The organism is Bacillus salacetis (assembly GCF_003581585.1).
GTDB classification, from domain to species: Bacteria; Bacillota; Bacilli; order Bacillales; family Bacillaceae_B; genus Rossellomorea; species Rossellomorea salacetis.
In genome coordinates, this window is record NZ_QXIR01000021.1 from 1 (window position 1) to 57,671 (window position 57,671).

Genomic DNA, 57,671 nt, shown 5'->3' on the forward strand with positions numbered 1-57,671 from the left:
GAAGTTCTTACTAGAATTAACGTTGACGTTTTGATTTGTTTAGTTTTCAATGTTCAATGCGCTTCTCATAAGCGACTTTTATAATATACCATCTCACATGATATATTGTCAATAACTTTTTAAAAGTTATTTTGCCGGCTTTTTCGCCAACGAGATTCATTATACATTTTCCTTCACATATTATCAAGAGTAATATTTATTTTTCCGCCCGCACTAGTAGAATAATATAAATAGCGAATCAGCCCCGAGGCCGATCCGCTTTCTCCGCCCTCTTTTATGAAAGGCTCTTTTCATAAAAAGCGCCTTAGGATGACACTTCTTCTATATATAGATCTCTTCGTTTAGTAAGGTCAAGTATGACGCCTGTTTCCTTGATTTGGATCAATGGCCTTGTGGGGCTTTCTTTTGTGGTGAACATCACCTCAGCCTTTTGTCCATCTGAAAGACGTATCACGTCTCCAATGGAAAGACCAGCAGTTACTTCCATTAAGGCCTGCACTACTTTGATGTCGTACTTGCCGAAATGATCTTCCTTGATCTGCTCGAGCACCTGGAATGGCAGCTGCCTTCCTCTGTAGACCCGTTCAGAAGTCATCGCATGATATACATCTGCGACTGCGATGATTTGGGAGAATTGATGAATTCTTTCTTTTTTCTCGCCGGTAGGATAGCCGCTGTCATCCAGCCTTTCATGATGCTGAAAGATGGCCAGTTTGGTCTCCGTTTTCAACAGGGAAATATCCTTGACCATTTTGTAGCTGTATACCGGGTGCATTTTGATTTCTTTGAACTCGGTTTCCGACAGTGCTGTCTGCTTAGTAAGAATCGATGCAGGGATTTTTGCCATTCCACAGTCAGCCAGGATTCCCGCAAGCGCCACTTGAATCTTCTGCCCTCTGTCAAAACCGATTTTTTTGGCGATCAGGCCGCTGAGAAGTCCGACAGCCAAAGGGTGATGATACATATAGTCCGCTTTGGACGTATAACGGTGGAGACTGGTGATATTAACCGTATCCTCCTCAAGAAGAGCCAATAATGGCAGAATAATGTTTCTGATCCTTGAGATTGAAACAGGCATTCCCGCCTGCCAGTTAGTAAACTCTGCTTTGAACTGCTGGACTTTCGTCAAATACAGCTTCAGGAAATCATCACGCTGTTGCTCAGGCTGTTCTATCCGGTCTTCTTCCATTTCCACAACCTGGTTGGGGTAAAAGGGCGTACCATCCACTTTCGTTCTTTTTACGGAAACTTCCCCGATTTGGAATGCATGTAATACTTTCATATGTATTTCTTGTAGAACAGTGTTTTTGGGAATGATCGGCATTGAAGTCATTCCCATTATGTCTTTTTCAAGAATGCAGCCTTCTTCTGCCTCAAGTGCTTTTATCCTCATGGTTTCACCTCTATTAAACATTCACTTCTTTATTTTACCAGATACCAGCAAGAGGTAGCACTTGTAAATAAAAAAAATCACTCCCCAAAAAGGAGAGTGATAATTTCATTATTCGGTATCATTATCTTCAGGAGTTTCTTCTGTTCCTTCTTGTTCTGCTGATTCCTCCGTCAGGTCAACCGGAATTTCGTCTTCTTCTTTTTCTTCCTCTTTTTCAACTTTTGCAACAGTGGCTACGCTGCTGTTTTCATCCAGGCGGATCAACTTGACGCCTTGTGTGTTCCTGCCTGTTGTTGAAATATCATTAACGTCCATGCGGATCAGGACACCTTGAGCTGTAATGAGCATAAGGTCTTCTTCACCAGTGACGGCTTTCACAGAGATAAGTTCTCCGTTTCTTTCCGTGATGTTGCACGTTTTTAATCCTTTTCCGCCCCGTGTCTGGATCCGGTACTCCTCTGCAGGTGTCCGTTTTCCAAATCCTTTTTCCGTTACAACCAGGACATCATCTTTTTCTTCAAGGATTTCCATGCCTACCACAATATCTTCAGAATCAAGGTTGATTCCTTTTACACCCGTCGCGGTTCTTCCCATGGAACGCACATCTGTTTCAGGGAATCGAATTAACATCCCTTTTTGTGTTCCTATGATGATATCTTTGGTGCCATCAGTCAGTTTAACAGAAATGAGTTCATCATTTTCTCTTAAATTGATAGCGATCAGCCCGTTGGTTCTGATATTCGCAAAGTCTGATACAGGTGTACGTTTGGAGATCCCCTGTTTCGTAGTGAAGAACAGATACCAGTCATCAACGAATTCTTCTATGCGGATCATGGCATTGACCCACTCACCTTTGTCGACGCCAAGCATATTGATGATCGGGATTCCTTTTGCCGTACGGCTGAACTCAGGAATTTCATACCCCTTCGCTTTGAATGCCTTTCCTTTGTTCGTAAAGAAAAGGATTGTGTCATGGGTAGATGTCGTCAACAGATGTTCTACGAAATCATCGTCATTCGTACCCATCCCCTGAATTCCCCGTCCTCCCCGCTTCTGGCTGCGGTAGGTAGATACAGGAAGGCGCTTGATATATCCGTTATGAGTCAATGTCAGGATGATATTTTCGCGAGGGATCAAATCTTCATCCTCGATTTGTTCAATACCGCCTGCCACGATTTCAGTACGGCGCTCATCATTGAAGCGCTCTTTGATCTCATTCAATTCTTCACGGATAATATCCAGTACTTTTTCTTCATCGGCAAGAATCGCCCTTAATTCCGCAATCAGTTTAAGAAGATCCTGATACTCATTTTCAATCTTGTCGCGTTCCAGACCAGTCAAGCGCTGAAGACGCATATCAAGGATTGCCTGAGCCTGTTTCTCTGAAAGGGAAAAGTTCTCCATTAACCCTTCACGCGCAATATCAGTTGTTTGAGATCCGCGGATCAAGGCAATGATTTCATCGATATGATCAAGTGCAATCCGCAACCCTTCCAGGATATGGGCACGAGCCTCTGCTTTCTTAAGCTCAAACTCGGTTCTTCTGCGGATGACCACTTTTTGATGCTCTAAATAATAATATAGACATTGCTTTAAGTTAAGGACCTTAGGCTGGCCGTCTACCAGTGCGAGAAGGTTGATACCAAAGCTTGTCTGAAGTGCCGTCTGTTTATAAAGATTATTCAATAGGACGTTGGCATTCGCATCTTTGCGGACTTCTATGACAATCCTCATTCCATTACGGTCGGATTCATCGCGCAGGTCTGTTATGCCGTCAATCTTTTTATCACGCACCAGGTCTGCAATTTTCTCAATAAGCTTTGCTTTATTGACCTGATAAGGAATTTCTTCTACGATAATCGTTTCCTTACCATTTGCTTTGGTCTCAATTCTAACTTTCGCCCTCATGGTGATGGAGCCTTTTCCTGACTCATATGCCCTGCGGATTCCGCTTCTTCCGACAATCATTCCCGCAGTCGGGAAGTCCGGGCCAGGGATATAATCCATCAATTCCTGGATAGTGATTTCCGGATCTCTGCTTAACGCAAGGAGACCGTCAATCACCTCGCCAAGCTGATGAGGAGGAATGTTTGTTGCCATTCCAACCGCGATACCCGATGAACCATTTACCAATAAATTCGGAAAACGTGAAGGCATAACAATCGGTTCACGTTCTGAACCATCATAGTTATCTCTGTAATCGATTGTATCTTTATTGATATCACGGATGATCTCCATTGAAATCTTTGACATTCTTGCTTCTGTATAACGCATGGCTGCTGCCGAATCTCCATCGACAGATCCGAAGTTTCCATGTCCATCCACAAGCATATAACGATAGTTGAAATCCTGTGCCATACGCACCATCGTGTCGTATACAGCCGTGTCACCGTGCGGGTGATACTTACCGATGACTTCACCGACGATACGGGCAGATTTCTTATAGGCTTTATCAGATGTCATACCAAGGTCGTTCATCGCATAGAGAATTCTTCGGTGTACTGGTTTAAGACCGTCACGCACATCTGGCAATGCACGGGAAACGATGACACTCATCGCATAGTCCAGGAAGGATGTTCGCATTTCCTGGCTTATATTGATTTCTTGTACATTAGAACGCGGTGTTTCCGCCATAATAGAAGGGACCTCCTTTTAAAGGTATTAGTTACCTATGTCCGCTTTTTGTTTCTTGCTGTTTTAAAAAAAACGGTTGAAATTCCGTGTCGGTATCAGCAGCTCCCCAGGGCGGGCAGTGCTTTGATAACGGAATATCCGTACAGTGCCGTACGGATTAGGCTGCTGCATTAGCTGGAAGAGATGAACCCGTGCGGTGAGGCTGGCACATAGCCTGGCTTTCATCCCGCCCTCTGTTATAGCAGGAGATCATCCATCCACTTCATTCAACCTTGTGAAAAATAGAAATTAAGCTGTCTTCCCTGGATTATATAAGGGATTTATGTAAAAGACAGGATAGAAAATACTTCTATCCTGCTTATGACTTAAACGTCCAGGTTTTTTACATATGCAGCATTGTCTTCGATGAAGTTCCTGCGGGGTTCTACTTTATCCCCCATGAGCATTTCAAAAGTCTCATCCGCTTCGATGGCATCTTCAAGGCTTACCTGCAGAAGCGTCCTGAATTCAGGGTCCATTGTTGTCTCCCAAAGCTGTGTAGCATTCATCTCGCCGAGACCCTTATAGCGCTGTATCCCAGGTTTTGGCTGGGCCGGCAGTTTTGCCAAAGCTTCCTCCAGCTGTTTGTCTGAGTATACATACTCTATCTTTTTACCTTGCTTGATTTGATACAATGGCGGTTGTGCTATATAGATGTATCCAGCCTCGATGATTTGTCTCATATAGCGATAGAAGAATGTCAGCAGCAGGGTACGGATGTGTGCTCCATCGACATCCGCATCAGTCATGATGACAACTTTTTGGTAACGCGCCTTAGAAATATCGAAATCTTCGCCGATTCCTGTACCTAGTGCAGTAATCATGGCACGCACTTCGTTATTGGATAATATTTTATCCAAACGGGCCTTCTCAACGTTGATGATCTTTCCGCGAAGAGGGAGGATCGCCTGGAAGTGACGGTCACGCCCTTGCTTGGCAGAACCTCCTGCAGAGTCACCCTCAACGATATATATTTCACTGATCTTAGGGTCTCTTGAGGAACAGTCTGCCAATTTCCCTGGAAGACTTGAAACTTCAAGAGCACTCTTGCGGCGTGTGAGTTCACGCGCTTTTTTCGCAGCAAGGCGTGCCCTTGCAGCCATGAGTCCCTTGTCCACGACTTTTCTGGCGACGACCGGGTTTTCCAGAAGGAATGACTCGAAATGCTCTGTAAACAAGCTGTCCGTAATGGTCCTTGCTTCTGAATTTCCTAGTTTCGTCTTTGTCTGTCCTTCAAATTGCGGGTCAGGGTGCTTGATAGAAATGATGGACGTGATCCCTTCACGCACATCTTCACCGGAAAGGTTGGCATCACTGTCTTTGTATAAATTATTTTTACGTGCATAGTCATTGATGACACGGGTCAGCGCCGTTTTAAAACCGGATTCATGCGTACCGCCTTCATACGTATGAATATTATTGGCGAAGGAATAGATATTGCTCGCAAATCCATCATTGTACTGAAGGGCTATTTCCACGGAAATGTTCTCTCTTTCACCCTCAATATAAATAGGCTCATCATGCACAACTTCTTTAGAACGGTTCAAGTGTTCCACATAGGACTTGATTCCGCCTTCGTAATAGTATTCATTCTTTTTATCTTCCACACGCTTATCTTCGATGATGATCTTGATTCCCTTGTTAAGGAAAGCAAGTTCACGCAAACGGTTAGCCAGAATATCGAATTCGTATTCTGTTGTTTCCGTAAATATTTCCGGATCGGGTTTGAAATGGGTAATGGTTCCAGTTACATCGGTATCTCCAGTTACTTTTAAATCAAAACTTGGAGCCCCTTTTTCAAATTTTTGATAATGAATTTTCCCATCACGGTGGACGAATACTTCCAATTCTGTAGACAGGGCATTAACAACTGAAGCACCTACACCATGGAGGCCGCCTGAAACTTTATAGCCTCCGCCGCCGAATTTACCTCCGGCATGCAATACTGTCATGATGACTTCAACTGCAGGTCTTCCCATTTTTTCATGAATACCAACAGGAATTCCACGTCCATTGTCTTTTACAGTAATACTGTTATCCTCTTCAATGATCACCTGAATCTCAGAGCAATAACCGGCCAAAGCTTCATCGATACTGTTATCGACAATTTCCCACACCAAGTGATGAAGGCCTTTGGAACTTGTGGAACCGATATACATCCCAGGGCGTTTCCTGACGGCCTCTAAACCTTCTAAAACCTGTATCTGATTCTCATCATAAGATTGTCTTTGTTCTTGTTCCATTGTCAAACCAATTCACCTACACTTCCTGTGCATGTAATCATGCTTGAATATATGTTTTTTTTCGCTATCTATTTAAAAGATTGTCGTGGGTATTCCACTTTTTTGACCGTTTCTTCAATGTTGTGGATGCCAATGGTGAAAGATACAGCTGGTCAAGGGTGACCACAAGAGACTTATATGTACCTTTTGAGAGGTTGCTCGTCTGATTCTCTTTCTTTTTCAGGAATAATTGCATTTCTTCAGAGAACTGGACTGTGTCCTTGTCTATTATCGCAACTATTTCATCCGTTCGGACCATCACATCTTCTCCAACATGAATATACATGGAAACACCTCACTTCACTCTCTTGATATGGCCATTTTCAACCTCAAAAGCGGTTGCTTCGTTCAACGTCTGGTGGTCTATCCCGTCCACACTGGTGGTGGTCACAAAAGTCTGCACCCTGCCTTGAATTGTATTCAGCAGATGTGACTGCCTGAAGTCATCAAGTTCTGACAATACATCATCCAGCAAAAGAATCGGATACTCTTTTATTTCAGAGTGGATCAATTCAATTTCAGCGAGTTTCAATGAAAGGGCAGTGGTACGCTGCTGTCCCTGTGAACCAAACGTCTGAACATCCCTTTCATTTACGAAGAACTGGAGGTCATCCCTATGAGGTCCTGCCAGTGTCACACCTCTATCGATTTCCCTTTGGCGGATCGTGTTGAATTTATCCTCTATTATTCCTACCATTTTCGACCAATCTTGATCATTGCATACATCAATGGACGGTTTATATTGTATATCAAGTGTTTCAAGGCCCCTGGAGATACCAGAATGGATTGGGCGCGCCCATTCCTGAAGCAGCTGGATGAAATCAAAACGTTTCCTGATGATTTTAGCTGTTACTTCAATCAGTTGTTCTGTCAGGACGTCCAGCATTGTTTCATCCTTCTGCTTTTTAATCTGCAGCATCTTCAAATAATGGTTCCGCTGCTGTAGGATTTTCTGATACAATGCGATATCGTGCAAATAGACAGGTGATACCTGCCCGATTTCCATATCAATAAAACGACGCCTTACTTGAGGGCTCCCTTTTACAAGATGGAGATCTTCGGGCGCAAACATGACGACGTTCATATTTCCAACATACTGGCTGAGTTTCTTTTGTTCGATATGATTAGATTTGGCTTTTTTGCCCTTTTTGGAAATGATCAGTTCCAGTGGAAGTGACCCGTTACGTTTTTTTATCCTGCCTTTTATTTTAGCATATTCCTCATCCCAGCGTATCAAATCTTTATCATTTGAAGTCCTGTGGGACTTTGCCATTGCCAAAACATATATCGACTCCATGATATTGGTCTTACCTTGGGCATTTTCTCCTAAGATGACGTTGACATTGTTCTCAAACGAAATATCAACGGAATCATAGTTCCGATAGTTTTTGAGCTGTATTTCTTCAATGTACATATACAGACATCCTCTTTAATCTTCGTCAGAGATGATGAAAGCCCCGTTTTCCTCTAGTTCGACTCTGTCTCCAACCCTTAATTTTCTTCCTCTTCTTTGGTCTTGTTCCCCGTTGACATACACTTCATATTCACTCAGAAACCACTTGGCCATCCCGCCTGATTGTATGACATCGGCAAGCTTCAAAAATTGCCCCAATGTTATATATTCCGTATCAATTGCGATTTGTTTTTCCACGATACATCACTACTTTCCGGCATTAATATCTAAAATATATTTTACTATATTTTCACCTCAATACAAAACCCTGCCTGCCGAGGAGCGGCAAACATCCCTCAGCATTGGATTTTAGCGCTTTAAAGCAGCGGGGGACTGTCCCTCATTGCGTTAAAGTGGTAAAGCGCTTCGCGGCTTATTAAAGAAGGTTGTCTTCGCCTTGTTGCTTTCGGAAAACTCCCTGGTTCCGGATTTTCCCACTAAATTCAAAGGTATTACTCCCAAAAAAGAACGAGCAGCTCTTTTCTTTCCTGCTCACCGGGGATATTAATTGAAATTTATATTGAACAGCACAAAGTTTACGAAATGAGCCTTAAATAAAGAGACTGGCTGCATAACTCTTGTATGTGGTTACACAGCCAGTCATTTTTATATTGTGATTAATACGTTCTTACTGGAAGAATGAGCTGAAGGATCGAATCATCATGGAGCGGTTTAATGACAAACGGCCTCATCGCCCCGGTAAAGTTGACATGAATCTCCGTTCCTTCCAATGCTTTCAAGGCATCCATCATATATTTGGCGCTGAAAGAAATTTTCAGCTCTTCGCCATCAACAGACTGACTTTGTACCTGCTCGATTACTTTTCCGATTTCCGGTGTATTGGAGGAGATTTCAATCAATCCATTATCGATGGTCGATAGTTTCACAACATTATTCCTTCCCTCTCTCGCCAACAGGGAAGCACGGTCGATGGCTTGGAGGAATTCTTTTGTTGCAAGGGTCAATTCTGTTTTGCTCTCATTCGGTATCAAACGGCTTGTGTCAGGATAATTACCTTCAAGCAGCCTTGAAAAGAATAATAAGTGTTTGGCTTTGAATAAGACCTGGTTATCCGTAATGACAATTTCTACAGGGTCTGAATTATCGTCCAGGATTTTGCTAAGCTCAGTCAGGCTTTTCCCTGGAATGACAATATTGTACTCTTTTCCGTTGTCATTCTCCAAAGCTGCTTTTCTCATTGCCAGACGGTGGCTGTCTGTTGCAATACAGGAAAGTTCCCCATCTTCCACCTTCCAGTTTACACCTGTCAAGATGGGGCGTGTTTCTGAGGTGGACACTGCAAACACTGTTTGTCTGATCATTGTTTTCAAGAGGTCTGTTGGGACTTTCAAAGCATTACCCTCTTCAATTTGTGGTAAATGCGGATATTCTTCAGGATCCAGTCCATTCAAGTTGAATTCTGCTTTTCCGGAACGGATCACAGTTTGCAGATGATTCTGTACCTCGATTTCAACTGTATCCATAGGCAGTTTTTTTACGATTTCACTGAAGAATTTGGCCTGCAATACAATTCCGCCATTTTCAGTTACTTCCACAATTTCATTTCCTTCTTCTTCCTTCGGGATGAAAGATTCGATGGAAATGTCAGAATCACTTCCTGTCAATGTGACTCCTTCATCATTTGCAATGATTTTAATACCTGTAAGAATGGGTATCGTCGTTCTGGATGTTACTGCTTTCATTACGTCTCCGACACTTTGTACGAGAGCATCCCTTTGGATAACAAATTTCATCATCTTTTCCTCCAGTTTACGCATAATTTTTTTTACTGCAGCATATACTAATATTTTTATAAAAAAGTAGTACTAGTAGTAATAGGGCCTGTTAGTATGTGGATAAGTGGTAAAAACGAACGTAAACACAGCCTATCCACATGTGGACAGACTGTGTGAAAACATAGCAAAGTTATTAACAGTATTCAGGATAACTTTCTTATTTAGTTTTTCAAAAGATCCCTGATTTCTTTCAATTGATGTTGGAAACCGGAATCCGCTCCAAGCATTTTTGAAATCTTTTCATGGGCATGAATAACGGTAGTATGATCTCGTCCTCCGAACTCTTCACCGATTTTTGGAAGAGAAAAGTCCGTCATCTCCCTGGAAAGATACATGGCGATCTGTCTAGGGAATGCTATGGATTTTGTTCGTTTCTTCGCTTTAAAGTCTTCCAGTTTGACATTGAATTGTTCACCGACAACCCTTTGAATGTCAGCAATCGTGATCACTTTCGGTTTTGAGCTGGGAATGATATCCTTCAATGCTTCTGCAGCAAGATCAGCGTTGATGTCCTTGTTGATCAGTGAGGAATAAGCTACAACCCTAATCAGTGCCCCCTCAAGTTCACGGATGTTGGAATCGATTTGATTGGCGATATAAAGCATGGCTTCATTCGGTATATCCAGACCTTCCGCCTTGGCTTTCTTTCTTAAGATCGCAATTCGTGTTTCCAGATCAGGAGGAGTGATATCCGTGATCAATCCCCATTCAAAGCGTGAACGGAGCCTGTCCTCCAACGTCGGGATTTCTTTTGGAGGGCGGTCACTGGAAATGACGATCTGCTTGCTTTCTTCATGCAAAGTATTGAATGTATGGAAGAACTCTTCCTGTGTTTGTTCTTTTCCTGCAAGAAATTGAATATCATCAATCAGAAGAACATCGACATTCCGGTATTTGTTCCGGAAATCGACTGCTTTATTGTCACGAATGGAGTTGATGAACTCATTCGTGAATTTTTCAGATGACAAATATACAACTTTGGCCTGCGGGTTATGTTCAAGGACATAATGGCCTATCGCGTGCATCAAGTGGGTTTTTCCCAGGCCTACTCCCCCATAGATGAAGAGCGGATTATATGCTTTGGCCGGCGCTTCTGCTACAGCAAGTGATGCTGCGTGGGCAAAGCGGTTTCCGGATCCAATGACAAAGGTATCGAACATATATTTTGGATTCAGCATGTTCTGCTGAAATTCCTGGGCATCATCGCTATCAGCCACTTTTTTTGGCGGGACAGGTATATCAAATTCTTCCGGTTCCTGGTTTTGCGGAATAATAAATTTAACTATGAGTTCTTCACCTGTTATATCTAACAGCACACCGGAAATTAATTGAGAATACCGCCCTTCGAGCCAATCCCTGGCAAATTCGTTGGGAGCCGTAATGACAAGCGTATCTCCTTGTATGGAATGAGCTTTTGTAGACTTCAACCAAGTATCGAAACTGGGTTTACTGATCTTTTTCTCTATATTTGAGAGGGCTTTATTCCACAAGTCCCCTATATTCTCCAAACTGGTCCCCTCCTTTTCCTCTAAGAGTATGTACAACGATTGTACGACCTGTCTCTCTAGTAAAACGTTGCATATTCATAAAAATACAAAGCTATGAATGTGGAAAAATATATAATAAGGAAGAAAAACGGTTATTCGACAATATCCACCTTTTGTGGACAACCTTTTACAAAGGCTCTGTATAAACTATCCACAAGTTATCCACCAATTGTGGATAACGTATTTTACCAACAATAGTGATTCAGAGTGAAAACACAATAATCATATCAGAATATCCTTGCAGTTGCAATGACTTTTAAAGTTTATCCACAATACCCATTTCTTGTTGAAAAAACTTTTCCACAGGCTATTTATATGTGAAAAACGTGTCAATATGTGCTGTGGATAGTTTATTTTCGTGTCGAAAAATATCCACAAGGGGTGTGGGTCAGCTGTTTATTTCGAAAATGTACATTTTTGAAAGCCGTAACTTTCTATTAGATCCAGTAAGGAAAATTTCTAGACAGCTGCCAAAACGGTGAATGACTTTAAGGCTGTTTACGAATAAAGTGTTGCTTTCGGAAAAATCCAGGTGCCGGATTTTTCCCATGTATTCAAAGGTTTTACTCTCGAAAAGAACGAGCAGCTCTTTTCTTTCCTGCTCACCGGTTTTTTACGGCGATTTACCAGGATATAATTTAAAATTTATATTCAATAGCCAAAAAGTGTACGAAAAGAGCCTTTTAAAAAGAGCTTTAATATAGGAGTGAAAGGAAAGTGGTATTATTTGAATAGAGTTGATCTATGCTTTATTTTTGTTTGAAAAATAGTGGGTAAGATCTATGAATATTGATTAATGCGGAAAGGAACATGCGCGTCTGCAATCTCCTTGACTCCTTTATCTCTAGCAGGAGGCCTCCAAGTTGTGAGCGTCTGAAACGGCCGTTTCCCCAGTTTAGTATAAGCCTGCCCAGCGGACGCGCTGGCATTGAACATAAACCTGAACTTTTATATTACTGAAAACTTACTTGCTGATTTTCAAAAAAGGCGGTATTGACATTTATAGTCCCTCTCCTTATAATTGAAAAGACTGTCTTAAACCTATAATTTTATCCATTCCTTTAGGGAGGTGTCATATATGAAAAGAACGTTTCAACCAAATTCTCGTAAAAGAAGCAAAAACCACGGTTTCCGTGCACGTATGAGCTCAAAAAACGGCCGTAAAGTTCTAGCTCGCCGTCGTCAAAAGGGAAGAAAAGTATTATCTGCCTAGGCCACTGAATTTATCAGTGGTCTTTTTTCAATTATTGCAGGAAAATGGAAAGCATCATCCTTTTTGGCTGATGAGTTTCGCCAAAAGCAGTATAAAACTTTCTGCAATAGAGAAAACAGTTAATAGATTTACTTTTAGAAATAGCAGGTGGGTAAATGCGAAAAGAACAACGGGTTAAAAAGAATGCTGAATTTCAAGAGGTGTTCAAAAAAGGGACATCGATTGCCAATCGACAGTTTGTCATCTACAGACTGCCAAAAGATGGTCAGCCGTATTTCAGGATAGGGCTGTCTGTCAGCAAGAAAATTGGAAACGCTGTCGTACGTAATCAAATCAAGCGATATATCAGACAGGCTTTCCTTGAATTGAAAGATGAATTGAAAAACAATTATGATTACGTTATTATCGCCAGGAAACCGGCGGCCGATATGGATTTTCATGAAGTTAAAAAGAGTTTGATCCATGTATTGAAGAAAAGCAAGATGTTAAAAGTCAGTCAGCAAACACCGAATGACAAAAGGAGATAGAAAAATCGTAAGAACTTAGACAAGTTTCTACAGCATAGGAACTGAAAAAGATGTTACAATATCTCTGGGTTTCCGATGATTGAAAAACAGAACATCGGAATAGTATAGGGACAAGCCAGGTTGTCCAACTAAAAACAGATATACAGGAGGAAACAAAGGGTGAAAAAAAGATTATTAGCCGTGCTGGTCTTGATCGGACTTGCAGCATTCCTGTCAGGGTGTACACAATACAACCAACCGATTACAGCTGATAGCACAGGTTTTTGGAATGAGTATATTGTCTATCCTTTATCATTATTGATTACAAAAGTATCCGAATTTTTTGGCGGAAATTATGGCTTGGGAATTATCCTTGTAACATTGATTATCCGATTGGCAATCCTGCCATTGATGATCAAGCAGACCAAGAACTCCAAAGCGATGCAGGCACTTCAGCCTGAAATGCAAAAGCTGCGTGAAAAGTACAGCTCAAAAGATGCACAAACACAGCAGAAATTGCAGCAGGAAACAATGGCCTTATTCCAAAGCCATGGGGTCAACCCGTTGGCTGGTTGTTTTCCGTTGATTGTTCAAATGCCGATCCTGATTGGTTTCTACCATGCAATCAGCCGTACTGAAGAAATCAAGAACCATACCTTCCTATGGTTTGACCTTGGACAGCCGGATCCATTATATTTACTGCCTTTAATCGCTGGTGCAACTACGTTTATCCAGCAAAAAATCATGATGGCGGGAACGGCCAATCAAAATCCGCAAATGGCCATGATGCTTTACATCATGCCGGTCATGATCGTCATCTTTGCGATCAATTTCCCGGCAGCACTATCATTGTACTGGGTAGTCGGTAACTTGTTCATGATTGCGCAGACATACTTCATAAAAGGTCCTGATATTAAGGAACAAAGGGCGCTGGCTAAAAATGGAGGAAACAAAAAGTGAGAGAGGTAACTTCTACTGGTCCGTCGGTCGAAGAAGCAGTGGAATCAGCGTTAGCTCAACTGAACATCACCAGAGAAGAAGCAGAAATTGAAATACAGGACGAAGGAAAAAAAGGTCTCTTGGGCCTTTTTGGAAAACGTCCTGCAATCGTCCTTGTAAAGAAAATCATCAACCCTTTCGATGAAGTGAAGAAATATCTGATTTCAGTCAGTGAAATGATGGGAATCCAGATTGAAATCGAAGTGAAAGTTGACGGCCGAAACGCCGAGTTTCAGCTTTCAGGTGAAAAAATTGCCTTGCTGATCGGAAAAAGGGGCCAAACATTGAATTCCCTTCAGCACTTGGCGGGTCTTGTAGCAAATCGCTATTCTGATCAATTTTTAACAGTCATTTTAGATGCTGAGAATTACCGGGAAAGACGGAAGCAGACCCTTGCAAATCTGGCAGAAAGGCTTGCAGAGAAAGCGGTAAGGACCAATCGGAAAGTTTCCTTGGAACCTATGCCTTCATATGAACGGAAAGTGATCCATTCTGCATTGGTCAGATCAAGGAAAGTAGAGACCTTTTCAGAAGGCAAAGAACCTAACCGTTATATCGTCATTGCTCCGAAAAGATAATTAAACACGAATCCAGGCTGTTTATACGGCCTGGATTTTTTTACGTGTAGAAGGTGGTATTTTCTTTTTTTGATTCCTTTTTAAAAATGGCTTTTTTATTGAAATGGAAAGGTGAGTGATTTTCTGAGTGAGAAGCGGGATCCATCCAGCGTCGAACGGATCTCAGGCTCACTTCTTACGAATCCAACTGCAAGTGCAATTCCAATATTTCATGCGCGCCGCTTTCACTTTCTAACTGTTCCAGAGTAGTCACTCGCCAGGAGTGAAATATATAAGATAGTTTAGTTCATAATTCATAAGAAGATAACATTCCAATTAAGAACCTGGATATTCTGGCTGAATCAATTTGTATGTTTTCTATTTCCAGTATGGTTTTTAACCAGAACTTAGTGAGATTTCAAGGACACGAACAGCAGGAAAACCAAGCAAAAATGTCTTGAAGAAGATTTTCAAGGACACGAGCACTAGGAAAACCAACAAAAAGTGTCTTGAAGAAGGGTTTCAAGGACACGAACAGCAGAAAAACCAAGCAAAAGTGTCTTGAAGAAGGGTTTCAAGGACACGAACACCAGGAAAACCAACAAAAAGTGTCTTGAAGAAGGGTTTCAAGGACACGAACAGCAGAAAAACCAAGCAAAAGTGTCTTGAAGAAGGGTTTCAAGGACACGAACAACAGAAAAACCAACAAAAAGTGTCTTGAAGAAGAGTTTCAAGGACACGAACAGCAGGAAAACCAACAAAAAGTGTCTTGAAGAAGGGTTTCAAGGACACGAACAGCAGAAAAACCAAGCAAAAGTGTCTTGAAGAAGGGTTTCAAGGACACGAACAACAGAAAAACCAACAAAAAGTGTCTTGAAGAAGGGTTTCAAGGACACGAACAGCAGAAAAACCAAGCAAAAGTGTCTTGAACAAGGGTTAAAGTGATTTCTTCTAGTTTGCAATGGACACCCACTCCCATAAAATAGGTTGACTGGAACACTTGGAGTGGAAGTCAACCAATCCTTTTAAAAACAACAACACTCTTTAACAAACTCTCATAATAACAAACAGTAGAAGAAAATTCGCTTTATTGTTATTCACATGTGGATAAGTTAAAATGAGAGAATGAGAAAAATGTCTTTGTGGATAATTATGAACCCAAGCTTTTGCAACAGCAGGGATTATGATATTCTAGTCATTTAGAGGATACTGCGCCTATTAAATAAATCAGTTGATTATATAGATATTTTATTACCGGGATGGCTACCTTATTAAAAAAGCCGTACCGGATCATTTGTTGTGCGAAAAGATAAATAAGTAAGGAAAAGAGGTGAGAGAGATGGAATTTGATACAATAGCAGCCATTTCTACTCCTATGGGCGAAGGAGCGATTGCCATCGTCCGTCTCAGCGGGGATGATGCTTTTGATATCGCCGACAAAGTGTTTAAAGGTGTCAAAGGTAATTCGGTACATGACTTTGCCTCCCACACCATCAATTACGGCAATATTATCGATCCAAAAACGGGTGCGGTCGTGGAGGAAGTCATGATGTCTGTCATGAAAGGGCCAAAAACCTTCACAAGGGAAGATATCATCGAAATAAATTGCCACGGCGGTCTGGTGTCTGTTAATAAAGTCCTCCAGCTCGTACTGAAAGCAGGTGCCCGTTTGGCAGAACCTGGTGAATTCACAAAAAGAGCTTTCCTTAATGGAAGGGTCGACCTTTCCCAGGCTGAAGCGGTCATGGATTTGATCAGAGCGAAAACAGACCGGGCCATGAATGTCGCCCTCAACCAGATGGAAGGACGGCTCTCCAACCTGATCCGCAAACTGCGCCAGGAAATCCTTGAAACCCTTGCCCATGTGGAAGTGAATATTGATTATCCGGAATACGATGATGTCGAGGAAATGACACACGACGTACTGCTGGAGAAATCGAAATATGTACGTGAAGAGATAGAAAAACTCCTTCGTACCTCAGAACAGGGAAAGATTTTAAGAGAAGGTCTTTCTACCGTCATCATCGGAAGGCCTAATGTCGGTAAATCGTCGCTGTTAAACAGCCTTGTCCATGAAAACAAGGCCATAGTGACCGACATCCCCGGTACCACCCGTGATGTCATTGAAGAGTATGTGAACGTCCGCGGGGTACCCCTTCGTCTTGTCGATACAGCCGGAATCAGGGAAACCGAAGATATAGTTGAAAGAATCGGTGTGGAAAGGTCGAGACAGGTTTTGAAGGAAGCGGATTTGATCCTGCTTGTCCTTAATTACTCAGATGAGTTCACCCATGAAGATGAACAGCTGTTCAAAGCGGTCGAAGGCATGGATGTCATTGTGATCGTCAACAAAACCGATCTTACTCAGAAGATTGATATGGTAAGAGTCAAGGAGTTGTCAGCGGAACATGCGATTGTGACGACATCCTTATTGGAAGAACAGGGAATTGATGAACTGGAAGAAGCCATATCCTCCTTATTCTTCGCTGGCTCGATCGAAGCAGGGGATATGACTTACGTATCAAACAGCCGTCATATTGCCTTATTGAACCAAGCCCATGCATCCATTGATGAAGCCATTAATGGAGTTGAAATGGGGACTCCGATCGATATTGCCCAGATAGATTTGACCCGGACATGGGAATTGTTAGGCGAAATCATCGGGGAGAGTGTTCATGAAAGCTTGATTGACCAGCTTTTCTCTCAATTCTGTCTAGGCAAGTAACTTACCAAAATTAAAACTTGATGATTCGCAAAGATTTACAGGTGATAGTGGGTATGATCTTTCGAAAATCGCAAAAAAACAGGAACAGAGTTTACGAAAAGAGCTCTTAAAATATACGAAATACCACTACTAAGGAGGAAACGAAAACGATGCAATATGAAGCAGGACAATTTGATGTCATCGTTATCGGCGCAGGCCATGCAGGTGTAGAAGCAGGATTGTCGGCTGCCAGAATGGGTGCAAAAACCCTGATGGTAACCATCAACCTCGACATGGTCGCATTCATGCCGTGTAATCCGTCAGTCGGCGGACCGGCAAAAGGGATCGTCGTCAGGGAAATTGACGCACTCGGCGGTGAGATGGGTAAAAATATTGATAAAACCCATATCCAGATGCGCATGTTGAACACAGGAAAAGGACCGGCCGTCAGGGCATTAAGGGCACAGGCGGATAAGTTTGCCTATCAGCACGAAATGAAAAAGACAATCGAGAACGAACCAAATATGACACTTCTGCAGGGTATGGTCGAAAGCCTGATTATCGAAGACGGCGAATGCAAAGGAGTCGTTACCCAGACAGGGGCAGGCTACCGTGCAAAAACAGTCGTCATCACAACAGGAACTTTCCTTCGCGGCGAAATCATCCTTGGAGATTTGAAATACTCAAGCGGTCCTAATAACCAGCAGCCTTCCATTAAGCTGTCTGAACATTTGCAAGAGCTCGGTTTTGACATGGTCCGCTTCAAAACGGGAACACCGCCAAGGGTAAACAGCAAGACCATTGATTATTCAAAAACCGAAATTCAGCCTGGTGATGAAGTACCGCGTGCGTTCAGCTATGAAACGACAAAGTACATCACGGACCAGCTGCCTTGCTGGCTGACATATACGAATGCGGAAACTCACCAGTTGATCGACGATAACTTAAGCCGTTCACCTATGTATTCAGGCATGATTAAAGGAACCGGCCCTCGTTATTGTCCTTCAATTGAAGATAAAGTAGTTCGTTTCCATGATAAACCAAGGCACCAGATTTTCCTTGAACCGGAGGGGAAAAACACGCAGGAAGTTTATGTTCAGGGATTATCAACAAGTCTGCCTGAAGATGTTCAAATGAAAATTCTTGCTACCATTCCAGGATTGGAAAAAGCTCAGTTGATGAGGGCAGGATATGCAATTGAATATGACTCCATCGTGCCGACGCAGTTATGGCCGACATTGGAAACAAAGAAAATCAAGAACCTTTATACTGCGGGGCAGATTAACGGCACATCAGGTTATGAAGAAGCAGCTGGCCAGGGGCTTATGGCTGGAATCAATGCAGCCTGCCGTGCGTTGGATAAGGATGAAGTAATATTGGACCGCTCTGATGCATATATAGGGGTCCTTATAGATGACCTGGTGACGAAGGGAACCAATGAACCTTACCGTCTGCTGACTTCCCGTGCTGAATACCGTCTTCTGCTCCGCCATGATAATGCCGATCTCCGCCTGACGGACATTGGGCATAAAATTGGATTGATTTCTGATGAACGCTATGAGCGCTTCTTAACGAAAAAAGCATCGATCGAGGAAGAAAAAGAACGACTGGAGTCCACCAGGCTGAAGCCGAATGAAGAAACGCAGAATGTAATTAAAGAAGCAGGCGGAAGTGAATTGAAAGACGGCATCCTTGCCGCCGAACTCCTCCGCCGTCCGGAAATGAATTATGGACATATCAAATCATTAGCACCAAGAGAAGAGCCGCTGACAGAAGATATTGAAGAACAAGTGGAAATTCAAATAAAGTATGAAGGCTATATCGAAAAATCCCTTCAGCAGGTCGACAAGATGAAAAAGATGGAAAACAAGAAGATTCCTGAGTTGATCGACTATGATGCCATTAACGGCCTTGCTTCTGAAGCAAGACAAAAACTGAAAGAAGTGCGTCCTTTATCATTAGCACAAGCATCAAGGATTTCCGGAGTGAATCCAGCCGACGTTTCCATTTTGCTTGTCTATATCGAACAAGGGAAAATCGCCAAGGTATCTGCTGAGTAAGAATAGATATATACCCCAGCTCATTTGCTGTTCTTTGTTTTGTGTTGGTTTTTTATAATAACTTTTATCCTTTTGTCAGGCAGGCGCATCCAGGAAGGCTCAATGACCGCACCGGGCAGCCGGCCAGCCTGAAATGGAAATCAACCAACCTTTTCACAAGAGCATAATGGAAGGATTGAACCAATGAATAGTACCCAGTTTACTGAGATGTTAAGCAAACAAGGCATCCATTTGACTTCAAAACAACTGTCCCAATTCGAAGAATACTATGATCTTCTAGTTGAATGGAACAATAAAATGAATCTGACAGCCATCACCGATAAAGAAGAAGTGTACCTGAAGCACTTTTATGATTCCATCACAGCAGCATTTTATCTGGACTTCGACCGGGACATACGTATTTGTGATGTCGGTGCAGGAGCCGGCTTCCCGAGTATTCCTTTGAAAATCTGCTTCCCGCAGATCGATGTAAGCATTGTCGATTCGTTAAATAAACGTATAACATTTTTAAATCATCTGTCAGAAAAGCTTGGGCTTGAAGGAACCCATTTTTATCATGACCGTGCCGAGACATTTGCCCGCAAACCGGAACATCGCGAACAGTATGACCTTGTTACCGCAAGGGCTGTCGCCAGGATGTCCGTTTTAAGCGAATTATGTCTTCCATTAGTCAAAAAAAGTGGCACCTTCGCGGCCATGAAAGCAGCCAGTGCTTCAGATGAAATGAATGTTGCGAAGAAAGCCATCACAACACTAGGGGGAGAATTGAAAGAAGTTCATTCCTTTCAGCTTCCGTTTGAGGAAAGTGACAGAAATATCATTGTGATTCAAAAAGAGAAGCCGACACCTAAGAAATTTCCAAGGAAGCCGGGAACACCAAACAAGCTTCCTCTGGAGTGACAGCCTAAATCTATATTCAGTCACCTGTTCCTGAAGTCATTTGAGTATTTAAAACATGGAGCAGAACATTTTAAACTAATTTTGGTCCTTGAAAGAATTGATGATTCACTTTAACTTGTGGAAGATTGAAGCGGAAGGGGGACGATATCCTGCGGGACTAGCGGGTCAGGTGAGCCCCCGCAGGCAAAGCCGAGGAGGCTTACCGCCTGCCCCACGGAGTCGGGCCCAGGGAGCGGAAATCAAAATTAAGAAAAATGTGTCGATTATTAATGTATTTAAATGTCAAAGTGATTGCAGGAACTTGTCATATGATAGAGAATAGTAAATAAGGGAGTTCCTTAAAGGTGGTGTAGGAAGATGAAGCATCCTTTCTCTCGTTTTTTTGGATTGGGAGAAAAAGACCAGGAGAATGATCAAGGGAATGATCATGAAGTGGAATCAGATGTCACGGAAATAAGTGACAGAGATGAAGTGAAGAATATTCCTGTTTCTCAGATTGTCCCAAACCGTTTCCAGCCAAGAACGATTTTTAACGAAGAGAAGATTGAAGAACTATCTAGAACAATTCATACTCATGGGATCATACAGCCAATCGTCCTGCGTGAAAGCGGAGAGAATCAGTATGAAATCATTGCAGGAGAGCGCCGTTTCCGGGCTGTTTCGTTGCTTGGATGGGAGACCGTGCCTGCAATCATTAAGAATATGACGGACACAGAAACCGCTTCTGTTGCATTAATAGAGAACCTGCAAAGGGAAGAACTTTCGCCGATTGAAGAGGCGATTGCTTACGGCAAGCTGCTTGAACTTCATAATCTCACTCAGGAAGCGCTCGCACAGAGGCTTGGAAAGGGACAATCCACTGTTGCCAATAAATTGAGGCTTTTGAAGCTTCCGGAAGAAGTGCAGGAGGCCATCCTTGCCAAGCAGATCACGGAAAGACATGCCAGAGCACTCATACCTTTGAAAAAAGCAGAGAAACAAGTTGCCCTTCTTCAGGAAATCATTGAGAAGAATTTTAATGTAAAACAAACAGAAGACCGAGTGGATAAAATGCTTTCGGAAGGTAAAGAGAAACCGAAGCCGAAACGCAAGGCTTTCAGTAAAGATATGCGGATAGCAGTCAATACCATCCGCCAATCCCTGAACATGGTTTCAGACAGCGGGATCAACCTGGACTCAGAAGAAGAAGAGCATGAGGAATATTACCAGTTCACAATCCGTATTCCTAAGAAAAAGTAATTCATAGACTGCTATATTCATAGAGCCATTATAATCTTCAGTGAGAAACGCTTAAACGGTTTCTCACTTTTTGTATGTAATCTAATTAATAAATTGGAAATAGAATTTTTTTGAAATGAAAGACAAACTATTCCTGAATTTTGATAGAATAGAAGGTAGACAATTAAACTGATTATTTCATGATCAAATAGAATTGGAAGTTCAAAGGGCAGGTGAAGACCTTGGGCAGAATTATTGCCATTACCAATCAAAAGGGCGGCGTGGGTAAAACGACAACATCCGTCAATTTGGGGGCATGCTTAGCATACATAGGGAAAAAAGTACTGCTTGTAGATATTGATCCGCAAGGGAATGCCACAAGCGGAGTGGGCATTGAAAAAGGGGATGTCCAGGAATGTGTGTACGATGTTTTAGTAGATGATGCAGAAGTCAAAGATATAGTGAAACCCACTACAGTCGAGCGTTTATATGCAGTTCCCGCTACAATTTCTTTGGCTGGTGCCGAAATTGAACTTGTGCCGACCATCTCCAGGGAGGTACGCTTAAAGAGGGCACTTGAAAAAGTGAAAGATGACTATGATTACATCATCATTGACTGCCCTCCGTCTTTGGGATTGTTGACCATTAACGCTTTAACAGCTTCTGATGCTGTGATCATTCCAGTCCAATGCGAGTATTATGCACTTGAAGGATTAAGCCAGCTTTTAAGTACGGTCCGCCTTGTGCAAAAGCATCTCAATCATGATCTGGCAATCGACGGCGTTTTGCTTACCATGCTGGACGCCCGGACCAATCTTGGTATCCAGGTTATAGAAGAGGTAAAGAAATACTTTCAGGATAAAGTTTACCGTACCATTGTTCCTCGAAACATTCGGTTAAGCGAAGCACCGAGCCATGGAGAACCCATTATTATATATGATGCCAAATCCAGGGGTGCTGAAGTTTATCTAGATTTAGCAAAGGAAGTGGCTGCGAATGGCTAAAGGACTAGGTAAAGGAATCAACGCATTGTTTAACAATGTAGATACAAAAGAAGAAGCAGTACAGGAAATCAGCTTGAAAGAATTAAGGCCTAACCCTTATCAGCCCCGGAAGGTATTTGAACCAGAAGCAATTGAAGAATTAAAGGAGTCCATTAAAGAGCATGGCATCCTCCAGCCCATCATTGCAAGAAAAAGCATTAAAGGGTATGAAATTGTTGTAGGGGAAAGAAGATACAGGGCTGCCAAAGCAGCCAAGCTTGATAAAGTTCCGGTGGTAGTCAGGGAATTAACGGATAAACAGATGATGGAACTTGCTGTACTTGAAAATCTTCAGCGTGAAGACCTCTCACCGATTGAAGAAGGAAATGCCTATCAATTATTGATGGATAAACTGGATTTGACTCAAGAACAGCTGGCCAGGCGCCTGGGAAAAAGCAGGCCGCATATTGCGAACCATATACGCCTCCTCTCCCTGCCGCCGCAAATTCAGCAGTTAATCATTGATGATAAAATCACAATGGGCCACGGCCGTGCATTGCTGGGCTTAAGGAAGAAAGAGAACCTTCAAATTGTGGTTGAAAAAATCATTAAAGAATCCTTAAATGTAAGGCAGTTGGAGAAACTGATCCATGAAATGAATGAAAATGTTTCACGTGAAACAAAAAAGCCCGAAAAGAAGGATGTCTTCATAAAAGAGCAGGAGACTCTTTTAAGAGAAAGATTCGGAACTAATGTTTCAATAAAGCAATCCAAGAAAAAAGGCAGGATTGAATTTGAATTCTTTTCTCAGGATGATTTAAATCGGATTCTTGAATTGTTAAGCCATTTGGAAAATAAATGAGCGTTCACTTTTGAACTGACCATGCTGGATGGGTCAGTTTTTTTGATTTCTGAAATCAGAGGGTGTCTTTTCTCCTGAATGTAAAAAAGTAGTAGGCAATTCAAATGAAAAGTGCTATTTTAGTAGAAAGTATTTCGATAATCGAAAAAGGAGAACGTTTTAATGGTGCTTTTAGGAACGATAGTAAATGGAGCATGTATTATAATAGGCACTCTTCTCGGCAAGCTGCTGCACCGTATTCCGGAAAATATGAAAGGAACGGTCATGTATGCGATCGGCCTCGCTGTCATGGTCCTGGGTTTGCAGATGGGAATGAAAAGTGAAAACTTCCTTATCGTGATCATCAGCCTGGTTCTTGGAGCGGTAATGGGCGAGTGGATGGGTCTTGATGATAAATTGAATGCCTTGGGAAACTGGCTGGAAAAGAGACTGGGTACTGAAAGTGAAACGAGCATTTCGCAAGGATTTGTGACGGCGACACTGATTTTTGTCATTGGTGCAATGGCTGTCATCGGTGCCTTGGACAGTGGTATCAGGGGAGCCCATGATGTTCTTTATACAAAGGCGATCATTGACGGCTTCACTTCCCTTATTCTCACAACTACACTGGGGATCGGTGTCATGTTCTCCGCCATTCCAGTCATTCTTTATCAGGGGACGATTGCTTTATTTGCAACGCAAATCGACCGTTTTGTCCCTCAGGCGGTCATGGATTCCTTTATTGTTGAAATGACCTCTGCAGGAGGAATCATGATTTTTGCAATCGGACTGAATCTGATCGGTTTAACCAAGATCCGTGTTGCAAACCTTTTGCCCGGCATTGTGATGGTAGCCGCAATTGTTTCGATTATTTATGGGTATGAGAAGTTCATAATGTAATTAAAAAACACACTAAGCCTGCCATATGCCTGGTGTGTTTTTGTTATTGGCTGTTTTTGTATGTGTTGCTTTTGGAAAGACCTCAAGATACGAACTTTTCATGAGGAGCTCTTTTCTTACCTGCTTACCGGGGGTTTTTCGGTGAATTACAGCGATAGTATACAGCATTTATATTAAATAGCATTAACGTTTAAAGCAATTGCTGCTTCTCTTCACTCACGTTTATCTTGAAAAATGACTCTTTTCCAGGTCTTACTTTGCTTGCCAAATAGATCCCCTCTGAAATGATCCTGGCCATCTTAAGGACGAGATTCAGCCTTGTATTCTGCAGAACGAAAAACTCCATGAATCCGCTGACGTTGACGATACCGGTGATATGGATATCCCCGACATCCGGAAGCTCCTTGTTCACGCCGGCCCCTGGCTTTACGGGTCCGCTGCCTAATTGGATGGCACCGACACTTTTTAATCTGCCGAGGCAGGCATCAATCCCAATGATGAAGGGGTTGTGGTGCCTCGCCATGATCTCGGCGAGCTTCTCTTCTAAATTGACGGCATGGATAGGATCATCCAACGTTCCGTAAATATGAAAACCGTCCGTTACTTTCTCTTCTAAAAAGGTGCCGACGAGTGGTCCCAAGGAATCGCCTGTTGAGCGGTCCGTTCCGATACAAACGATTACTACGGGTCTAATGGCTGCCGGCAGCATGGTGAGCAGTTCCGCAGAAATCGATGCTGCTGCTTTATCGTCATCATGCAGCACACGGTATGGCTCAGATTTACGCTCGAAAAGCCCTTTTTTCAGATTCATTCCCTCCACTCCTTCGCAAATAATATTAACAGTATACGGAAAATCAGGCTTATCTATACATAGTATTATGTATTTGTCACAAACTAAGAGTTTTTAAACAAATATTTGACAGTTTGCTTGCCGCTATTCAAATAGGGTTAAACTTGATACAATGAAATAAATTTTTTGAGAGCATTATAGGAGAGGATATCTTATATGAGTCAAACAACTGAAGGTACAGGTAAGGAACAACTGGACGAAACTCTTAAAGATACAAAAGATGCCACAGAAGCCTTTTGGGATAAACTCATTAGTGATGATCTTTGGATTAATATTGGGGTCGTAGCTGTTAAAATTGCTTTGATATTAATTCTGACTGCACTTTTCATTAAAATAGGCAAGCTGGCAATACAGAATATATTCAAGGTACGCTCCCGTTCCCCTTTTAAAATCTCTCAGAGGCGGGAAGCCACGCTGAGCAAACTATTAGAAAACGTTTTAACATATGTGGTTTACTTTGTTGCCATCATTATGATTTTAAGTGCGTTGAGTGTAAACATCACCGGTCTTCTGGCAGGAGCAGGAATTGTCGGCCTGGCTGTTGGTTTCGGTGCGCAGAACCTTGTGAGGGATGTCATAACTGGATTCTTCATCATCTTTGAAGATCAGTTCTCTGTAGGAGACTTCATACGGGTGGGGTCGCTTGAAGGAAACGTAGAAGAAATCGGCCTGAGAACAACGAAGATCAAGAACTGGACGGGGGAGCTTCACATAATTCCAAACGGAAATATTGCCGAAGTCACCAACTTCTCCATTCATAATAGTATTGCAGTAGTGGATGTCAGCATCGCTTACGAAGAAAATATTGAAGAAGCGGAAAGAGTCATCAGTGAACTCCTGCAGACCATGCCGCAAAAATATGAAGATTTAGTAACTCCCCCTGATTTATTAGGTGTCCAGACGCTGGGTGCTTCCGATGTTGTTATGAGGATTGTAGCAGAGTGTGCCCCGATGCAGCACTGGGCAATGGCGCGAAATATCCGAAAAGATGTAAAACTGGTCCTTGATAAGCATGGCATTGAAATTCCATTCCCGCGAATGGTCATGTATAACAGACAGGAAGAAGAAAATATTGAAAATAACATGAAGCAGCTTGATAGTGAGTAGGGAGGAAACAGATATGGAACCAAAAAGCTTTCAATTAAACGATGTCGTGGAAATGAAAAAGCCGCATCCATGCGGGGTCAACCGCTGGAAAATCATCCGGATGGGCATGGACATCCGGATTAAATGCCAAGGGTGCGACCACAGCATCATGCTTCCAAGAAGAGAGTTCTCCAAGAAGATGAAGAAGGTTCTTGAGTCATCGGAAGAATAAATAGTTATTTCATCAGTAGGGATTGTTCCAAAGTGAACGATCCCTTTCTATGTATAAGGTCCGGCTCTGAATAGAGTTGTCCCGGCACGGGGTATTTCCCGGGGAACCCGGTTCTCTTAAAATCCTTCCCTCCACTTGTGTTTCTATCACTTAAAACCTATAATTAGAAAAGGTTTGAATAAATGTAGACACTTACTGCCGGGTTAGCAGGCAGAATAAATATAGTTCCACTTAATGAGGAGTGACCAAAATGGCTTTAACAGCTGGAATTGTTGGTTTGCCGAATGTTGGGAAATCAACTCTATTTAACGCAATCACAAAGGCAGGGGCAGAGTCTGCCAACTATCCTTTCTGTACGATCGACCCAAACGTGGGAATCGTTGAAGTTCCTGATTACCGTCTTGATAAACTGACTGAGTTGGTTGATCCAAAAAAGACAGTACCGACTGCATTTGAATTTACGGATATCGCCGGAATTGTCAAAGGTGCAAGTAAAGGTGAAGGTCTAGGAAATAAGTTCTTGTCACATATCCGCCAGGTGGATGCCATCTGCCAGGTAGTCCGCTGCTTTGCTGATGAAAATATCACCCACGTATCCGGGAAAGTCAATCCACTTGACGATATCGAAGTCATCAATCTTGAATTGATTCTTGCGGACCTTGAATCAGTGGATAAACGGATTGCACGCGTTCAAAAACTAGCCAAGCAAAAAGATAAAGAAGCTGCTTATGAGCATGAAATCCTTTTGAAATTGAAAGAGGCATTTGAAGAAGGCAGATCGGCCCGTACGGTTGAATTTACCGATGAGCAGATGAAAGTCGTAAAAGGCCTCCATCTTTTGACCATCAAGCCGGTTCTTTATGTAGCCAATGTAAGCGAAGATGATATTGCCGATCCTTCTGACAATGAGTATGTTCAGCAGGTGCGCGAGTTTGCAGAAGGCGACAATGCAGAAGTCATCGTGGTCTGTGCAAAAATCGAATCCGAGATCGCCGAGCTTGACGATGAAGAAAAAGCGATGTTCCTTGAAGAACTCGGAATAGAAGAGTCTGGATTAGATCAGTTAATCCGCGCAGCCTATGATCTTCTTGGCCTTGCAACCTACTTCACAGCAGGTGTACAGGAAGTCCGCGCATGGACATTCCGTCAGGGGATGAAAGCACCTGAATGTGCCGGAATCATCCATACCGATTTTGAAAAAGGATTCATCCGTGCCGAGACCGTTTCATACGATGACCTTGTTTCCAATGGTACAATGGCCGCCGCACGTGAAGCAGGTAAAGTAAGACTTGAAGGAAAAGAATATATAGTGAAAGACGGAGATGTCATCCACTTCCGTTTTAATGTTTAAATTTAAGAAGCTGTCCCTGAAACGGGGCGGCTTTTTCTATTGACAATTGGATGAGTATTCCAGTAAACTATAGCTATCTTGTAAAACAAGGTATTATTTTTTAATTAGGTACCTTGTAAAACAAGTTAGAAAGGATTTTACCCACATGTCTTTAAAAAGCCAGATGTTAAAAGGAATCTTGGAAGGCTGTATTTTGGCTGTCATTAACGAAAGCCCTACATATGGCTATGAGCTATATGTGAAACTTGCCAGCAAAGGAATGGATTCGGTAAGTGAAGGATCGATTTACCCGATATTATTAAGGCTTCAAAAAGAGGGATTGATAAAGGGGAAGATGCAAAAGTCGGCAAGCGGCCCCAACCGCAAGTATTATACGTTAACCGAGGATGGCAAGGCATCTTTGGAACAGTTTATCATTGAATGGACCAAACTGGATGCCTCAGTGGATTTAATTATCAAGGGAGGGAAAAACGGATGACTGCCAAAGAAATGATTGAAATAAATAATGCAAGAAGAGAAAAACTGAATGATGAAAATAAAAAGTATTATGAAGATATGCTTATTTATATCAGGACCAGTGATGTAGATGAACATGCTGGTGAAGAATTACTTTTGGAAATCTTGGAACATTTATTGGAGGCACAGGAAAACGGCCAATCGGCTGAAGAAGTGTTTGGCAGCAAACCAAAACAATACTGTGATGAACTGCTTGAAGGACTTCCAAAAGAATCGGCTAAAGATAAGGTGCTGATGTATTTATATATAACTGCTTCCGGGATGAGTTGGTACTTCCTTGTCACTGGAATCTTCTCTCTGTTTTTCCCCGATAAAAAAGGCATATCCCTTACCCCGATCATTGCATCTATATTATTCATGGGTGCTGTAGTACTGTTAATTTTAAAGCTAATGAAGTGGACCACTTATAAAGAAAAATCAAATCTTTGGCTGTTATCTGCAGGCGCTTTGATATTTACAGCATGGACCGGTCTGCTTGTTTATCTGGGACTGCAGAATGCTTTCCAGTATGAAATGGCCTGGCCGACGTATACCTCCCTGGTCATAGGGATTATTCTAATAGCCGCCTCCTGGATATTACGGCATAGGGTCATCAAATTTTAAGGAATAACTCTGCTCATCACGTACCAGAATCCCCCGAACCGTGCGTCACTGGGTCGCGCACCATTAGCTGAAATCTACTATTGTCAGTTCAGCATTACTGGTGAAAAAGAAAGAAATTCAACGTATTTCCCTGGCGTATTGCATTAGCTTGTCCACTATGATATAATTCTAACTTGTGAGTAATGAATATATTGCTCCTTGCCCTTCTGCCGAGAAGGGCCGCATAGACCATAAGGAGGTGACTAGAAGATGAGAAAGTACGAAGTTATGTACATCATCCGTCCAAATGTTGATGATGAAACAAAAAAAGCAGTTGTTGATCGTTTCGATAACGTTTTGACTTCAAACGGTGCTGAAATCGTCGAGTCTAAAGAGTGGGGTAAACGTCGTTTAGCTTATGAAATCAACGACTTCCGTGATGGATACTACCAATTGGTAAAAATCCAATCAAACACTGAAGCGGTTTCTGAGTTCGATCGTTTGGCTAAGATCTCTGACGATATCATCCGTCATATCGTAATCAAAGAAGAAGAATAATCCAGCCGTTTTTTGAAAACGAAAACTTCTGACTTGTTTCTGATGGAACAGATGTTGGAAGGAAGGGGTTGATTCTGATGATGAACCGAGTAATACTCGTGGGTCGTTTAACAAAGGATCCAGAATTGAAATACACTCCTAACGGGGTGCCTGTGGCAACTTTCACACTTGCCGTGAATCGTACTTTTACGAATCAGCAGGGTGAACGTGAAGCAGATTTTATTAATTGCGTGGTATGGCGTCGTCCAGCTGAAAACGTGGCAAATTTCTTGAAAAAAGGAAGCCTTGCCGGTGTTGACGGCCGTATCCAAACTCGTAATTTCGAGGGGCAGGATGGCAAGCGTGTCTTCATGACTGAGGTCGTTGCAGAATCCGTTCAATTCCTTGAACCTAAGAACTCAAGCCAAGGCGGCGGTTCCGGTTATCAGGGTGAGCGCGGCGGCAATTATGGCGGCGGTCAGAGGCAGCAGCAAGACTATTCATACGGTCAAGATCAGAATCAGCGCAATAATAACAACAACCAGAACTATACGCGTGTGGATAATGACCCATTCGCAAATGACGGTCAGCCGATCGACATTTCGGATGACGATTTACCATTCTAAATTTCTTATAAATAAAAAAATATATATGCAAGGAGGCGTTATCTATGGCAATGCGCAGAGGCGGACGCAGACGTCGTAAAGTGTGTTACTTCACTTCAAACGGAATTACACACATCGACTATAAAGATGTAGATCTTCTTAAGAAATTCATCTCTGAGCGCGGAAAAATCCTTCCACGTCGTGTGACAGGAACAAGCGCTAAATACCAACGCAGACTTACTCGTGCTATCAAACGCGCGCGTACAATGGCATTACTGCCTTACGTTGTAGGTGAATAATAATAAATGAAAGAACAGCAGGAATCTTTTCTGCTGTTCTTTTTTATCTCTTCAGGATCTTTTCTTCCTGCAAAGGTGTTTACCTGAGGTTTGCCAAAGATCCTTATTAGCTATACTGAGAATAAGACGGCAGTAATCAGCCTGGAGGAAACTGCTTTGTGAGAGGATTTTGAACCTTTCTGTTTTCGATGTCAATGAATTGAATCTGTATCGGAATATCGATAAAATTAGTGGTGTTTACATATTCTTTATTGGAAAATTACCAGTTAGTGACCTTAAGTGCTTCCATGCATTTTAAGGTGGATGATTGAGGGGTGCTTTAGTGAAGAACGCCCGTATACTTACGGAAGGAGCATTATTGCTCGCAATATATACAGTATTGCTGCTATTGACTGCATATGTACCGGTTATCAGCATTATGACAACATTCTTTCTCGTGCTTCCTTTTATCATTTACAGCGAGAAGCATGGGCTTAAACCGGCACTTACCATGTTTGCTGCGGCTGTCTTTATTTCGTTAATCGCTGGTTCCTTCATCATTACCCTTCCTTTAACTCTTTCCTTTGGAACGGTGGGAATCGTTATTGGGGTGATGCTGCGGAAGCAAAGATCAAAGATGTCAATTTATCTGATATCAAGCTTCGTTTTTTTAATCAGCCTTGTCATTCAATATGTTGTATCTATCTTATTTTTGAATATGAATATTATCAAGGATGCAGTAGATCAGGCAAAGAGTGTTTTCAATGAATCGATTAGGATGGCAGAAAGCATGGGGCAGCCATTGCCGCCTGAAAGGATAGATGAAATACATAAGGCTGTGGAATCATTTGATGTTTTGATACCATCGGTCTTTTTGATTTCTTCACTGGCTGTGATGCTGATCATCATCAGTGTCAATTTTCCTCTCTTGCGGAAGATGGGGATCCAATCGGCCAGGTTCCCTGCTTTCAGATATTGGAAGCTTCCACAAAGCATTGTATGGTATTATTTAATTACACTGATTTTAATGATTACTATCAGGCCGGAGATGGGTACATATCTTCACTGGGCGCTATATAACCTCTTTTATGTGCTTCAGTTATTGCTGGTGGTACAGGGCTTCTCATTCATTTATTTTTTCGCCCATCTGAAAGAATGGCCGAGAGGATTACTGGTTTTGGCCACTGTATTTGGCATTCTGCTGATAGATTTCGTGAGAATCATTGGTATCATTGATTTAGGATTTGATCTTAGACAGCGCCTTCAACGTAAGTCATAAGGTTAGCAATCTTATTTGAGGAGCTGAAATCATGCCATCACATTATAAAAAACGAATGGTCAGATACCCGTTGTACGGGCTTGCGGCTGTTTCGGCCTTTGTGCTGGGGGCAACGGCCCTGTACAATTGGTGGATTGCCGCTATCGGGTTGATTTTGCTGGCCGGCGTATTTTATATCGCATTTTATTATGAAAAGAAAACTTATAAAGCTACAGAGGAATACATCTCCACTCTCTCCTACCGGTTAAAGCGGGTCGGGGAAGAAGCGTTGATGGAGATGCCCATTGGTATTATGCTGATTAATGATGACTACTATATTGAATGGACCAATCCATTCATGGCTTCCTGCTTCAATGAAGATACATTGGTCGGGAGATCGCTTTATGACGTGGCTGATTCGGTTGTTCCGTTGATTAAACAGGAATTGGATACAGAAGTTGTCACATTGAACGAACGAAAATTCAGTGTGATCTTGAAGCTTGAGGAAAAGCTGCTTTACTTCTTTGATGTAACGGAGCAAACTGAAATTGAGAAGCAGTATGAAGAAGAACGAACAGCGATTGCCATCATTTTTCTTGATAATTATGATGAACTCACGCAGGGAATGGATGATCAGACACGGAGCAGTTTGAACAGTATGGTGACCTCCATTCTGAACAAGTGGGCGAAGGATTCAGGTGTCCTGTTGAAAAGGATTTCTTCTGAACGGTTCATTGCCGTCTTTAATGAAAAAATCCTGCAGCAGCTGGAAAAAGATAAATTTTCCATCCTTGATGATGTCAGGGATACAACATCCAAGCAAAATGTACCGCTCACACTGAGTCTTGGTGTGGGGACCGGTGTATCTGCCCTTCCAGAACTTGGAACACTTGCCCAATCAAGCCTTGACCTTGCGCTTGGCCGCGGGGGAGACCAGGTTGCAATCAAACAGCCGAACGGGAAAGTGAAGTTCTATGGCGGGAAAACCAACCCTATGGAAAAACGGACGAGGGTCCGCGCTCGGGTCATCTCCCATGCCTTGAAGGAACTGATGGTTGAGAGTGATAAAGTGATCGTGATGGGGCATAAGATGCCTGATATGGATGCAATCGGTGCAGCTATCGGAGTACGGAAAGTAGCCCAGATGAATCAAAAAGAAGGCTATGTAGTTGTAAACTTCAATGAAATTGACACCGGTGTGAAAAGGATGATGAATGAAATTAAGTCGAATCCTGATCTCCATTCACGGTTCATTACACCTGAGGCAGCCCTTGATCTGATGACAGATGATACCCTGCTTGTTGTCGTGGATACCCACAAGCCGTCTCTTGTAATAGAAGAACGGCTACTGCAGAGGGCTGAACGGGTCGTCATCATAGACCACCACCGCCGCGGGGAAGACTTCATAAAGAACCCGCTTCTGGTTTATATGGAGCCATACGCGTCTTCAACAGCCGAACTTGTGACGGAACTCTTGGAGTACCAGCCAAAGCATGAGAAAATCTCTATGCTGGAAGCAACGGCTTTGTTGGCTGGAATCATTGTCGATACAAAAAGCTTTACATTGAGGACGGGGTCAAGGACCTTCGATGCCGCCTCTTATCTAAGGGGTCAGGGCGCAGATACGGTCCTGGTCCAGAAGTTCCTTAAGGAAGACGTGGAAACGTATATCAAGCGGTCCAGGCTGATCGAAACGGTCGACTTCTATTACGATGGCGTTGCGATTGCGAAAGGTGAAGAGAATGTCATCTATGACCCGGTCCTGATTGCACAGGCTGCTGATACTCTCCTTACTATGGATGGCGTCGTTGCCTCATTTGTCTTATCAAAAAGAACAGATGACCTTGTCGGAATCAGCGCCCGTTCGCTTGGAGAAGTCAATGTCCAGATCATCATGGAAAGCCTCCATGGAGGAGGGCACTTGACAAATGCTGCTACACAGCTTCCGGGCATTTCGGTGGAAGAGGCCGAAAACAGCCTGAAAGTAGTGTTGGATGAATACTTTGAAGGGGGAAAAGAATCATGAAAGTCATTTTTCTGAAAGATGTAAAAGGTAAAGGGAAAAAAGGTGAAGTAAAGAATGTTGCTGACGGATACGCACATAACTTCCTAATCAAACAAGGCCTTGCTGTGGAAGCAACCAACTCCAGCGTAAGCCAGCTGGAAGGCCAGAAGAACAAAGAAAAGAAGCAGGCTGCTGAAGAGCTTGAAGAGGCAAAGAAATTAAAAGGAACATTGGAAGCCCTGACTGTTGAAATGAAAGCCAAATCAGGGGAAGGCGGCCGTTTGTTCGGCTCAATCACAAGCAAGCAGATCGCGGACGAGCTCAAGAAAACCCACAAAATCAAAGTGGATAAACGAAAAATCGAAATGAATGATGCGATCCGTTCATTGGGCTTCACTAACGTCCCTGTAAAGCTTCATCAGGATGTAACGGCCACTTTGAAAGTGCATGTTACAGAAGAAAACTAATATTGGAAATCGATTTTACCGAAAAACGTGTTAAAATAGAATAGACTTATATAAATGTGATCAGGTAGGTTATGCCGGTCACATTTTTTCTATTGTAAAAAATCCTTCTCCAGGGAGGTTTATCCTATATGAACGAAATATTATCCAATCATGTACCACCACAGAATATAGAAGCAGAGCAGGCGGTCCTTGGTGCCATTTTTCTTGAACCCAGCACATTGACACAGGCATCGGAATCCTTGATTCCTGAAGATTTCTACCGCAGTTCCCATCAGAAAATCTTCAACGTCATGCTGAACCTGAGTGATAAGGGGAAAGCAGTCGATCTGATTACGGTCACTGAAGAGCTGTCTGCCATTAAAGAACTCGAGGATGTCGGCGGGGTATCGTATCTAAGTGAATTGGCGGGGTCAGTCCCGACAGCGGCCAATATTGAATACTATGCCAAAATCGTTGAGGAAAAGTCACTCCTCAGAAGGCTTATCCGGACAGCGACGACCATCGCACAGGATGGGTATTCCCGTGAAGACGAAGTGGACGCCCTTTTAAGTGAAGCCGAGAAAAATATCATGGAAGTCGCTCAGCGAAAAAATGCAGGCGCGTTCCATGATATTAAGGATGTACTCGTAAAGGCATACGATAATATTGAACTTCTTCACAACCGGACTGAAGATGTTACCGGTATTCCTACCGGGTTCGCCGACCTTGATGAAATGACAGCAGGCTTCCAGCGGAATGACTTGATCATTGTGGCAGCCCGTCCTTCTGTTGGTAAAACCGCATTCGCACTTAATATAGCGCAGAATGTGGCCGTTAAAACAGACGAAAACGTGGCCATCTTCAGTCTGGAGATGGGTGCCGAGCAGCTTGTCATGCGTATGCTTTGCGCAGAGGGCAACATTAACGCCCAGAATCTTCGTACGGGCTCGCTGACAGATGAGGATTGGCGAAAATTGACTATGGCAATGGGAAGCCTGTCGAATGCCGGGATTTACATTGACGACACCCCCGGCATCAAAATTGGTGAAATCCGATCCAAGTGCCGCCGCCTTAAACAGGAACAAGGTCTTGGCATGGTCCTCATCGACTACTTGCAGTTGATCCAAGGCAGCGGGCGCTCAGGCGAAAACCGCCAGCAAGAGGTATCGGAAATTTCCCGTGAGCTCAAAGGTCTTGCGCGTGAGCTTGAAGTTCCCGTCATTGCCTTATCCCAGCTGTCCCGTGGAGTCGAGCAGCGCCAGGATAAGCGCCCAATGATGTCAGATATCCGTGAATCCGGAAGTATCGAGCAGGATGCCGATATCGTGGCCTTCTTATACCGTGATGACTACTACGATAAAGAATCAGAGAATAAGAACATCATAGAAATTATTATCGCCAAACAGCGTAACGGCCCGGTCGGAACCGTTTCCCTGGCGTTCGTTAAAGAATATAACAAGTTCGTCAACCTTGAAAGAAGGTACGATGATGCAGGTGTTCCGCCTGGTGCATAGAGAGTCGGGGAGTTGCTCCCCGGCTCTTTTTTTATGGGCTCTTTTCTTAAACTTTGTTGCTATTCACTATAAGGTTCAAATAAATTTCTGGTAAATCGCCGTACAACCCCCGGTGAGCAGGGAAGAAAAGGGCTGCTCGTTCTTTTTCGAGAGTAAAACCTTTGAATACAGAGGGAAAATAAATGCGAAAATAGCCTTTTTATTTTTTGGATGCAGATATTGCCCTGCCTATTGAAGAAAATCATTCCCCAGTTTTCAAAGGATCTCCAATGGTGCCCAAGCTGCAAATAATTAGGATTTGCTTTTTGTCTGAACAGCAGGTTAAAGAAGGCGTAGCCATATATAATTTTGGTCGATTTCTGAGTAAACACCAGGTTACAGGAGACTTAGCAATTAATAATCGTATATTTTTACGGGCAGCTCTAATCTGTGAATTTTATACCCAGCTCCTTTCATGATGGTTTTAACGGTTAAAATAACTTATAAAGAATTCATAGTTGAGCTTCAATTTACACAAACTAATAGGTAGTTAGTTGGTATTTACGAACAAATAAAATAAGATACATAATTATCGTTCGTGTTTTCGTTGACTTTGGTATCTTTAAACTGATAAAATAGTGATGTTTGATAAGAGAACGATTTATTAACCCTAGCGGAGGTGCTTTACTAATGTCTTCAGTAGTAGTAGTCGGAACACAGTGGGGAGACGAAGGAAAAGGAAAGATTACCGATTTCCTTTCAGAAAATGCTGAGGTTATTGCCCGTTACCAAGGCGGTAATAACGCAGGCCATACAATCAAGTTTGATGGTGAAACTTACAAATTGCATTTGATTCCATCCGGAATTTTTTATAATGACAAAACATCTGTGATCGGGAATGGAATGGTGGTCGATCCAAAAGCGCTGGTAAAAGAGTTGAAGTATCTTCATGATCGCAATGTCACGACTGATAACTTACGCATCAGCAACCGTGCGCATGTCATCCTGCCTTATCATTTGAAACTGGATGAAGTGGAAGAAGAACGAAAAGGCGCCAACAAAATCGGTACAACCAAAAAAGGGATCGGCCCGGCTTATATGGATAAAGCGGCACGTAACGGAATCAGGATCGCCGACCTTCTTGATTATGACTCTTTTAAAGAAAAGCTTACAAGAAATCTTGAAGAAAAAAACCGCCTGCTTGAGCGATTCTATGAAACAGACGGATTCACTCTTGAAGAGATCCTTGATGAATATTATGAGTACGGACAGCAGGTCAAGCATTATGTATGTGACACCTCAGTGGTCCTGAATGATGCCCTGGACGACGGACGCCGTGTCCTCTTTGAAGGTGCTCAAGGGGTCATGCTGGACATTGATCAAGGAACTTATCCTTTCGTAACTTCTTCCAATCCTGTTGCAGGCGGAGTGACGATCGGTTCAGGTGTTGGCCCTACAAAAATCTCGCATGTAGTCGGTGTATCAAAAGCTTATACCACTCGTGTTGGAGACGGACCGTTCCCAACAGAGCTTACGAATGAAATCGGGGACCAAATCCGGGAAGTAGGCCGTGAATATGGTACCACTACCGGCCGTCCGCGCCGTGTCGGCTGGTTTGACAGTGTGGTTGTCCGCCATGCGCGACGTGTAAGCGGCTTGACGGACCTTTCATTGAACTCCATTGATGTGCTTACAGGCATTGAAACGTTGAAAATCTGTACAGCTTATCGATATAAAGGCGAAGTCATCAATGAATTTCCTGCAAACCTCAACATATTGGCAGAATGTGAGCCGGTATATGAAGAGCTGCCAGGCTGGAAAGAAGATATTACAGGCTGCAAAACATTAGGTGAGCTGCCTGAAAATGCACGCCACTACCTTGAGCGTGTATCTCAACTGACAGGCATCCCATTGTCGATTTTCTCAGTGGGACCTGACCGTTCCCAGACAAATGTAGTCAGAAGTGTGTGGAGCTGATTGAATAAATTAAAAAAGCTTGAGGGTTTTCTCCTCAAGCTTTTTTAATGTCTGGTCAATCACAGTACTACTCTTTTATCGAGTTCATGATAAATTTGGTCATCACAAATTATGTAAAGTGTATCATCCTTATCCAGTTTCTTTTCTGCCGCATTGCTGAAATCCATATCCTCATTGACCGCTATCAAGACTGCCCCTTTCTCGAATAAAGCCTGGGAAGCATCCCTATAGGTCTCCCAACCGGATATCGGGGAGTATTCATGGATGTTTTTTCCGAATCTCTTGCTCAACAGCTGCCTGAACAACCCTGTGGTGCCCGGCTGAAGTGTTGCCTTAGCCATTAATAATGATACTGAATCGTTGGATAAGATGAAATCATCCACATCAATATGATTGAATAATGGTATATTTTTTTCCTCCATGACTTCTACAACAGAGTGGATATTAGCTTTATGCTTCTTGGAAAGCGCCTCGACAGCTGAAGCGATCAATAAAGATTTACCATCGGCCAGAACCGGTTTTGATATGCTCATATCGGAAAAAATAGCCACACGGTCGGCTTCCAGGATATTGGCCTTTATTAATACTTCTTCATCTGAAGGGTCCCCGCTGATGAAATGAACCTGGTCGTGAGAAAATGGTGAGGACTCCAATTGTTCTATCAGGACGACTTCTTTATCACTTCGATTAGCTAGAACCTCTTTAATGGCTCTCTCCGTCCTGGTGGACCACCCTATGTAAACGAAGTGTCCTTTATTCTTATACACAAGCTTTCCCTCCCTTTTAAGTGTGTTGTACGTTGCAAGAACATCCATGATTTTGCTGATCAAGAGCCCGAGAATGCCGATTCCAAAAATGAAAAGGAAAATACCAAGAATCCGGCCGGCAACAGTCACTGGATAATAATCACCATACCCCACAGTTGTCAATGTGGTCATTGTCCACCAAAAGCCTTCAAAAAGGGTCGGGAACGTTTCCGGCTCGACAAAATGTATGGATACAGTGCCAAATAATACGATAATAACCGAAAGTATGACGATCGTTCTAAAATTCATTTTGGAGATTTCTTTCCACAATCTCAAGAAAATGGTCACTAACACTACACCCCCTGCTTTTTTTTCATATTAACATACCAGCCTTGAAAACCTGCAACCAAAGCGAAAAGAAATAAAGAAACGGGATACTATGAAAAAAACATTTTCGACATTATTTTTAAGAAAGTTATTGCCTTTACTAAGATTCCTATGGTACTATTATCTTCGTTGCTCCAATAACACGGCCCGTTGGTCAAGCGGTTAAGACACCGCCCTTTCACGGCGGTAACACGGGTTCGAATCCCGTACGGGTCACCAAGTTTTTACTACACTACGTGGAGTAATTGGCTCTTATATCTGCTTCTTGCATTAAGGAGAGATATTTTGATAAGTGATATCCAGCCCTTACATAAAGGAAGGATATTTTGCTTGTCAGCAAAAATCCCTGGTCCGGTAGTTCAGTTGGTTAGAATGCCTGCCTGTCACGCAGGAGGTCGCGGGTTCGAGTCCCGTCCGGACCGCCATTTACATATTTACAGTTTCATTTGAACATTGGATGCAAATCCAGAATAAAAGGGTTTCGATAAGCAAGAAGATCAAGGAAGCAACCGAATGAACACCGGAGCGCACTTAAGGTGCGTGAGGATGTGAGTGAGGGCGCTGACGAAGAGATTCGCCGCTTAGCGGAAGCCGTAAACTCTTGGCTCAGTAGCTCAGTCGGTAGAGCACGTCCGAATAAGCTTCACAGAATAAACTTCAGCGTACAGCTCGAGCTGCACCCTGAACAAGCTTCCTGAGAGCTGGACGATAAATTATCGACCTAACTTTCTTTTAGGAAATATATTAATATGGCTCAGTAGCTCAGTCGGTAGAGCAATGGACTGAAAATCCATGTGTCGGCGGTTCGATTCCGTCCTGAGCCATCACCTAAAAAGCATTGCGACGACATGACTCTCGCAATGCTTTTTTTATATCCCTTCAGTTCCCCGAAGGTAAGACTTAAAGCCCCTTAATTTTGTCCTATCCTCTGTTTCGCAATAATCTGCGTAATATTACACCCAAAAGGCAGAATTTGTAACTTATTATACAATTATGTTACATTATGAAAACGTTTCTCTTTAGCTGCCAGAATTATGGTAGATTAGTAAAGTACTATTTTAAACTAAACTTATTTTTTAGGTAAAAGAGACTATTGATTGCTTATTGCCTGGTTTCTTTGTCTTTTAGCTAGGAGGAAAGACTAATGACGTGGAGAAATACCATTCATACATCTAAAGAAGAAAGTCCAAATAACTTAATACATAAATCGTTGAAACTTTTGAAAAGAGCTGCAATTACAACAGCAGCATTGAGTGCCATTACGTTCGGATCTGTTTATGCAAATGATAATACTGACTTGGAAACGGTCTATCATGTTTACATAGGGAAAGAATATTTTGGGGCAGTGACGGATAAAGCCGCAGTCGAAAAAGCCATTGAAGCCAAGCTTGATTCTGAAGAAGAGAAGTTTGAGTCCATTGAACTGGAACTCGCTGAGAAACTTTCCATCATCCCGGAACAAGTCTTCAGGGCTGAAGGCAATAATGACTCGGTGATTAAACAAGTTACTGAATCTGTTAAAGCTGAAGCAAAGGCTGTATCCATATCATTCGGTGGTAAACCGGCTGTACTGGTGAAAGATCAGCAAGAAGCTGAACTTGCCTTGAAAAAGCTTAAACTTAAATTCGTATCAGAGGAAGAATTGAAGGAATTAGAAGAAGGCACTCCTGATCCTGCCGAAGATTCCAAACTGTTATCGGTGGAGATATCCGAACAGGCACAATTCGAAGAAACAAAAGCAGCACCTGGTGAGATCCTGACAGCTGATAAAGCTGTTGACTTTCTTCTGAAGGGCACCCTTGAAGAAAAGAAGTATAAAGTTCAAGAGGGTGACGTATTAGGAAGCATCGCCCAAAAACACGAGTTGACTTCCGGCAAGTTACTTGAATTGAATCCTGGGTTGAATGAGGACAGCCTCCTTCAAATCGATCAGGAAATCAATGTGACAGCTTATAAGCCTCTTGTTCAGGTAACAGTCGAGAGAGAACAATCTGCCGTTGAAGCGATTGCCTATGAAAAAGAAGTGATTGAAGACTCTTCTTTGAATAAAGGCGATATCAAAGTCAAGCAGGAAGGCCAGGATGGAGAAAAGGCCATCACCTACCTTACCAAGGAGGAAAATGGTATCCAGGTCAACCGGACAGTGAAAGAAGAGAAGGTTACGAAAGAACCTGTTAAATATATTGTTATAAAAGGAACCAAGGTTACTCCTTCAAGGGGATCTGGAAGCTTTGTGTGGCCGACAAACGGCGGATACGTTTCATCCAAAGTCGGTCAGCGGTGGGGACATATGCATAAAGGCATCGATATAGCCCGCCCTGATAACCTGACAATCAAATCAATCGATAATGGAACAGTTGTATCTGCAGGATGGGATTCAGGCGGATATGGAAACAAAGTCGTCATTGATCATAATAATGGTTACCGCTCTGTTTACGCCCATATGAGCAGCATAAGTGTTTCAGCAGGGCAGACAGTATCAGCTGGATCTTCGGTTGGTGTGATGGGACAGACAGGCCAATCAACAGGTGTCCACCTGCACTTGGAAGTTTACAAAAATGGATCATTAGTTAACCCATTGACCCTTTACTGATAAAAGAAATTGATTGAAATCTTTCATGCCTCTGGCCGGCCGGCTCAGAGGCGTTTTCTTTATCCAATGCTGCGTCATGACAAAGAACGTATATGGGTTATTCTTGTATTACCCGGGAGATAAAGTCTATAAACCGAGTGTTAGGGAAAGATTACAATATAAAGACATAGCTGCCAAAATTCAGCTAATAGATGAATTCAACCTGAGAAAATGATAAATTAGAATCAAACCAGAATATGATAATCAAGCTTTTTGCACAATTTCAATAAAAATTAGAAATACTATCATGGAGACAAAAAGTTAAATAAAAAAGGAGATTAGGGACTATGGATAAGAAAATTCTTGTAGTTGATGATGAAAAGCCGATTGCGGATATATTACAGTTCAACCTGAAGAAAGAGGGTTATGAGGTTCATTGTGCGTATGACGGTGATGAAGCTGTCAAGATGGCTGAGGAAGTTAAGCCGGACCTTGTGTTGCTGGACATCATGCTGCCTAACCGCGATGGCATGGAAGTGTGCCGCGAAATCAGGAAGAAATATGAAATGCCTATCATTATGCTGACAGCCAAAGATTCAGAAATCGATAAAGTCCTTGGTCTTGAACTGGGTGCGGATGACTACGTCACAAAGCCGTTCAGTACGAGGGAATTGATTGCCCGGGTTAAGGCAAACCTCCGCAGGCACCAACATGGCGCTGCCCAGCAGACTGATGAAGAAGGCACAAATGAAATTGCAGTTGGCTCCTTGGTGATCCATCCTGACGCCTATATTGTTTCCAAAAGGGGCGAGACAATTGAATTGACTCACCGGGAGTTTGAACTGCTGCATTATCTTGCCAAGCATATCGGCCAGGTAATGACACGTGAGCATCTTTTGCAGACCGTTTGGGGATATGATTATTACGGAGATGTCCGGACTGTAGATGTTACGGTGAGGCGCCTTCGTGAGAAGATCGAGGATAATCCAAGTCATCCAAATTGGATCGTTACAAGAAGAGGAGTCGGCTATTATCTACGCAATCCAGAACAGGAGTAATTAAATGAAGAAAGTTGGCATTACCCGGTCCATACATTTAAAGTTTGTTTTGATTTACGTCCTGCTTATCCTGCTGGCCATGCAGATTATCGGTGTGTACTTCGTACGAGAGCTGGAGGATAAGCTGATTACGAATTTCACACAGAACATTAAAGAGAATGTCCGGTTTTTAAAATATAATATTCGTGAAGAGATGCTCAGGGAGCGGACAGATAAAGATCTTAAGCTTGAGGCTGATGTTGCAAGTATCCTCGATGATTTTAGAGGCACGGATATATCAGAGGTCAGGGTCGTCGACAGCAAGTTCCGGATCATTGGTTCCTCAAGAGCCGACAATGTTGATACAGTCGGCCAGCGTGCTACAGATACCATGGTGAAGAGGGCACTGGCGACGGGAAAAGAAATAGATCAAGCTTATCTCGATGAAAATGGAAACCGCATCTGGGTGTATACTTATCCAATCAGCAGCAGTAACGGAAAAGAGGAAATCGGTGCAATCTATATCATTGCGAAAATAGAAACAGTGTATCAGCAGCTCGAGGAAATCAATAAAATCTTTTCCACGGGAACGGCGATTGCACTGATTATTACCGCGATTCTCGGGGTGCTTCTCGGACAGACTGTCACAAGGCCGATTTCCGATATGAGGAAGCAGGCTCTTGCAATGGCAAAAGGCAACTTTTCACGTAAAGTAAAAGTCTATGGATATGATGAAATCGGGCAGCTTGCCATTACCTTTAATAACCTGACGAAAAGACTTCAAGAAGCACAGGCCACCACTGAAGGGGAAAGAAGAAAGCTATCTTCGGTCCTTTCATATATGACGGATGGAGTAATTGCAACTGATCGAAAAGGCCGGGTCATCCTGATTAATGATCCTGCTGCAAAGATGCTGAATGTTTCACGTGAAACAGTCCTATCACAGCCGCTTGTTTCCCTTTTGGGATTGGATGAGAATTACACCTTTGAAGATCTTTCTAATGAACATGAATCTATCATTTTGGATTACAGTACAAAAGAACAGCCTTATATACTAAGAGCTAATTTCTCCATCATTCAAAAAGAAACAGGTTTTGTAAATGGAATCATAACAGTTCTTCATGATATTACAGAACAGGAAAAAATCGACATGGAACGAAGAGACTTCGTTTCGAATGTTTCCCATGAATTGAGAACACCGTTAACGACAATGAGGAGTTATCTTGAAGCATTGGCAGATGGAGCTTGGCAGGATGAAGAGATTGCCCCGCATTTCCTGGATGTAACCCAGAATGAAACGGAGCGGATGATCCGTCTGGTCAATGATTTGCTTCAACTTTCTAAAATGGACAGTAAGGATTACCGTTTCAATAAAGAATGGATAGAATTCGTTGGATTTTTCCACAAAATCATCGATCGCTTTGAAATGTCGAAAAATCAGAATGTCACATTTAAAAGGCATATGCCGGAAAAGGCTCTCTTCGTTGAAATTGATAAAGATAAATTGACTCAGGTCCTTGATAATATCATTTCCAATGCCTTGAAGTATTCGCCGGAAGGCGGGCTGATCACGTTCAGTATAATAGAAAAAGACGAAACGATTGTCGTAAGTGTGTCCGACCAGGGACTTGGTATCCCGCAAGACAACCTGACCAAGATATTTGAGCGGTTTTACCGGGTGGATAAAGCCCGTTCGAGACAAATGGGAGGCACCGGGTTGGGACTTGCCATTGCGAAAGAAATGATTACTGCACACGGCGGGACTATTTGGGCCGATAGTAAGGAAGGCAAAGGAACAACCATTTCATTTTCTCTTCCTTATGACAGTACACTAGAGGATGAATGGATATGAAGTATGAACAAATTAAATCAATAACCCTCACATTTCTTGTGGTTTCAAGTATTTTTTTGACCTGGAATTTATGGACGTTTCAGCCAAGCCTTGAACCGATTGAAGAAAGTAACATTTCAGAAGATATCATCATCAGTGCCAAAAAGGACATGAGGGAGGTATTTCTCCCATTTAAAATCCTTTATCATAGGAATGATAAAACATTCGGAACTCAAAGACACTTGGAAATCGAAAATATGGTCAATCAAATCTCTGCATGGAATATCATCGGGCTTACAGATATCACCCGAATGTTGACCAATGAGGAGTTCAAGGAACTGGTTCATGGTCAGGACAGAGTGGAATTGATATTTCCTGATCTCATTTCCTTTGACTTTTATAAGAATATAATAAGCTTTAACAATACAGACATCCCTCAAGATAATTTCGACCGCATAGTTGTCAGGACAACAGAAGGATCTCCTGATTTTTCATCTGTTTACTTTGTCTCTTATTCTGACAAGAGAGTTTATGAGGGACGTATTGATTTATCAGCAATGGAGTCCTTTAAGGAGAATTTTGTGTCGAAGTCAATTAAGCACCCGGAATACTTTGCGTATGATCCAACTGACAGCCGTAGAATCTACCTTTCGGAAAATCCTATTGAAATGAACATCTACAGCTATATTATAGGTACAATTTCTTTGAACCGATTTGTGGATGCTTTGTTCAGTGAACCTAATTTGGTCAGCCGTGAATTGACCAATATTGGCGACGAATATAATGATGATTCAAGTTTAATGACAGTGAATACAAACAATAAAACGTTCTCTTTTGTCAATATAGCTGAAGAAGCAGAAGGAGAAGCGAGTGTAAATGATTTGATCACCCAGACCAGCAGTTTCATTAATGATCATGGCGGCTGGCCAGAGAAAAATGGCTTTTACCAGTACTTCGGGGTGAATAAGTCTCTTAGGCAGACCCAGTATCGTATGTTCATCCATGACCTTCCAGTGTTCAACGAAAGCGGAATGTCTGATTACTCGGTGGTTTTGGGGAATACAAATGTTTATAAATACTCCAGGCCATATACCAGCTTTGAAGGTATGACAGAAGATACCAGAAGCGTCACTCTCCCTGCCGGCGGGGATGTGATTGAGCGCCTGTTAGCGGACAATATCAATCCGGAACAGATTGAAGATATCATTCCGGGCTTTAAAATGTCGCAGACTGCTCCCAATCTCGTGAGCCTGGATCCAGCTTGGTACTATAAATATGGAGGTGCCTGGATTAGATTCCAGCCAGATGATGTTGGGGGGGTTCCTCTTGGATTGGAGTAAGACGAAAACAATTTTTATCATTGTCTTTTTGATTTTGGACATTTTCCTGTTAACGCTCTTCATTAACAAGTATAATGAAAATCAGTACGACTTCCTTGGTGAAGCGAAGCTTGAAGATAAACTGAAGCTGGAGAATATTAAATACGATCTGCCTCCTTCCAAGGAACCTGAAAGCCAGCCTTATATCAATGCCATAACCAAAGCTTTTACTGAAGAAGAGATTAAGGAGTTAAAGGGTCAATCTGTCGAGGTATTGGATACAACGACTATTACCTCCGCACTGAAAGACAGCAGTTATGTCATCAGTGATAAGTTTAAGCCTGAAGAACTTAATGATTTTTTAGCTAAGAATGTCCTGCATGGAGACTCGTACTCTTTCTGGGAGATTGATGAGGATCAGCAAAGAATCCTCTATTACCAGACTTATAACGGAAAGACTCTTCTGAAGAATATCAATGGCGAACTGGCTATCTATTATAATGAAGATCGGAAAATCGTTTCCTATACACAAACCTTAATGACAGATTTTGAGGAGTTTCCCGATAAGAAATCCGTCATAACCCCTTTGCAGGCTCTGGAGACTCTCTATGACAAAGAAAAACTACCTTCAGACAGCACAGTAGGGACACCTGAAATGGGGTACTACACACTTGTGCCCGAAGCGGAGAGACAGGTGTTATCGCCTGCATGGCATTTCACAGTCAAGAAGGAAGGGGAAACAGATCATCTTTTCGTCAATGCCTTTGAAGGAAATATAATTGAGTTCAACAATACAGAAAAAGAATTACTGGAGTGAGAGAAATGTCCATGCATTTTAGTGTACTAGCCAGCGGCAGTACGGGGAATGCCATTTTTGTTGAAACAGACCAGAACTCATTCCTCGTGGATGCTGGCCTGAGCGGTAAGCAGATGGAAGCTTTGTTTCAGAACATCGGCCGGAAAATTCAAGACCTTTCCGGGATCCTTGTGACTCATGAACACAGTGATCACATCAAGGGAATCGGAATATTGGCCAGAAAGTACGGGCTCCCTGTCTATGCCAATGAAAAAACGTGGAAAGCGATGGACCCTTTGATTGGGAACGTTCCTCTTGAGCAAAAATTTGAATTCGGGATGGAAAAGGTCCAATCCTTCGGCTCACTGGATATTGAATCCTTCGGTGTCTCCCATGATGCGGCTGAACCAATGTTCTATACTTTTCACCATGAAGGAAGGAAATTGGTGCTTGTAACAGATACCGGGTATGTCAGCGACCGCATGAAAGGGATCATCTCCAATGCCAATACGTATGTATTTGAAAGCAACCATGATGTGGACATGCTCAGGATGTGCCGGTATCCGTGGAGCATCAAACGCCGGATTTTGAGTGATGTCGGCCATGTTTCCAATGAAGATGCTGCCATTGCCATGAGTGAGGTCTTCGGTGACCAGACAAAGAGCATCTATCTTGCTCATTTAAGTAAAGATAACAATATGAAAGACCTGGCCAGGATGAGTGTTTCCCAGACGCTTGAATCAAAAGGCATCAAAGTAGGCGAGCAATTCGATTTGCTGGATACTGATCCTAAGAAACCGACACAACTGGTCGCAGTTTAAGATGTTTAACAGTATTATTCAATAGGGAAAAAAGATGGAAGCGTTGATGCTTCCATCTTTTTTTAGGCAATTTTAAATAAAGCCCCGGTAAATCGTCGTAAAAACCCCGCGAGCAGGGCAGAAAAGAGCTGCTCGTTCTTTTTCGAGAGTAAAACCTTTTAATACAGGGGAAAAAACCGGGACCTGGGATTTTTCTGAAAGCAGCAATATATGCGAATACAGCCTTTTTTTTATTTCTACCGTGTTTACGCACCTGCAAGTGGATAAATATGAGATTTTTTTATAAAATGAAAACAAAATTCCATTTTCCCTGACTATATTTTTGATGATGTAGGAAAATATAAAAGATGTACAGGAAAGGATGTATCAGCAGATGGGTTATTATGATCAGGATTATGAAAATAAAAGATCAAAACAAAAAGGGAATCGCGGCGGGTATTTCCTTGCAAGCCTTATCGGCATAATATTGGGGGCCATTCTCGTTATTATTGCCCTGCCAAAGCTTGCCGATTGGGACGTGCTCCCGTATAATCCAAGCAGCAATCTGGCGGAGACTGATGAAGCTTATCACAACGGCAAAAACGGTAATGCAAAAAGCCTCTCCGTTGATGTGACCAGTGATGTGACAGCCGCTGTTGAGAAGGCTGAAGATGCAGTTGTCGGGATCAGCAATATCCGCTCACAAAGTTTTTGGGAGCAGACGGGCCAGGAGGCCGGAACAGGGTCGGGAGTCATTTATAAAAAGGCTGGCGGAAAAGCATACATAGTCACGAATTACCATGTAATCCAAGATGCCGATCAGCTTGAAGTGACATTATCCGATGGGACCAAGCTGCCTGCAGAACTGCGAGGCGGCGATGTTTGGACAGACCTTGCTGTTTTGGAGGTAGATGGCAGTGGAATCAAAGCGGTAGCTGAATTTGGGAATTCGGATGAATTAAAGGCAGGAGAACCTGTGCTTGCAATCGGGAACCCCCTTGGCTTGGCGTTTTCTGGTTCAGTTACTCAAGGAATTGTCTCTGGAATCGAGCGGACAATACCAGTCGACATCAATCAGGATGGTATTGAAGACTGGCAGGCCGAGGTCCTTCAGACGGATGCAGCCATCAATCCGGGAAATAGTGGAGGTGCCCTTGTCAATATTGCTGGTCAGCTTGTCGGCATCAACTCCATGAAAATTGCCCAGGAAGCGGTAGAAGGAATCGGGCTGGCTATCCCTATTAACGCTGCGCAGCCGATCATTGAAGATTTAGAGGAGTTCGGGGAAGTAAAACGACCGGCTATGGGTGTTTCACTTGAAAACGTAAATGAAATCACTGCATATCATCAACAGGAAACGCTGAAGCTTCCTGAAGATATTAAGGACGGTGTCATGGTTCGCCAGGTTGTTCCTAATTCCCCTGCTGCTCAAGCCGGACTGCAGGAACTGGATGTAATCGTTGAACTTGATGGTGAAAAAATCACCGACATTATCGCCCTGAGAAAGCATCTCTATAATGAAAAAGACGTTGGAGATCAAATGAAGGTGACGATTTACAGAAATGGTGAACTTCAAGAAGTGACCATGAAGCTGACAGACGAATCCCGTCTGTAATGTGGATAACAAGGAAGCAGGAAAGTGACCATTACTTTCCTGCTTCCTTTTTTAATGATATGATGGCTTGTGGATAAATTAAACATAAAGATTAAACTATCAAGCGGAGGAAAAAAATATGATTTATTGCTGTAAAGAGCACGTTGAGCTTGCCATGGACGTGATTGTGGATGAATATGAAGTTGCTCCAAAGTTAGAGCAATTAAAAGATACCCACGGATTATCCACAACCTGTGAATATTGCGAAAATGAAGCAGAATATATTGTGGCGAACTAGTATTCCCATACGACATGTGGATACTGGTTGTTGATATGTGGATAACTTCTGTGGATAACGTGTTTGTAAATCGTTTGTGAAGTGGGTGTGAATTGTGAATATCTCGATAGTAACCGTTGGTAAATTGAAAGAAAAGTATCTCAAGCAGGGAATCGATGAATATTTAAAACGTTTAAGTGCATATGCAAAAGTGGAAGTTATAGAGGTTTCCGATGAAAAGGCACCTGAGGAATTAAGTGAAACGGAAATGATTCAGGTCAAAGGAAAAGAAGGAGAGCGGATCCTTGCTAAAATTTCTCCGGATGCCCATGTCATCGCATTGGCCATCCAGGGAAAGATGAGGACCTCCGAGGACCTGGCTGACAACCTCGACAAACTTGCAACCTATGGGAAAAGTAAAATTACATTTGTGATCGGCGGTTCGCTGGGATTGAGTGCTGACGTCCTGAAGCGTGCGAATGAGACTCTTTCCTTTTCAAAAATGACCTTTCCCCATCAGTTGATGAGATTGATACTGGTGGAGCAGGTTTACCGGGCTTTTAGGATAAACCGGGGTGAACCGTATCATAAGTAACTGCAAACTAAAAAGGTACTTAATAATTCACGAATAAATTGGAGAAAGGTATATAATATATATTTTTGGTTAGAATCCTTTCTTATTGAAGGGATTTTGTTTTTTATGTCGAAATATAATGGTACTTTATGTTATTGATTGGGAGGGTTACGATGCTCCATCAAAATAGATATGAAATAAAAGAAGTATTGTCAGACAAAGGTGGTATGGGATTAACCTTTAAAGGAACAGACAATAATTTGAGCAGAGAGGTCGTTATAAAGACATTAAGACCAGAACATATTCAAGATCCAGAAGAAGCTAAGAAGTTTTGGAGCTTATTTCGAGATGAGGCAATTTATCAAGCAAGATTAAACTACCCTTACATAGCGCAAATTTATGATTATTATGAAGAAAATGAAGCTGGTTTTATTGTTTTAGAGTATGCTGAAGGAAAATCACTTGATAACTTTAGTGAGCTCTTTAATCCTTCAAAAGAAAATCTAGATGAGACTTTGTTAGTAATTGAACAAATAATAAAAGGTGTTATATATGCACATGAAAAAGGAATAATTCATCGAGATTTAAAACCTGAGAATATACTCTATGATAAACAAAAGAAGCTAGTTAAAATAATTGATTTTGGATTAGCTAAAATAAAAGAGGCAATCCCTAGACCTCATACTGTTTATCAATGGGGGACAAAAGGATACTTTGCACCAGAAAGGTACGAAGGTCTTGATCAAATTGGCATCACATTTGATACAGAAGAAAAGACTGATTATTATTCACTGGGTGTTATCTTTTTTGAACTATTAACAGGCTTGAAACCATATATGGAAATCAAAGAGGTCTTATCAAAAGAAATTCGTAGGATCTCTTCGTTTAGAAATGATATAAATACTGAACTAGACGAATTAATTTTTTCTTTAATGCAAATAAAGCCACATGAAAGATTAGGATCTTTAGAATCATTATTAAATGCAGTAAGAAAACATATTAAGTTAGGCTATAAGCCAGGTGTTTTGATAAATAGAATCAGGGATAATAATCAACTAAGAGATCCTATTCATGGTTATATAAATTTTAGTGATGAAGAGAAATTGGTAATAAATCATCCTGTTTTCCAGAGATTAAGGAGAATCAAGCAGCTAAGTACAACATATCTAACATACCCTGGAGCCACTCACGATCGTTTTGCACACTCTATGGGAGTAATGCATGTAGGAACTAAAATTTTTGATGAAGTTATTAGAAAAAATAGTAATTCCTTAGAATGGGATAACGAAGAAGTTAATAAGCAAAGACAGATGCTTAGACTAGCTTCGTTATTACATGATATTGGACATGCACCATTTTCGCATGTCGGTGATGGACTCTTTCCGACATCAATTCCTAACCACGAACGAATGGCTGAATATTTAATTAAACAAACTGAACTAAAGGACATTATCGATAGAATCGGCAGTCAAAATGGTGGTTTTTCACATAAAGAAATTGCTGGACTTATAGTTGGGAATTATAAAAGTTCATATAGGTTAATAAGGGAGATCTTCTCAAGTCAGTTGGATGCCGACAAAATGGACTATTTACTTAGAGATTCTCGAATGACTGGTGTAAACTATGGTAATTTTGATATGGGACATTTAATTAGATCAATAAATATCGATTATCAATTAGATAATGATCCAATATTAGGTGTAGATAAGTCAGGTGTTCATGCATTAGAAGGACTTATTTTGGCAAGATATTTTATGTTTACCCAGGTTTATTTTCATAGAACACGAAGGATTTATGATAAAATCTTAGAAAAAATAATGTATAATATATTACCTAGTAATCAAATTCCGAGTGATATTAATGACTTTCTCAAATGGGATGATCATAAAGTTTTTGAAGTTATTAAGAATGATCAGACCTCCTTATGGAACAAAATGTTTTATACTCGTAACCATCCTAAATTATTATTCGAACTATTTCCTCATGTAAATGATGAAGATAAAAAGTTTGCAGAACATATTAAGAGTGTTCTAACACAAAAAGGTTTTAATGATAATGAATTGATTATAGATAATATACAACATCCACCAATACGTTTTAGTGACGAAGAAGGAAATCCGCTAATAAGAATTTTAGAAAAGAATGGTGTTGCTAATTCTGTTAACAAGTACTCGTCAATTCTTTCCTCTTTAAATGATCCAATATATATTTTCAGAGTATATGCAGGTGAAGGGATAATGGCAGATGTGAAGAAGATAATTGAGGAGGAGACAAAACATGTCTAATGAAAACACTAAGATTATTTCATACATTATAAAAAAATATGGACCTATAAAAGGTAAAAAGGCTTTTCAAAAAATATTTTATTTCCTAACTGAAAATGGGATACCTACAGGCTTAACATACTCGCTATATCATTACGGTCCTTATTCTTCGAAACTTGATACATTGACGGAACAGTTTGAGTTGAATGGAGCAATAAAACTTATCCAAAAAGGAATTGGTTACGAGTTAATTCAAGGTGATAAAGTAGATGATATATTATCTGAAAATAAAGATGAAAAGACTAAAGATATTGATTTTATATTAGATAACTTACCTTTAGATAATCCTTTACAGTTGGAATTATTATCAACAACACATTATGCTGCAAAAGTACAAAAAGAAATTTATGATGAAACAGATATTGAAGAGGTAGTAAAAGAAGTAAAAAGGATTAAGAAAAGTAAATTTACTGAAGACAATATTAAATGGTCCTACGAATATTTACAAAATCTTAAATGGATTTAATAACATTTAAGGAAGGGTATTCCACCTTCTTAGGTCGTCAGCGTTACCATTTGCTAGTAAATAAAGCACGCCAATATTGGCGTGCTTCTTAATTTTTTTGCAACTTACATTGCTTTAATACTACTTTCAATATGCTCTATTTCTTCTGTGGATAGCCCGTATTTTTTATAAAGTTGTATGTCTACTTCTTGGACAGAATCAGACCAATTGATATCAGATTTGTCAGTGAAGTCTTGGACAGGAACAAATCTATACGTATTTCGAGTACCATGTTGACTATTTTTAGCAAGTCCATGTAAGTATCTTACAAATTTAGATTTCATGTATTTAGCTAGAGCATTTGCATTGTTTTCATTTAATTGTAAATCAGCACCAATTACTAAATATGTTTCAGTGCATATTGAATTGTGGCTAGCTACAACGGTATTTAAATTATCGTCACTTAACTCAGTTCCAATGTTATTAGAGTATGGTGTAAGGACTTTCCATTTATCTATCCATGATGAATTTTTTACTATATCGGTTAATTCAATATACCCAATTCTACCTCTATTAGCATAGCATTTTATTGGTTCATTCATACTGTGGCTGTCATTCTTAAAAGTAAAGTTAGTAGAAAAACCAAAAGGATTACGAGAAGACACATATTCCATTAGGCTATCGTTATCTTTACTATAGACTTTATCTAAAATAGGAATAGCGCTGGAGTCTCTTACAAATATGCCAGAATCCTTATATTCCATTGGTCTAGAAACATTATTGACAATCTTATTATTCTTATATGTTACAACACGAGTTACATCGTTACTGTTTGATGAATTCCATAAGAAGTAACATACACCGCCCCTAATATTTGTATTAGGAAATATATCTTCTGGTGTAAGCCAATCATGTAGCTCACTGAGATGACGATCATTTAACATTTCATCACGGAACTCGTCTAATCCTTTTCCCCCGACATACCAACGTGTCGGTATAATAAGGGAGATTACATTTGGATTAAGTTGTTTTGCCAAACGCACAAAATGATGATAGATTGGTCTCGCACTTGCTTGCGCTCCACCATCCATTTCTTGATATGGTGGATTACCAATAATTACATCAAACTTCAAATCATCATCTCCTAACAATTCTAGTAATTTAATATTAGCATTATCTTTCTTTGCATATTCGGTAAGATCGCATTCTACAATATTTTTACTAGAAATATCTTTGAAGTCACCAAAAATATAATTTTTAGCAATATTATAAATGATGTTACTTGGAGCGCACGCATAGACTTGATTTTCAAGAATCCATCTAATACGCTCGTTATAATTTGGAATTTGTTCTTTCAATCCTTCATTTAGACGTTTAACGATCTCCGATATATATAGCCCACTTTTCGTATATAAATCAATAAACTTAACATTATAGTTGCTAAAAATACCAGGGTTATTTTCTGCAACTAAATCAACCATCAATTTTACCACTCTTCGAGGGGTGAAAATTTGGTTTGTTTGCTGCGGGGGAATATAGTCGAAAATATCTTCGGTAAGCGTTTCGTCAAAATAGTTTGATAACCTATTCTTTGTATTGAAGAACTCTTTGATACTGGCGTTAAACACTACTTCATTAAATAAACCAGGCACTTTACGGTTATTTCCATCTTCATCTACATAATCAAAACCATCACGAAGTTTTTTGAATTCGTCAACAGTTATACTGGTTAATTCTTCGAAGGTTGGTTCATCAATGTGTATTTCAAAACTAGCTAAAGTCGTATCTTCGTTACCATAAGCCATAAGGAATGCAGGAATAGTTCTAGCAAAGCCACGCAAGTGATCTCGAACGTCATCTTCAGTGGTCTTTTTCTTCTTCTCTTCCACGATGACAACTTGCTTTTCAACTGCAGTTTCAACCGTTGCTTTTACTTCTGTATTAAGATTTTCAGTAAAAGTTTGATTAATTTCAACCTTTTTCTGTTCAAACTCCGTTTTTAGTTGCTCTTCTTTAACCAAGTCATGAGCTTCTTGAGCGATTTGAATTTGCTCTGTATAATCAAGTTCGATTTCTCGAACTTGGCTTTGATAAGTTTCTACACTCTTTTGAACCACGTCTTGAATGGTTGAAGTTACTTCATTCTTTACTTTATCCGTTTGAGTTTTATTCATGTTGAATGTTTCTTTCAACTTGCTAAATCCACTATCTAGCGTGTCCTTAATCTCGGTAGTAATAGTTGTAACTTCAGGTATTTCGGGAATATCGATTGTATCCAGAACTTTATAAATTGCGTCTCCAAAAATATCTTTAGTATGGTTAATTACAATGTCTGTAGGAATATTTATGTTTCCATCATCATCAAGCATTGGAGTTGTTACATTGACTTCTCTTCGCTCGGTCAAGCGCTTATTCTTTTCAGGCTTAATCTTATCTAGAATTTCCTTGAATGGTGAGTTTCCACCAAAAATACCTGAGATATTTGCAAACAAAAGATTACTCATGAACCCACGTTTCACTACCTCTGTTGAAGTGATATGGGTTGGGATGGTTAATACTTCAGTTGCATCTAATTCATGCATATTACCTTCATCATCTTCTCCAATCACTGGAAAGAAGTTTAATAGCTTTTTAATCTTCTTCTTGCGTTCCTCACTTGTTTTTGAGCTACCACTTGATAAGTTATTAGCGAACTCGTCAAAGAGCAATAGTGTTCGTTCTGGCGCGAAATCAAAGATATATGCATTATCTTTCCTATAAAGCTTACCGTCCTGAACAAATTCATATGGATTTTGGGCACGGAAAGCTGCTTGGAAATATAAACTTGGTGACTTAATGTTGCTAAGCATAAGTACCGCAGACCATTCAGGAATTGTAATACCAGTTGTAAGTTGACCAACGGATAAAGTTATGGTTTTTTCATTTTCAGAAATTGCTTTTTTAACTTTATCAAAACTTTTCTCATTCTTCTTGTAGTCTTTTCCTTCTTCTTCAAGGATTGGATCAGTGGTAGCACTTATCCCGTCACCAGCAGCTAGTACAATCTTATAATCACTAAAAACAGGATGAGAATTTAACAACTTTTCAAGTGCTTTGGCAGAATTAACACGCGGTAAAAGCCAAAATGTATGGTTTAATTCGCTTCTGTGTTCATCTGTTGAAAAAGGAAATTTACCTGAAGATAGATTATCTAGGAATTTTTTCACGCTTGCTTCATACTCAAACTTGCCATCTTCTTTAACCCTGAAAAACTCATTCAAGTCGAAGGCATAATCGACATTTATATCATCTTCCAACGTCAATCCCTTTGACACACGATCCTCAATTATCTTGCTCATTTGATAGGTGAATAGACTTAGTGTTGGCAGATTTTCGTATGGATTACTTCCTGTTGTATAATCCCAATCTTTTTTTGCTTCTTGTTCATCGACATACGACCAGTTAAAAATTTGGTTTTCACTAAATTTATTGTTTGCCAAAGCCTTGAATGGAGTACCTGACAGATGCAGAGTAAAGTTTCGTTTAATTTTATCGAACACTACATCAGTTTTTGCGGTATCAACACCCTCATGAGCTTCATCAATGATTAGTAAATCCCATTTCAGTTGACCAACCCATTCAAGTTTTTCAAATCCACCACCTGCAAATTTCGCACCTTTCAAATCTTGAAGTGAAATAAATGTGATCTGTGATGGATTCTCATGGTCAGTAGAGTTAATAAAATCAATAAAATCTTTACGAGATAATGCCTTATCTTTTAAAGCATCTGTTTCAGAAACAAATTTCATTCCTGGTTCTTGCCAAGAGATAAACTTTTTAAAATCATCAAACCAAGAATTGGCTATTGCAGGTCTGTTGGTTACGATAAGTACATTTTTCGCATTAATTTTTCTCACAAAATCATATGAAGTCAGTGTTTTCCCAAAGCGAGGTTTTGCATTCCAAAGAAATTCCCTAGGTTCTTGTGTACTATTGTAATAATCAAGTGTTAACTGAACCGCCTTACTTTGTTCATTCCGAAGGAGATAGTCCGAGTTTGCTTCATCAATTTGAATTTCATCATAATCACGATTGATAAACTTGTCCGTCAGGGTTTCTGCCTTCTCAGGTGTTCCATTAAAGTAAAACCATTCATCAGCATGATTATTAAAATCTTTTTTTGGAATCCCATTCTGTAGAAGGAAACGGTGAAGCGATTTATCATGAAACCATGTACCATCAGACTTCTTTGCGACCTTTTCAAATAGAATTTTAGGATTAAGTCCTGCTGTTCCAACCTGTTCAAAAATTCGTTTTTTGACCTGCCTACTTGTATCACCGATTTTAATGTAACCCTCATGAGAAGGAATTTCAGGCAAGGTATAAGCGTATATCTTCAAGTCTAATTCTTCATACGGTTTAATGATTGTTTTATCCATTTACTTCCTCCATCTCTTCCTTATAGACATGAGTAATCTTCACAGGAATGTATTTCATTTGTTTTTTTTCTTTTTCAAATACTTCTTCATCATCAAAAGAGTCAAACAAATCCAGTTGCTCAACTACTGAATGGCTTAAAGAATCTCCATCTTCTTTTTTTATACCCTCAAGAATATCCATAAGCGTATATTCAGTGCGTTGAACCTTAATTGTCTTACCATCTTTTCGGAGGTTTATAGGATTCCACTCACTAAACACAATAGGATTGCCATCAGGAGCTAATTTAGTTAGAAAGTTTCCCTGTGCAATATTATTTGAGATTATCAATTTTGCACTGTCCAAAACCTTCTTTTTAACCTTTGCATCATGTTGTATTGCTTGTTGTTGATAGGCTTCATAATAGACCTGGTACATATTCATAACACATTTTTGCGCGTTATCTTCAAGCAGTTCAACACCATATATTGTTGATAATGCAAGTAACGAATAGTTCTCATAACGTATTAAGTTATCACCATAATTCTTTACTACCATCTTCATTTTTCTATTCAAAACTTCAACTAGGAAAGCTCCTTCTCCAGCAGCAGGCTCTAGAAAAGTAGAAGTTAAGTTCTGACATGCTTCACGAATGTTAGGCAAGTCAAGCATTTTATTAATAATCCTTTTCGGTGTGAACACTTCACCGTGATTTTGGATACGTATTTTACTTTTTATTATTTTTTCGTTAGTAGATTCGGGTAAATCACTCATCTTCTCGTATCTCCATTCAAAAGAAGTTTGTACGTTTGGAATATATCTATTTCCAATTATATAGGAATTGATGACCTACATGATAGCCTATTTGGCAATATTTATGATGTGCAGTCTGGTTTCTTGGTTACGTCCCAATTAGTTTTACGGATATTTCACAATGATAAATATATATTATATATTTGGATGTCTATACTGATAGACAGTCCATATATGGGACTAGGAACATAGAGGGACATATAAAAGGTAAAAAGTTTACTTTCTTGACCTATCTATTATATATTCCTCCAGGCATTTTTTTGGTATTCTCCATTTCCTTCCCACCCTAAACGCTTTTAACTCCCCGCTGTTAAGCAACTTATATGCATAATTTCTGCCAATATATAAAATCTCCATTACTTCTTCTACATCTAATATGTCATTTTCTGAATTAATCACAACAATGACCTCCTAATGATTATTTTAAATTATTGTTGATTAAGGAGCGTTATTAAAGGTCATTTATCGTTGTTTGTACATCTCAAGATAAATAAGAAATACTCAAAAAATAATTATTTTT

The 57,671-nt window shown here is 41.2% G+C and carries 50 protein-coding genes and 3 tRNA genes; 40 read left to right on the forward strand and 13 right to left on the reverse strand.

Going from position 1 to position 57,671, the window contains the following annotated elements; genetic code table 11:
• Window positions 1–304: 304 nt before the first annotated feature.
• From D3H55_RS14815 to dnaA, 8 genes are all read right to left on the reverse strand, one after another.
• Window positions 305–1,393 carry an HD-GYP domain-containing protein gene (locus tag D3H55_RS14815; RefSeq protein ID WP_119548015.1) on the reverse strand — a complete coding sequence of 363 codons (1,089 nt, stop codon included), beginning with the start codon at window positions 1,391–1,393 and terminating at the stop codon, window positions 305–307.
• Window positions 1,394–1,501: 108 nt separating this feature from the next.
• A complete protein-coding gene (gyrA, locus tag D3H55_RS14820) occupies window positions 1,502–4,027 on the reverse strand; it encodes a DNA gyrase subunit A (RefSeq protein WP_119548017.1) in 2,526 nt (841 codons plus the stop codon).
• Window positions 4,028–4,392: 365 nt separating this feature from the next.
• Window positions 4,393–6,309 carry a DNA topoisomerase (ATP-hydrolyzing) subunit B gene (gene gyrB, locus D3H55_RS14825; RefSeq protein ID WP_119548147.1) on the reverse strand — a complete coding sequence of 639 codons (1,917 nt, stop codon included), beginning with the start codon at window positions 6,307–6,309 and terminating at the stop codon, window positions 4,393–4,395.
• Between the two features lie 64 nt (window positions 6,310–6,373).
• Window positions 6,374–6,634: an extracellular matrix regulator RemB gene (gene remB, locus D3H55_RS14830; RefSeq protein WP_119548020.1), complete on the reverse strand. Its 261-nt coding sequence runs from the start codon at window positions 6,632–6,634 to the stop codon at window positions 6,374–6,376.
• 9 nt (window positions 6,635–6,643) lie between these two features.
• Window positions 6,644–7,762 (reverse strand): DNA replication/repair protein RecF, encoded by a 1,119-nt coding sequence (gene recF / locus D3H55_RS14835; RefSeq protein WP_119548022.1) that lies wholly within the window; start codon window positions 7,760–7,762, stop codon window positions 6,644–6,646.
• 15 nt (window positions 7,763–7,777) lie between these two features.
• Window positions 7,778–7,999 (reverse strand): ribosome maturation protein RlbA, encoded by a 222-nt coding sequence (gene rlbA, locus D3H55_RS14840; RefSeq protein ID WP_119548025.1) that lies wholly within the window; start codon window positions 7,997–7,999, stop codon window positions 7,778–7,780.
• Between the two features lie 419 nt (window positions 8,000–8,418).
• A complete protein-coding gene (dnaN, locus tag D3H55_RS14845) occupies window positions 8,419–9,555 on the reverse strand; it encodes a DNA polymerase III subunit beta (protein ID WP_119548028.1) in 1,137 nt (378 codons plus the stop codon).
• 203 nt (window positions 9,556–9,758) lie between these two features.
• Complete coding sequence (gene dnaA, locus D3H55_RS14850; protein WP_119548031.1) at window positions 9,759–11,105, reverse strand: chromosomal replication initiator protein DnaA; 1,347 nt, start codon at window positions 11,103–11,105, stop codon at window positions 9,759–9,761.
• A 1,117-nt stretch (window positions 11,106–12,222) separates the two neighbouring features.
• Between dnaA and rpmH the strand changes: the two genes are divergently transcribed.
• The 11 genes from rpmH (at window position 12,223) to D3H55_RS14905 (ending at window position 24,025) form a co-directional block, all read left to right on the forward strand.
• Complete coding sequence (rpmH, locus tag D3H55_RS14855; RefSeq protein ID WP_006837292.1) at window positions 12,223–12,357, forward strand: 50S ribosomal protein L34; 135 nt, start codon at window positions 12,223–12,225, stop codon at window positions 12,355–12,357.
• A gap of 155 nt (window positions 12,358–12,512) precedes the next feature.
• On the forward strand, window positions 12,513–12,884 hold the full coding sequence (rnpA, locus tag D3H55_RS14860) for a ribonuclease P protein component (protein ID WP_119548033.1): 372 nt from the start codon (window positions 12,513–12,515) through the stop codon (window positions 12,882–12,884).
• A 159-nt stretch (window positions 12,885–13,043) separates the two neighbouring features.
• Window positions 13,044–13,823 carry a YidC family membrane integrase SpoIIIJ gene (gene spoIIIJ / locus D3H55_RS14865; RefSeq protein ID WP_119548036.1) on the forward strand — a complete coding sequence of 260 codons (780 nt, stop codon included), beginning with the start codon at window positions 13,044–13,046 and terminating at the stop codon, window positions 13,821–13,823.
• Window positions 13,820–14,440 carry an RNA-binding cell elongation regulator Jag/EloR gene (gene jag / locus D3H55_RS14870; RefSeq protein ID WP_119548039.1) on the forward strand — a complete coding sequence of 207 codons (621 nt, stop codon included), beginning with the start codon at window positions 13,820–13,822 and terminating at the stop codon, window positions 14,438–14,440. The genes spoIIIJ and jag overlap by 4 nt, the downstream gene beginning before the upstream one ends.
• Before the next feature lie 1,318 nt (window positions 14,441–15,758).
• Entirely contained in the window at window positions 15,759–17,144 is a 1,386-nt protein-coding gene (gene mnmE, locus D3H55_RS14875; protein ID WP_119548042.1) for a tRNA uridine-5-carboxymethylaminomethyl(34) synthesis GTPase MnmE, read from the forward strand.
• A 149-nt stretch (window positions 17,145–17,293) separates the two neighbouring features.
• Window positions 17,294–19,183 (forward strand): tRNA uridine-5-carboxymethylaminomethyl(34) synthesis enzyme MnmG, encoded by a 1,890-nt coding sequence (mnmG, locus tag D3H55_RS14880; protein ID WP_119548044.1) that lies wholly within the window; start codon window positions 17,294–17,296, stop codon window positions 19,181–19,183.
• Between the two features lie 183 nt (window positions 19,184–19,366).
• Complete coding sequence (gene rsmG, locus D3H55_RS14885; RefSeq protein ID WP_119548047.1) at window positions 19,367–20,083, forward strand: 16S rRNA (guanine(527)-N(7))-methyltransferase RsmG; 717 nt, start codon at window positions 19,367–19,369, stop codon at window positions 20,081–20,083.
• Window positions 20,084–20,440: 357 nt separating this feature from the next.
• Entirely contained in the window at window positions 20,441–21,322 is an 882-nt protein-coding gene (gene noc / locus D3H55_RS14890; protein ID WP_119548050.1) for a nucleoid occlusion protein, read from the forward strand.
• Window positions 21,323–21,543: 221 nt separating this feature from the next.
• Window positions 21,544–22,305, forward strand: a complete 762-nt coding sequence (locus tag D3H55_RS14895) for a ParA family protein (protein WP_119548052.1) — start codon at window positions 21,544–21,546, stop codon at window positions 22,303–22,305.
• Window positions 22,298–23,146, forward strand: coding sequence for a ParB/RepB/Spo0J family partition protein (locus tag D3H55_RS14900; protein ID WP_119548055.1), 849 nt, complete (start codon window positions 22,298–22,300; stop codon window positions 23,144–23,146). Before D3H55_RS14895 ends, D3H55_RS14900 begins: the two co-directional genes overlap by 8 nt.
• Before the next feature lie 162 nt (window positions 23,147–23,308).
• Complete coding sequence (locus D3H55_RS14905) at window positions 23,309–24,025, forward strand: DUF554 domain-containing protein (RefSeq protein WP_119548058.1); 717 nt, start codon at window positions 23,309–23,311, stop codon at window positions 24,023–24,025.
• Window positions 24,026–24,215: 190 nt separating this feature from the next.
• On the opposite strand, the gene yyaC is transcribed toward D3H55_RS14905, so the two are convergent.
• Window positions 24,216–24,836, reverse strand: coding sequence for a spore protease YyaC (gene yyaC, locus D3H55_RS14910; protein WP_119548060.1), 621 nt, complete (start codon window positions 24,834–24,836; stop codon window positions 24,216–24,218).
• 195 nt (window positions 24,837–25,031) lie between these two features.
• On the opposite strand from yyaC, the gene D3H55_RS14915 reads away from it, so the two are divergent.
• The 14 genes from D3H55_RS14915 to D3H55_RS14975 all read left to right on the forward strand — a co-directional run bounded on the left by D3H55_RS14915 (window position 25,032) and on the right by D3H55_RS14975 (window position 37,241).
• The gene (locus tag D3H55_RS14915; RefSeq protein ID WP_119548062.1) at window positions 25,032–25,982 is read left to right on the forward strand and encodes a mechanosensitive ion channel family protein; all 951 of its coding nucleotides are present in this window, start codon (window positions 25,032–25,034) and stop codon (window positions 25,980–25,982) included.
• 13 nt (window positions 25,983–25,995) lie between these two features.
• Window positions 25,996–26,193 carry a DUF951 domain-containing protein gene (locus D3H55_RS14920; RefSeq protein ID WP_119548064.1) on the forward strand — a complete coding sequence of 66 codons (198 nt, stop codon included), beginning with the start codon at window positions 25,996–25,998 and terminating at the stop codon, window positions 26,191–26,193.
• Between the two features lie 250 nt (window positions 26,194–26,443).
• A complete protein-coding gene (gene ychF / locus D3H55_RS14925) occupies window positions 26,444–27,544 on the forward strand; it encodes a redox-regulated ATPase YchF (RefSeq protein WP_119548066.1) in 1,101 nt (366 codons plus the stop codon).
• Between the two features lie 163 nt (window positions 27,545–27,707).
• Complete coding sequence (locus D3H55_RS14930; protein ID WP_420808757.1) at window positions 27,708–28,022, forward strand: PadR family transcriptional regulator; 315 nt, start codon at window positions 27,708–27,710, stop codon at window positions 28,020–28,022.
• A complete protein-coding gene (locus D3H55_RS14935) occupies window positions 28,019–28,663 on the forward strand; it encodes a DUF1129 family protein (RefSeq protein WP_168413111.1) in 645 nt (214 codons plus the stop codon). The genes D3H55_RS14930 and D3H55_RS14935 overlap by 4 nt, the downstream gene beginning before the upstream one ends.
• Before the next feature lie 249 nt (window positions 28,664–28,912).
• Complete coding sequence (rpsF, locus tag D3H55_RS14940; protein ID WP_119548072.1) at window positions 28,913–29,200, forward strand: 30S ribosomal protein S6; 288 nt, start codon at window positions 28,913–28,915, stop codon at window positions 29,198–29,200.
• A gap of 77 nt (window positions 29,201–29,277) precedes the next feature.
• Window positions 29,278–29,805, forward strand: a complete 528-nt coding sequence (gene ssb / locus D3H55_RS14945; RefSeq protein WP_119548074.1) for a single-stranded DNA-binding protein — start codon at window positions 29,278–29,280, stop codon at window positions 29,803–29,805.
• 44 nt (window positions 29,806–29,849) lie between these two features.
• Entirely contained in the window at window positions 29,850–30,083 is a 234-nt protein-coding gene (rpsR, locus tag D3H55_RS14950) for a 30S ribosomal protein S18 (RefSeq protein ID WP_044022817.1), read from the forward strand.
• Between the two features lie 322 nt (window positions 30,084–30,405).
• Window positions 30,406–31,341: a YybS family protein gene (locus D3H55_RS14955; RefSeq protein WP_168413112.1), complete on the forward strand. Its 936-nt coding sequence runs from the start codon at window positions 30,406–30,408 to the stop codon at window positions 31,339–31,341.
• Between the two features lie 31 nt (window positions 31,342–31,372).
• A complete protein-coding gene (locus D3H55_RS14960) occupies window positions 31,373–33,346 on the forward strand; it encodes a DHH family phosphoesterase (RefSeq protein WP_119548078.1) in 1,974 nt (657 codons plus the stop codon).
• Window positions 33,343–33,792, forward strand: coding sequence for a 50S ribosomal protein L9 (gene rplI, locus D3H55_RS14965; RefSeq protein WP_119548080.1), 450 nt, complete (start codon window positions 33,343–33,345; stop codon window positions 33,790–33,792). The genes D3H55_RS14960 and rplI overlap by 4 nt, the downstream gene beginning before the upstream one ends.
• A gap of 128 nt (window positions 33,793–33,920) precedes the next feature.
• Window positions 33,921–35,285 carry a replicative DNA helicase gene (gene dnaB / locus D3H55_RS14970; RefSeq protein WP_113927340.1) on the forward strand — a complete coding sequence of 455 codons (1,365 nt, stop codon included), beginning with the start codon at window positions 33,921–33,923 and terminating at the stop codon, window positions 35,283–35,285.
• Window positions 35,286–35,491: 206 nt separating this feature from the next.
• Window positions 35,492–35,743: a hypothetical protein gene (locus D3H55_RS24370; RefSeq protein ID WP_168413113.1), complete on the forward strand. Its 252-nt coding sequence runs from the start codon at window positions 35,492–35,494 to the stop codon at window positions 35,741–35,743.
• Window positions 35,744–35,954: 211 nt separating this feature from the next.
• Window positions 35,955–37,241, forward strand: a complete 1,287-nt coding sequence (locus D3H55_RS14975; protein ID WP_119548082.1) for an adenylosuccinate synthase — start codon at window positions 35,955–35,957, stop codon at window positions 37,239–37,241.
• 59 nt (window positions 37,242–37,300) lie between these two features.
• On the opposite strand, the gene D3H55_RS14980 is transcribed toward D3H55_RS14975, so the two are convergent.
• Complete coding sequence (locus D3H55_RS14980) at window positions 37,301–38,335, reverse strand: ion channel (protein WP_240628592.1); 1,035 nt, start codon at window positions 38,333–38,335, stop codon at window positions 37,301–37,303.
• A 183-nt stretch (window positions 38,336–38,518) separates the two neighbouring features.
• Here D3H55_RS14980 and D3H55_RS14985 point away from each other — a divergent pair.
• The 15 genes from D3H55_RS14985 (at window position 38,519) to D3H55_RS15050 (ending at window position 51,964) form a co-directional block, all read left to right on the forward strand.
• A tRNA-Glu gene (locus tag D3H55_RS14985) sits at window positions 38,519–38,593 on the forward strand.
• Between the two features lie 129 nt (window positions 38,594–38,722).
• Window positions 38,723–38,799, forward strand: a tRNA-Asp gene (locus tag D3H55_RS14990).
• Window positions 38,800–39,125: 326 nt separating this feature from the next.
• Window positions 39,126–39,198 (forward strand) — tRNA-Phe (locus tag D3H55_RS14995).
• Window positions 39,199–39,518: 320 nt separating this feature from the next.
• Window positions 39,519–40,967, forward strand: coding sequence for a peptidoglycan DD-metalloendopeptidase family protein (locus tag D3H55_RS15000; RefSeq protein WP_119548084.1), 1,449 nt, complete (start codon window positions 39,519–39,521; stop codon window positions 40,965–40,967).
• 76 nt (window positions 40,968–41,043) lie between these two features.
• The gene (locus tag D3H55_RS24375; protein WP_168413114.1) at window positions 41,044–41,181 is read left to right on the forward strand and encodes a hypothetical protein; all 138 of its coding nucleotides are present in this window, start codon (window positions 41,044–41,046) and stop codon (window positions 41,179–41,181) included.
• Between the two features lie 112 nt (window positions 41,182–41,293).
• Window positions 41,294–42,004 (forward strand): response regulator YycF, encoded by a 711-nt coding sequence (yycF, locus tag D3H55_RS15005; protein ID WP_119548086.1) that lies wholly within the window; start codon window positions 41,294–41,296, stop codon window positions 42,002–42,004.
• 4 nt (window positions 42,005–42,008) lie between these two features.
• Window positions 42,009–43,835 (forward strand): cell wall metabolism sensor histidine kinase WalK, encoded by a 1,827-nt coding sequence (gene walK / locus D3H55_RS15010; protein ID WP_119548088.1) that lies wholly within the window; start codon window positions 42,009–42,011, stop codon window positions 43,833–43,835.
• On the forward strand, window positions 43,832–45,154 hold the full coding sequence (locus D3H55_RS15015; RefSeq protein WP_168413115.1) for a YycH family regulatory protein: 1,323 nt from the start codon (window positions 43,832–43,834) through the stop codon (window positions 45,152–45,154). The genes walK and D3H55_RS15015 overlap by 4 nt, the downstream gene beginning before the upstream one ends.
• Window positions 45,141–45,950, forward strand: coding sequence for a two-component system regulatory protein YycI (locus D3H55_RS15020; protein ID WP_168413116.1), 810 nt, complete (start codon window positions 45,141–45,143; stop codon window positions 45,948–45,950). The genes D3H55_RS15015 and D3H55_RS15020 overlap by 14 nt, the downstream gene beginning before the upstream one ends.
• A 5-nt stretch (window positions 45,951–45,955) precedes the next feature.
• Complete coding sequence (locus tag D3H55_RS15025) at window positions 45,956–46,750, forward strand: exodeoxyribonuclease YycJ (protein WP_119548094.1); 795 nt, start codon at window positions 45,956–45,958, stop codon at window positions 46,748–46,750.
• A gap of 373 nt (window positions 46,751–47,123) precedes the next feature.
• Window positions 47,124–48,344, forward strand: coding sequence for a S1C family serine protease (locus tag D3H55_RS15030; protein WP_119548097.1), 1,221 nt, complete (start codon window positions 47,124–47,126; stop codon window positions 48,342–48,344).
• Between the two features lie 118 nt (window positions 48,345–48,462).
• The gene (locus tag D3H55_RS15035) at window positions 48,463–48,621 is read left to right on the forward strand and encodes a CxxH/CxxC protein (RefSeq protein WP_119548099.1); all 159 of its coding nucleotides are present in this window, start codon (window positions 48,463–48,465) and stop codon (window positions 48,619–48,621) included.
• A gap of 94 nt (window positions 48,622–48,715) precedes the next feature.
• Window positions 48,716–49,195, forward strand: coding sequence for a 23S rRNA (pseudouridine(1915)-N(3))-methyltransferase RlmH (gene rlmH / locus D3H55_RS15040; RefSeq protein ID WP_119548101.1), 480 nt, complete (start codon window positions 48,716–48,718; stop codon window positions 49,193–49,195).
• A gap of 152 nt (window positions 49,196–49,347) precedes the next feature.
• Entirely contained in the window at window positions 49,348–51,459 is a 2,112-nt protein-coding gene (locus D3H55_RS15045) for a protein kinase domain-containing protein (RefSeq protein ID WP_168413117.1), read from the forward strand.
• The gene (locus tag D3H55_RS15050) at window positions 51,452–51,964 is read left to right on the forward strand and encodes a hypothetical protein (protein ID WP_119548105.1); all 513 of its coding nucleotides are present in this window, start codon (window positions 51,452–51,454) and stop codon (window positions 51,962–51,964) included. Before D3H55_RS15045 ends, D3H55_RS15050 begins: the two co-directional genes overlap by 8 nt.
• 104 nt (window positions 51,965–52,068) lie before the next feature.
• On the opposite strand, the gene D3H55_RS15055 is transcribed toward D3H55_RS15050, so the two are convergent.
• The 3 genes from D3H55_RS15055 to D3H55_RS15065 all read right to left on the reverse strand — a co-directional run bounded on the left by D3H55_RS15055 (window position 52,069) and on the right by D3H55_RS15065 (window position 57,550).
• Window positions 52,069–56,361 (reverse strand): Eco57I restriction-modification methylase domain-containing protein, encoded by a 4,293-nt coding sequence (locus tag D3H55_RS15055; protein WP_119548107.1) that lies wholly within the window; start codon window positions 56,359–56,361, stop codon window positions 52,069–52,071.
• Window positions 56,354–57,112, reverse strand: coding sequence for an N-6 DNA methylase (locus D3H55_RS15060; RefSeq protein WP_119548109.1), 759 nt, complete (start codon window positions 57,110–57,112; stop codon window positions 56,354–56,356). The genes D3H55_RS15055 and D3H55_RS15060 overlap by 8 nt, the downstream gene beginning before the upstream one ends.
• Before the next feature lie 255 nt (window positions 57,113–57,367).
• On the reverse strand, window positions 57,368–57,550 hold the full coding sequence (locus D3H55_RS15065) for a helix-turn-helix domain-containing protein (protein WP_119548111.1): 183 nt from the start codon (window positions 57,548–57,550) through the stop codon (window positions 57,368–57,370).
• Window positions 57,551–57,671: the final 121 nt, after the last annotated feature.

Bases quoted from the DNA above. Each gene is read 5' to 3' on its own strand.
- D3H55_RS14815 (WP_119548015.1), bottom strand. From the start codon at position 1,393: ATGAGGATAAAAGCACTTGAGGCAGAAGAAGGCTGCATTCTTGAAAAA.
- gyrA (WP_119548017.1), bottom strand. From the start codon at position 4,027: ATGGCGGAAACACCGCGTTCTAATGTACAAGAAATCAATATAAGCCAG.
- gyrB (WP_119548147.1), bottom strand. From the start codon at position 6,309: ATGGAACAAGAACAAAGACAATCTTATGATGAGAATCAGATACAGGTT.
- remB (WP_119548020.1), bottom strand. From the start codon at position 6,634: ATGTATATTCATGTTGGAGAAGATGTGATGGTCCGAACGGATGAAATA.
- recF (WP_119548022.1), bottom strand. From the start codon at position 7,762: ATGTACATTGAAGAAATACAGCTCAAAAACTATCGGAACTATGATTCC.
- dnaN (WP_119548028.1), bottom strand. From the start codon at position 9,555: ATGAAATTTGTTATCCAAAGGGATGCTCTCGTACAAAGTGTCGGAGAC.
- rpmH (WP_006837292.1), top strand. From the start codon at position 12,223: ATGAAAAGAACGTTTCAACCAAATTCTCGTAAAAGAAGCAAAAACCAC.
- rnpA (WP_119548033.1), top strand. From the start codon at position 12,513: ATGCGAAAAGAACAACGGGTTAAAAAGAATGCTGAATTTCAAGAGGTG.
- mnmE (WP_119548042.1), top strand. From the start codon at position 15,759: ATGGAATTTGATACAATAGCAGCCATTTCTACTCCTATGGGCGAAGGA.
- mnmG (WP_119548044.1), top strand. From the start codon at position 17,294: ATGCAATATGAAGCAGGACAATTTGATGTCATCGTTATCGGCGCAGGC.
- rsmG (WP_119548047.1), top strand. From the start codon at position 19,367: ATGAATAGTACCCAGTTTACTGAGATGTTAAGCAAACAAGGCATCCAT.
- noc (WP_119548050.1), top strand. From the start codon at position 20,441: ATGAAGCATCCTTTCTCTCGTTTTTTTGGATTGGGAGAAAAAGACCAG.
- D3H55_RS14900 (WP_119548055.1), top strand. From the start codon at position 22,298: ATGGCTAAAGGACTAGGTAAAGGAATCAACGCATTGTTTAACAATGTA.
- D3H55_RS14905 (WP_119548058.1), top strand. From the start codon at position 23,309: ATGGTGCTTTTAGGAACGATAGTAAATGGAGCATGTATTATAATAGGC.
- yyaC (WP_119548060.1), bottom strand. From the start codon at position 24,836: ATGAATCTGAAAAAAGGGCTTTTCGAGCGTAAATCTGAGCCATACCGT.
- D3H55_RS14915 (WP_119548062.1), top strand. From the start codon at position 25,032: ATGAGTCAAACAACTGAAGGTACAGGTAAGGAACAACTGGACGAAACT.
- D3H55_RS14920 (WP_119548064.1), top strand. From the start codon at position 25,996: ATGGAACCAAAAAGCTTTCAATTAAACGATGTCGTGGAAATGAAAAAG.
- ychF (WP_119548066.1), top strand. From the start codon at position 26,444: ATGGCTTTAACAGCTGGAATTGTTGGTTTGCCGAATGTTGGGAAATCA.
- D3H55_RS14930 (WP_420808757.1), top strand. From the start codon at position 27,708: ATGTTAAAAGGAATCTTGGAAGGCTGTATTTTGGCTGTCATTAACGAA.
- D3H55_RS14935 (WP_168413111.1), top strand. From the start codon at position 28,019: ATGACTGCCAAAGAAATGATTGAAATAAATAATGCAAGAAGAGAAAAA.
- rpsF (WP_119548072.1), top strand. From the start codon at position 28,913: ATGAGAAAGTACGAAGTTATGTACATCATCCGTCCAAATGTTGATGAT.
- ssb (WP_119548074.1), top strand. From the start codon at position 29,278: ATGATGAACCGAGTAATACTCGTGGGTCGTTTAACAAAGGATCCAGAA.
- rpsR (WP_044022817.1), top strand. From the start codon at position 29,850: ATGGCAATGCGCAGAGGCGGACGCAGACGTCGTAAAGTGTGTTACTTC.
- D3H55_RS14960 (WP_119548078.1), top strand. From the start codon at position 31,373: ATGCCATCACATTATAAAAAACGAATGGTCAGATACCCGTTGTACGGG.
- rplI (WP_119548080.1), top strand. From the start codon at position 33,343: ATGAAAGTCATTTTTCTGAAAGATGTAAAAGGTAAAGGGAAAAAAGGT.
- dnaB (WP_113927340.1), top strand. From the start codon at position 33,921: ATGAACGAAATATTATCCAATCATGTACCACCACAGAATATAGAAGCA.
- D3H55_RS14975 (WP_119548082.1), top strand. From the start codon at position 35,955: ATGTCTTCAGTAGTAGTAGTCGGAACACAGTGGGGAGACGAAGGAAAA.
- D3H55_RS15000 (WP_119548084.1), top strand. From the start codon at position 39,519: ATGACGTGGAGAAATACCATTCATACATCTAAAGAAGAAAGTCCAAAT.
- D3H55_RS24375 (WP_168413114.1), top strand. From the start codon at position 41,044: ATGACAAAGAACGTATATGGGTTATTCTTGTATTACCCGGGAGATAAA.
- yycF (WP_119548086.1), top strand. From the start codon at position 41,294: ATGGATAAGAAAATTCTTGTAGTTGATGATGAAAAGCCGATTGCGGAT.
- walK (WP_119548088.1), top strand. From the start codon at position 42,009: ATGAAGAAAGTTGGCATTACCCGGTCCATACATTTAAAGTTTGTTTTG.
- D3H55_RS15015 (WP_168413115.1), top strand. From the start codon at position 43,832: ATGAAGTATGAACAAATTAAATCAATAACCCTCACATTTCTTGTGGTT.
- D3H55_RS15025 (WP_119548094.1), top strand. From the start codon at position 45,956: ATGTCCATGCATTTTAGTGTACTAGCCAGCGGCAGTACGGGGAATGCC.
- D3H55_RS15030 (WP_119548097.1), top strand. From the start codon at position 47,124: ATGGGTTATTATGATCAGGATTATGAAAATAAAAGATCAAAACAAAAA.
- D3H55_RS15035 (WP_119548099.1), top strand. From the start codon at position 48,463: ATGATTTATTGCTGTAAAGAGCACGTTGAGCTTGCCATGGACGTGATT.
- D3H55_RS15045 (WP_168413117.1), top strand. From the start codon at position 49,348: ATGCTCCATCAAAATAGATATGAAATAAAAGAAGTATTGTCAGACAAA.
- D3H55_RS15050 (WP_119548105.1), top strand. From the start codon at position 51,452: ATGTCTAATGAAAACACTAAGATTATTTCATACATTATAAAAAAATAT.
- D3H55_RS15055 (WP_119548107.1), bottom strand. From the start codon at position 56,361: ATGGATAAAACAATCATTAAACCGTATGAAGAATTAGACTTGAAGATA.
- D3H55_RS15060 (WP_119548109.1), bottom strand. From the start codon at position 57,112: ATGAGTGATTTACCCGAATCTACTAACGAAAAAATAATAAAAAGTAAA.